A 57,671-nucleotide genomic window follows, 5' to 3' on the forward strand; every position below is an offset into this window, starting at 1 on the left:
CAGTTCGTCGATGCTCCGCGCCTCCGGGATCATGTCGCGGGCGATGTAGGCCTCGATCCCCGAGGCTAACCCGAATCGCCACTCACGACCACCTGGACCGACGCGGTCAGCCGCCGACCTTCGCGATCGCCACGATGTTCTCCGGCCGCACCCGCACGATCACCTTCCCCGGCGACGTCGCGTAAGCCATCCAGCCCTCGATCGCCTCCGGCCCCGCCTCCCCGAGGTAGCGCTCGGCGATCGACGACGAACCCGCCCGGACGCCGTCGGGATCCGAAACGATCTCCGCGACACCCTCGACACTCACGAACGAGAACGGCGGACGCGGGTCGTCGGCGACCACCGAAACGCGCGGATTCTCCTTGAGCGCCTTGCCCTTGACGGTGTCCGCGCCCAGGTTGACCAGGATGTCGTCCCCGTCGACGGCGAACCAGACCGGGACCGCGTGCGGCCTCCCGTCCGGGCGGACCGTCGCGAAGACGGCGGTGCGGGTGCCTTCGGCGAGAAACGCGCGGCGCTGCTCGTCGGTCATGTTCTCGGGCATTACTTTCCCTCCAGAGTGGCGTCCAGGCCGAAAGCCGGGAACAGGTGGCTGTCGAACGTGGTGAACTCCGCGGCCTTGCCGTCGACGACACGGAGGACGTCGAGCTTGAAGCCGCGGAAGACGGTGTCGCCCGGGCGACGGAGGTAGGACGCGAACGCGGGCATCCGGTTGGCGTCGACCGCGACGGCGCGCCATTCACCCATCTCTTCGGCGATCCTGCCGTGCCGGGCGAGGTGTTCGAGGCCGATGTAGCAGTTCGGCTCCGGCGGCATCGTGTGGCGGACGTCGTCGCGGACGAGGCTGCTCATCGTGCTGAAGTCACCGCTGTCGTGGGCCTCGATGAGCCGGCGCACCAGTGCCCGTTCCTCTTCGGACGGCGCCTCCGCGACCTGCCATTCGCCGCGCTGCTGGGGGAGGCGTTCGCGCAGGGTCGCGCGGCCGCGCTGCAGGGCACTGTTGGCGGCGGGGACCGAGAGGTCGAGCAGGGCGGCGGTTTCGGCGGCCTGCCAGCCGAGCACGTCACGCAGGATCAGCACCGCGCGCTGCTGCGGCGGCAGCATCTGCAGGACCGCGAGGAAGGCGAGTTCGACGGTCTCCCTGGCGACGGCGAGCGCGTGCGGTTCGGCTTCGGACGGCGCGATCTCGTCCAGCAGGCGGTCCGGATACGGCTGGATCCAAGGGACTTCGGCGAACGAGCGCAGCGACGGCACGCGCCGTTCGTTCTTGCGGATCGCGTCGAGGCAGGCGTTGGTGGCGATCCGGTACAGCCACGCGCGGAAGTTCCCGCCGTCGAACGTGGCGAGCCCGCGCCAGGCGTTGAGCAGCGCCTCCTGGACGACGTCTTCCGCCTCGTCGAACGAGCCCAGCATCCGGTAGCAGTGGACGTGCAGCTCCCGGCGGTGCCGTTCGGTGAGCGCGGCGAAGGCGAGCTGGTCTCCCGCCTTCGCCGCGGCGACTGTCTCGTCCGTGTCGGTCATGGCGCCTCCCATCGAGTGTTCTTACCCGATGTAACGGCGCCCTTCGGCGGAACTCATCGGTCCCGCGATGACTTTTTTCGCGGGACCGCGAAACCGCAGGTCAGGGGCGGTCCGTGAGGTAGCCGCCCATGGTGCGGAAGTACTCGGTCGCGGCGAGCTCGGTGCCGTCCTCGGTCCGGACCCGCTCGATGACGAGCCCGTGCGACCGGCCGCGGCGCGCCTCGGGGCCCGCGACGATCACGACCCCCTCGCCCTCCCTGATGAAGATCCGGCCGGGGGTGCCGCCGTAGAGACCGGTCGACACCGAGGAGCGGACCACGCGCAGCTGCTTGCCGCGGTGGTGGGTGAACGCGTTGGGGTACGGGTCGGACTGCGCGCGCACCAGCCGCTCGATCTCCTCGGCGGGCCAGGACCAGTCGATGAGACTGTCTTCGAGGGCGCGCTTGTGGAAGAAGCTCGCCTTCGACCTGTCCTGTTTGACCGGGGTGAAGTTCCCCTTCGCGATCAGCTCGATGGCCTCGGTGGTGATCGGCTCGATGAGGTCGACGGTCCGGTGGAACAGGTCGGTGGTCGTGTCCTTCGGGCCGACCGCGACCGACCGCTGCAGCACGACGTCGCCCGCGTCGAGGTCGGCGTCCATCATGTGGGCGGTGAGCCCGACTTCCTTCTCGCCGTTGATGAGCGCCCAGATCAGCGGCGAGAAGCCGGCGTAGGCGGGCAGCAGCGAGTCGTGGACGTTGAGCGTGCCGTGGCGCGGCATCTCGAAGATCTCCGGCGGCAGCCAGGTGCGCCAGTTGTTGGCGACGATCAGGTCGAGATCGGCTTCCTTCAGCTCCGCCAGCAGTTCCGCGTCGTCGGGGCGCTGGCGCAGCAGCGCGCGGATCCCGTTGGCCTCGGCGAGGTCCGCGACCGAGTCGGACCAGATCTTCTCGTACGCGTGCTCACTCTTCGGGTGGGTGACGACGAGCGCGACGTCGTGGCCCGCGTCGATCAACGCACGCAGGGTGCGGTGTCCCCAGGTCTGGTATCCGAACATGGCGACCCGCATGGGACCGGCCTCCTCCTGGTCGAGGGATGAACATCACCACTGAAAGTACTAGTTGAGCCTCACCTAACTTAGGTTAGGGTTCCCTGGTCTTTGTAACGAAGTACCGAGATGCGGCTGAGCCGCGCAAGGGGTTCAAGATGGCACGAGCAGTGGTCGGTGAACGGGTTCCGGTCTACGACGTCGTCGGGGTCGGCTTCGGGCCCTCGAACCTGGCGCTCGCCATCGCGGTCACCGAGCACAACGCCGAGCCCGGAGCCGAGACCGTCACCGCCCACTTCCTCGAGCGCCAGCCCCGGTTCGGCTGGCACCGCGGGATGCTGATCGACAACGCCACCATGCAGGTCTCCTTCCTCAAAGACCTGGCGACCATGCGGAACCCGACGAGTTCCTTCAGCTTCCTGTCCTACCTGCACAGCAAGGACCGGCTGGTCGACTTCATCAACCATAAGAACCTGTTCCCCCTGCGGATCGAGTTCCACGACTACTTCGAATGGGCGGCGGAGAAGGTCGACGACCTGGTTTCCTATGGCACCGAAGTGCTTTCGGTCACGCCGGTGTTCGACGGCGACGAGGTCGCGTTCTTCGACGTCCACGCCCGGACCGACGGCGAGCTGGTGAACCTGCGCGCCCGCAACCTGGTGATGGGCACCGGGCTGCGGCCGAACCTCCCCGAAGGAGTGACGCCGGGTACCCGGATCTGGCACAACAGCGAACTGCTGCATCGCGTCGAGGGCATGGCCGCCGAGGAGCCGCGCCGGTTCGTCGTCGTCGGCGCCGGGCAGAGCGCGGCGGAGGTCAGCGCGCTGCTGCACGACCGCTTCCCGCGCGCCGAGGTGTGCGCGGTGTTCGCGCGGTACGGCTACAGCCCGGCCGACGACAGCGCGTTCGCCAACCGGATCTTCGACCCCGAGGCGGTCGGGCGGTTCTACGAGGCGCCGGAAGAGGTCAAGGACCGCTTGATGCGCTACCACGGCGCGACCAACTACTCGGCCGTGGACATCGACCTGATCGACGAGCTGTACCGGCGCATCTACCGCGAGAAGGTGCAGGGGATCGAGCGTCTGAAGCTGATCAACGTCTCCCGCCCCACCGAGGTCACCGACACCGGATCCGAGGTCCGGGTCGTCATCGAGGCGCTGGAGACCGGGGAACGGACCACGCTCGACGCCGATTTCGTCGTCTACGCCACCGGGTACAGCCCGGCGGACCCGACGCCGCTGCTCGGCGAACTCGCCACCGCCTGCGAACGCGACGACGAGGGCAGGCTCCGCGTCGAACGCGACTACCGGATCGTCACGGAACCGCCGCTGGACGGCGGGATCTACCTGCAGGGCGGCACCGAGCACACCCACGGCATCACGTCGTCGCTGCTGTCCAACACCGCGGTCCGGGTCGGCGAGATCCTCCAGTCCATTGTGGACCGACGGGCCGCCGGCGCGTCCAGGCCCGAGTACGCGGTGAGCGGCACCGGGCCCGCCTGACCAGCAGACGACGTTTCGCGCCCTTCGGACGGTGGAGGCAACCCCGATGAACCGCGGCTTTCCCCTGACCCCGGCACAGCAGGGGATCTGGTTCGCGCAGCAGCTCGACCCGGCCGATCCGGTCTACACGATCGGCTGGGTCGCGGAGCTGCGCGGCGACATCGATGTCGCCCGGTTGGGTGACGCCGTTCGGAGGGCGGTCGCGGAGGCCGAATGCCTGCACGTCACGGTCGAGCTGGACGGTGACACGCCGGTCCAGCGTCCGGCCACCCCCGGTGAGGTCGCCGTCCTCGACTTCACCGGCGAACCGGATCCGGAGCGCGCGGCCGACGAGTGGGCGCGGGCCGAACTGGCCGTGGTGACCGACCTCGGCCGGGGTCCGCTCACCGGGCACGCCCTGCTGATCCTCGCGCAGGACCGGGTCCGCTGGTTCCAGCGCTACCACCACCTGGTGATGGACGCGCACGGGCAGGCCGTCCTGACCCGTCGTGCGGCGGCGCTGTATTCGGGCTCCGCCGAAGAGGTCGCCTGGCCGCTCTCCGGGCTGGTCGAAGCGACCGATGAGGACGAGGCCGACCGCGCCTACTGGCTCGGCGAACTCGCGGGCAGGCCGAATCCGGTGCGCCTGCTCGGCCGCGCGTCGTCCGGCCCGATCCGGCTGCGGCGGCACTCGTGGGAGCTGCCCGCCGCCAAGACCGGCCGCCTGCGGAAGTTCGCGCTCGACGCGGGGACGCGGCTGTCGCGTGTCGCGATCGCCGCCGTGGCCGCGTACGCCCACCGCGTGACCGGCGCCGAAGACCTCGTCCTCGGCCTGCCGGTCACCGCGCGCACCACCCGCGCCCTGCGCGAACAGCCGGGCATGGTCTCCAACGTCCTGCCGCTGCGGCTGACCGTGCGACCCGAGACGACGCCGGCGCAGCTCGTGGCCCAGGTCGCGGAGAAGGTCTCCGCGCTGCTGGAGCACAGCCGGTACCGCGGTGAGGACCTCGCGCGCGAACTCGGCGCGAGCGGCGGGGTGCACGAACTCGTCGGGCTGAGCGTGAACTTCATGGCCGTGGACGGCGGACTCGCGTTCGGGGACGCGAACGCCACGGTGCGCAACCTCGAACTCGGCCCGATCAGCGACGTCGCCATCGCCGTGTACGACGCCGGTGAGGGCAAGGGCCTCCGGCTCGACTTCGACGCCGACGCGGCCGTGTCCACCGACGAGGAGCTCGCCGAGCACCGCCGCCGGTTCGCCGCCGTGCTGGACGCGCTGGTGGCGGGAGCCGGGCTGCCGCTGGCCGCGATCGACCTGCTCTCGGCCGGGGAACGGTCCCGGATGCTGGAGCTCGGGACCGCGGTGGCGGATTCACCCGAGGTGTCGTGGCCCGAGGCGTTCGACCGGGTCGTGGCGCGGAAGCCGCAGGCCGAGGCCGTCGTCTGCGAGGACGTCCGGCTGACCTACGCCGAGCTCGACGCCGCCGCCAACCGTCTCGCGCGCCTGCTGCGGCGGCGCGGTGTCGGCGACGAGGACGTCGTCGCCGTGGCGATGCCGCGCTCGGCCGATCTCGTCGTCGCGCTTCTCGGCGTCATGAAGGCCGGGGCCGCGTACCTCCCGCTCGACCTCGACCACCCCGAGGATCGCCTCGCGTACATGCTGTCCCACGCGGGAGCCGGCGTCGTGGTGTCCACAAAGGATGAAGCCGCGCAACTGCCGTCCGGGGTGGACGCCGAATGGGTCCTCCTCGACGATCCGGCCGTGGTCGCCGAGCTGGCGGGTCTCGACGCGTCCACTGTGGACGTCAGCGGGATCGCGCTGAACCAGGCCGCGTACGTCATCTACACGTCGGGCTCCACGGGCAGGCCAAAGGGTGTCGTCCTGTCCCACGACGGGATCGGCAGCCTGATCAGCACGGCGACCGAGCGGATCGGCATCCGCGAAGGCAGCCGGGTGGTGCAGTTCGCCTCGACCGGGTTCGACGTGACGGTCTGGGACCTGGTCATGTCCCTGTGCGTCGGCGGGACGCTGATCGTGGTGCCGTCGCACCGCCGCGTCGCGGGTGTCGAACTGACCGGTTATATCGCCGCCAACGCGGCGACGCACATGATCCTGCCGCCGTCGCTGGTCGCGGCGCTGCCGCCGGACTGCGAACTGCCGAAGGGCGCGGTGCTGATCGTCGGGACCGAGACCGTCCCGCCGGAACTGATCGCGCGCTGGGCCGAAGACCTGAGGGTCGTCGCCGCGTACGGGCTCACGGAAGCGACGGTGAACTCGACGCTGTGGGCGGCCGAGCCCGGCTGGACCGGGCCGATCCCGATCGGCAGGCCGGATCCGAACACCCGCTGCCATGTCCTCGACACCGCGCTGCGGCCGGTCCCGGCCGGCGTCGAGGGGGAGTTGTACGTCGGCGGCCGCGGTCTCGCGCGGGGCTACGCCGGACGCCCTGGGCTGACGGCGGAACGGTTCGTCGCCGACCCGTTCGCGGGCGGTGGTGCGCGGATGTACCGCACCGGCGACCGGGTCCGCTGGCGCGCGGACGGGAACCTCGACTTCCTCGGCCGCACCGATCACCAGGTCAAGATCCGCGGGTTCCGGATCGAACCGGGGGAGATCGAGTCCGCGCTCGCCGCGTACCCGGGCGTCGAGCGGATCGCCGTCGTGCCGCGCGAGGTCAAGCCGGGGGACCGGCGACTCGTGGCGTACGTCGTCCCGGAGTCCGGCGGGTCGCCGTCGCTGCCGAAGGACCTGCGCGCCCACGCGGAATCGGCGCTGCCACACTACATGGTGCCGTCGGCGTTCGTGGCGCTCGACCGGCTGCCGATCATGCCGAACGGCAAGCTGGACCGCACCGCGTTGCCCCTGCCCGATTTCGGCGCCGCCGCCACCGGCCGCGAGCCGCGCACCGAGCGGGAACGGATCCTGTGCGACGTCGTCGCGCGGGTGCTGGGGCTGGCCTCGGCCGGTGCCGACGACGACTTCTTCGGTCTCGGCGGCGACAGCATCCTGTCCATCCGGCTGGTGCTCGGCGCCGCGAAGCGCGGTCTCGCCATCACGCCCCGGCAGGTGTTCCAGCACCGGACTCCCGAGGCTCTCGCCGCCTGTGCGGGGACCATCGCGGCCGAGTCCACTGTGTCCGCCGTGTCCACTGTGGACGAGCGGCCGCTGCTGGAGCTGACCGACACCGAACGCGCGTCGTTCGCCGAGTACGCCGACGTCCTGCCGGTGACCCCGCTGCAGGAAGGCTTCTTTTTCCACGCGGAGTTCGAAGGCGGCGCGGCCGCCGACATCTACACGGTGCAGGAGGTGCTGGACCTCGAAGGCGACGTCGACGCCGACGCGCTGCGCCGGTCCGCGCAGGCCCTGCTGGACCGGTACTCGTCGCTGCGGTCCGGTTTCCGGCAGCTCGACGGCGGCCAGGTCGTCCAGACGGTGAGCCGGCACGCCGGACTGCCGTGGCGTGAAGTGACCGCCGAGGACGCCGCGGAAGCCTTCGAGGCCGATCGCGCGCGCCGGTTCGACTTCGCGCGGCCGCCCTTGCTGCGTGCGACCTTCGTCCGGACCGGCGAAGACAGCGCCAAGCTGGCCCTCACGTTCCACCACATCGTCGCCGACGGCTGGTCGGTCGTGGTGCTCCTGCGCGAACTGCTGGCGGGATACGCGGGAACGGACGCTCCGCGCCCGGAGCCGGACACCCGCGCGGACCACCTGCGGCGGCTCGCGGCGCGCGATCACGAGGTTTCCCGGGAAGCGTGGCGGACCGCGCTGTCCGGGGTGGACGAACCCACCCGGCTGATCGACGGACAGGGCACGGCCGCGAGACGGCCGTCGCGAGTCCACCTCGATCTCGGTGAGCGGGCCACGGCGGGGCTCGCCGCCATGGCGCGCGCGCACGGCCTCACCCTCGGCACCGTCCTGCACGGCGCTTGGGGACTTCTCCTCGGCGGGCTCACCGGCCGGGACGACGTCCTGTTCGGCAGTACGGTCTCGGGCCGCGACACCGGAGCCGACGGCCTCGAAACGGCGGTCGGCCTGTACATCAACACCGTGCCGGTGCGGCTGCGCTGGTCCCCGGCCGAGACCGTCGCCGCCGTGCTGCGGCGGTTGCAGGACGAGCAGGCGGCCTTGCTGGACCACCAGCACCTCGGTCTCGGTGAGCTCCAGCGCGTCGCCGGCGTCGGGCAGGACGACCTGTTCGACACCCTCGTGGTCGTCGAGAACTTCCCGCGTGACGACGAGCGCGCGTCCGAGACCCTCCGCCTCACCGGCGTCGAGGTCACCGACGCGGTGCACTTCCCGGTCGCGCTGATCGCGACCCCGGGCGACGATCTGGCGTTCAGCCTCAAATTCGACGCCGCCCGGATCGACGCGGTCGTGGCCGGGCAGCTCGCGGAACGGTTCGCGCGGCTGCTGGAGACGCTCACCGCGAACCCCCGCCTGCCTGTCGCCGCCGTCGATCTGCTCTCGCCCGCCGAACGCGGCCGCCTCGCCGACCTCAACGCGACCTCGCATCCGGTGCCCGAGCGGACGCTGGCCGGGGCTTTCGCCCAGCAGGTCGCCAGGACGCCGTCCGCGACCGCGGTGGTGTTCGAGGACACGGAACTGTCCTATGCGGACCTCGACGCTCGCGCGGAGCTGCTGGCCCGCGAGCTGCGTTCGCTGGGTGCGGGTCCCGACGAGATCGTGGCCGTCGCCGTGCCGAGGTCGGCCGAGCTGATGGTCGCGCTCCTGGCCGTTCTCAAGTCCGGGGCCGCCTACCTGCCGATCGACCTCGACTACCCGGCCGACCGGCTCGAATTCATGCTCACCGATTCCGGTGCCCGGCTCGTGATCTCCGAACCCGGGACGGCCTCGCGGATTCCCTCCGTCGCCGGGCTGGCACAGGTCTCCGTGCTCGGCGACCACGCCGTCGAGGACGTCCAGGGCGTGGCGGCCGGGCCGGACGACGCGGCCTACCTGATCTACACCTCCGGCTCGACCGGGCGGCCGAAGGGCGTGGCCGTCACGCATCGCGCGATCGTCAACCGGCTCGCGTGGATGCAGCACGAGTACCGGCTCACGGCCTCGGATCGCGTGCTGCAGAAGACGCCGTCGAGTTTCGACGTGTCCGTCTGGGAGTTCTTCTGGGCGCTGTGCGAAGGCGCGACGGTGGTGCTGGCCGAACCGGACGGCCACCGCGATCCCGCGTACCTCGCGCGGCTGATCCGGGAGCGGGGGATCACCACCCTGCACTTCGTCCCGTCGATGCTCGCCGCGTTCCTCGGCAGCGAGCCCGCCCCCGGCGATCTCGGGTCGCTGCGCCGGGTGTTCTCCAGCGGTGAGGCGCTGACCGGCGAGACCGTCGCGCGCTGGCGGTCACTCACCGGTGTCCCGCTGCACAACCTCTACGGCCCCACCGAGGCCGCCGTGGACGTGACCTTCTTCGACACTGACAGCGCCGACGGCGCGGGTGTCCCCATCGGACGCCCGGTGTGGAACACGCGGACACACGTCCTCGACGGCTGCCTCCGCCCGGTGCCCGACGGCGTGGCGGGCGAGCTGTACCTCGCCGGTGTCCAGCTGGCCCGCGGGTACCACGGACGGCCCGGCCTGACCGCCGAACGCTTCGTCGCCGACCCGTTCGGCGAACCCGGACAGCGGCTGTACCGCACCGGTGACCTCGTCCGGCGCCGCGCGGACGGCGAGATCGAGTATCTCGGGCGCACCGACCGCCAGGTGAAGATCCGCGGCAACCGGATCGAACTCGGCGAGATCGAAGCCGTCCTCGCCACGCAACCGGGCGTCACGGCCGCCGCGGTCGTGGCGAAGGACGGCGCGTTGGTCGGCTACGTGGCCGGTGGCGCGGATCCGGAGCGGCTGCGAGCCGCGGTGAGCGAGGCACTGCCCGCGCCGATGGTCCCGTCCTCGTTCGTGGTCCTCGACGAGTTCCCGCTGACGCCCAGCGGAAAGCTCGACGTCCGGGCCTTGCCCGCGCCGGTGATCGGCGAGACCGCCGCCGCGCCGGAGAACGAGCGGGAACGTGCCCTCGCGCGGATCTTCGCGGACGTCCTCGGCCTCGACGCCGTCGGTGCCCACGGCGACTTCTTCCTGCTGGGCGGCGACAGCATCTCGTCGATCGCCGTGTCGAGCCGCGCCCGGCGAGCCGGGTTCGAGCTGAGCCCCAAGGACGTCTTCGAACTCCGGACCCCGGCCGCGCTCGCCGCCACCGTCACGCCGGCCGAGCCGGTGCCCGACGCCGATGGCATCGGCGCGCTCCCGCTCCTGCCCGAAATGCTCCGTCTCCGGGAACTGGGCGACGCCGTCCAGCCGGAGTCCGTGCTGCTGACCCTGCCGTCCGGAGCCGACGTCGAGACGCTCGCCGCCGCGGTGCAACTCGTGCTCGACCATCACGACGGCCTGCGGCTCGCGCTCTCGCGGATCGCGTCGGTGCTGTGGTCGCTCGAAATTCGTCCACAAGGGACGGTTCAGGCCGCTGACCTGCTTCGTCACGCGACCGGGTCCGTCGAGGACGAACACAGGTCCGCCGTGGAGAGGCTGACGGACAACCTGCTGCAAGCCGTCTGGTTCGACGAACCGGGCAGGCTGCTCCTGGTCGCGCATCCGGTCCTGCTGGACGCCCGGAGCCTGACGATCCTGTCCGCCGACCTCGCGATCGCCTGGGAAGCCGTGATCGGAGGCCACCCGCCGGTGTTCACGCCGGTACGAACCTCGCTGCGGACCATCGCGCGCCGCATCACCGAAGCGGCGCAGGATCCCGCCCTGCTCGGCGAAATCGAGCACTGGGCCGGGACGTTGGCGCCCGGCGCCGCCGAGCTCCCCGCCGGCGGCGAAGTCACCGAACGCCGGATCACCCTGTCCGCCGAAGAGACGCGGACGCTCGTCGGACCCCTGCCGTCCGCCGTGAACGGTGACGTGACCGACGTGCTCCTGACGGCACTGAAAGCCGCCGTAGACGGCGACCTCCTCGTCGATCTCCATGGCCCGGTGGACACCTCGGACACCGTCGGCGCGCTGACATCCGTCCGCCCCGTGCGGATCACCGCGACCGGCGAGCCGCTCGCGATGCTCAAGGCGGTCAAGGAGACCGTCCGGAAGACGCCCGGGGGCTACGGCACGCTCCGCTATCTCGATGTCCAGACCGGTCCGCTGCTCGCCGGGCTCGCGAAGCCTCGGATCGCGCTGCGCTACGACGGCCGGATCCCGGCCGGACCGGGCGACTGGCAGGTCGTCGGCTACCCGGCGGCGCCCCCGGCGGGCGACCACGTCCTGCGGATCGGCGTCGCCTGCGAGGACACCGAAGACGGGCCGAGGCTGACGGCGACGTTCGCCGGACCGGCCGGAGAACTCGCCGACCGCTGGGTCGCCGCGGTGCGCGACCTGGCGGCGGCGGATCTCGGGAAGCCGGTGGGGCTCACGCCGTCCGACCTCGAACTGGTGTCGCTGACCCAGGAGGAGATCGCCCGCGTCGAGCGGTCCAGCCCGGTGCCGGTCGCCGACGTCTGGCCGCTGTCACCGCTGCAGGAAGGCCTGTTCTTCCACTCCAGCTACAACTCCGACCGGGTCGACATCTACACCATCCAGGAGGTGATCGACTTCGATCACCGCCTGGACGCCGGGCGCCTCCGCGAAGCGGTGTCCGCGCTGCTCCGCCGGATCCCCAGCCTCGGCGCCGGGTTCACCAGCGAGGGACTGCGCGGACCGGTCCAGTTCGTCGCTGCCGAGATCGAACCACCACTGTCCGAAGTGGACCTATCGGACCTGCCCGAAGTCGAACGGCAGGCCAAGCTCGACGAACTGATGGCCGAGGACCGCGCGACGCGGTTCGACCTCGGTGCCCCGCCGCTGTTCCGGCTGAAACTGGTCCGGCTGGCGGACGGGCGCGACCGCGTGGTGCTGAACCGGCACCTGCTGCTCTGGGACGGCTGGTCCGCCTGGCTGTTCATCGAGCAGCTGTTCGCGCTGTACGACCTCGGCGGGGACGACCGGGCACTGCCCGCGGCCGGGTCCTATGTGGAGTTCCTCCGCTGGCTGGACCGGCAGGACATCGAGGCCGCCACGGAAGCGTGGCGCGAGGCGCTGTCCGGCCTCGCCGAACCGACCGTCATCGGGCCGGAAGGCCGCGATCTGGTCCCGGCCACCCCGGTCAACCTGGACACCGTCCTTCCCGGCGACCTCAGCCGAGGGCTGCGTGAGCAGGCCCGTCGCCACGGCCTGACCGTCAACTCCGTGCTCAACGCAGCCTGGGGCCTGGTCCTGTCGACCATGACCGGACGGCACGACGTCGTGTTCGGCGCGGCGGTCGCGGGCAGGCCCGCCGCCGTGCCCGACATCGAAAACACCATCGGCCTGTTCCTCAACACCGTGCCCACCCGGGTGCGGCTCGACGCGGCCGAATCCGTTCTGGACCTGGTGCGGCGCCTGCAGTCCGAGCGGATGGACCTGACCCCGTACGAGTTCATGAGCCTCGGCGTCCTGCAACGCGAAGCCGGGCATCGGGTCCTGTTCGACACGCTCTTCGTGCTGCGCAACGCGGACGGCGACGAACGGCGTGACGGTCTCCGCCACCGGCACGGCATCACCGATCTCCTCAACATCGACGCGACGCACTACCCGTTGACGCTGGTGGTGACGCCGGGCGAGGAAATCCGGATCACGCTGTCCTACCGGGACGACGTGATCGACGCCGCTGAGGCCGCGTCCGTGCTGGGCCGGTTCACCTCGCTGGTCACGCAGATCGTCGAGGACCCGGCGAAACCGGTCGCCGCGCTCGCGACGGTGTCCGAGGAGGACCGCGCCGCCCTGGAGGCGGGCTGGGCGGAGGCCGAGCACCCGGTCATCGAGGACACGATCGCGGACCTGCTGGCCGCCCAGGCCGAGCGAACGCCTGACGCGACGGCCGTGGTGTTCGGCGACGAACAGCTGACCTACGCCGGACTCGACGCGCGGATCAACCGGATGGCCCGGCTGCTGCTGGCGAAGGGCGCCGCGCCGGAGCAGGTGATCGCGCTCGGCCTGCCGCGGTCGATCGACATGGTCGTCGCGCTGTTCGCCGTGCTGCGGACCGGCGCCGCGTATCTGCCGCTGGAACTCGACTACCCGGCCGACCGGCTCGCGGTGATGCTGGAAGACGCCGCGCCGCTCTGCCTGGTGTCCACAAAGGACGTATCGGCGACGCTGTCCGACGCCACGCCTCGCGTCCTCGTCGACGACCACGAAGACAGGGCGTTCGGCGACGGCCCGATCTCCGACGCAGAACGCCCGTTGTTCGCGCGAGGCCGCGCGGGCCGCCTGGAACACCCGGCCTACGTCATCTACACGTCGGGCTCCACGGGCAAACCCAAGGGCGTCGTCACGCCGTACCGCGGCCTGACGAACATGCAGCTCAACCACCAAGGCGCCATCTTCGCGCCGGCCATCGCGGCCGCGGGCGGACGGCGGCTGCGGATCGCGCACACCGTGTCGTTCGCCTTCGACATGTCCTGGGAAGAGCTGCTCTGGCTCGTCGAGGGACACGAGGTCCACGTCTGCGACGAGGAACTGCGGCGCGACGCGCGGGCGCTGGTGGCGTACTGCGACGAGCACGAGGTCGACGTCGTCAACGTGACGCCGACGTACGCCCACCTGCTGATCGAGGAAGGCCTTCTGGAGGGACACCGGCCCGCGCTCGTCCTGCTCGGCGGCGAGGCCGTGTCGGAATCGGTGTGGAACCGGCTGCGGGACACCGAGGGCACCTACGGCTACAACCTGTACGGCCCCACCGAGTACACGATCAACACCCTCGGCGGCGGTACGACCGACAGCGGCACCCCGACCGTCGGCAAGCCGATCTGGAACACCCGCGCCTACATCGTCGACGCCTGGCTCCGTCCGGTCCGTGACGGCGTCGCGGGCGAGCTCTACATCGCGGGCGAGGGGCTGGCCCGCGGCTACCTCGGCCGTCCCGGCCTGACCGCGGAACGGTTCGTCGCCGACCCGTTCGTCCCCGGGGGCGGGCGGATGTACCGCACCGGCGACCTGGTGCGCCGTCGCGAAGACGGGAACCTCGACTTCCTCGGCCGCACCGACGACCAGGTCAAGATCCGCGGCTACCGCGTCGAACTCGGGGAGATCGAGACCGCGCTCAGCCGGTACCCGGAGGTCGCGCAGGCCGCCGTCATCGCGCGCCCGGACCCGTCGGCGCCCGGGCTGCTGCGGCTCATCGGCTACGTCGTCCCGGCCGAACTGAGCGGGGACGCGCGGGCCGAGGCGGAGGCCGACCAGGTCGGCGAGTGGCAGCAGATCTACTCCGACGAGTACACCGAGATCCCGACCGCGCTGTTCACCGAGGACTTCGCGGGCTGGGACTCCAGTTACGACGGCGACCCGATCCCGCTGGAGCACATGCGGGAATGGCGGCAGGCGACCGTCGACCGGATCGCCGAGCTGAAGCCGGGACGGGTGCTGGAGATCGGCGTCGGCACCGGTCTGCTGATGGGGCAGATCGCGCCACTCGCCCGGGAGTACTGGGGCACCGACCTCGCCGCGCCGGTGATCGCGAAGCTGAACCGCGAGCTGGACCAGGACCCGGAGCTGGCGGCCAAGGTGACCCTGCGCGCCCAGCCGGCGCACGTGTTCGACGGCCTGCCCGCCGGACGGTTCGACACGATCGTGATCAACTCCGTCATCCAGTACTTCCCGAGCGTCGACTACCTGACCGACGTCGTCACGAAGGCGGTCGGGCTGCTCGCGCCCGGCGGCGCGCTGTTCGTGGGCGACGTCCGGAACCTGCGGCTCGCCCGCGCCTTCCACACCGCGATCCAGCTGACCCGCGCCGACGCGACCTCCGACGTCGCCCAGGTGCGGCGCGCGATCGAACGCGGGGCCGCGCTGGAGAAGGAACTCCTGATCGACCCGGACTACTTCACCGCGCTCGCGCGGCGGCTGCCGGAGGTCGCCGCGCAGGTCCGGATCAAACGGGCCCGGCTGCACAACGAACTGAGCCGGTACCGCTACGACGCGGTCCTGGTCAAGGAACCGGCCGAAACGTTGTCCGTCGCGCAGGCGCCGCGCCTGTCGTGGGACGAGGTCGGCTCCCTAGCCGTGTTGGGGGAGCGGCTCACCGGTGCGGAAACGCTGCGCGTGAGCCGGATCCCGGACGCCCGGCAGGCTCCCGAGGTCGAGGCGACCCGGGCGCTGGACGCCGGGGCGCCGCTCATCGACGTCCTGGACCTGTTCCGCGCCCCCGCCGGGATCGAGCCCGACGACGTGCACGAGCTCGGGGACCGGCTCGGCTTCCGGGTGCACTGCACCTGGTCGGCCGACGGCGCGTTCGAGGCCGTGTTCGTCCACAACGGACAGCCGGAGGCGCTGGTCACGGGTGTGCACCAGCCGGTTTCGGTCGGTGCCAACCTGGCCAAATACGCCACGAGCCCGACAGCCGCGCGAGGCGGCGGTGAACTGGTGCAACGCCTGCGGGACAGGCTCAAGACGGAACTGCCGGACTACATGGTTCCGGCGGCCTTCGTCACGCTGGGCGCCCTGCCGCTGACCGACAACGGCAAGCTCAACACGCGGGCGCTGCCGGAAGCCGATCAGGCGGTGCGGCTCGCCGAAAGCCGTCCGGCCGAGACCGCCGCGGAGGAGACGCTGTGCGCGCTCTTCGCCGAGGTCCTCGGGCTGGACGGGGTCGGCGTCGAGGACAACTTCTTCGACCTCGGCGGCCATTCGCTGCTCGCCACCCGGCTCATCAGCCGCGCGCGGACCGAACTCGGCGCCGAACTGGCCATCCGTGACCTGTTCGAGGCGCCCACGGTCGCCGAGCTGGCCGCTCGCGCGGGCGGCGGCGAACCGGCTCGGCCGCCGGTGGTCCGCGTCGCACGTCCGGAACGGATCCCGCTTTCGGCGGCTCAGCGTAGCCTGTGGCTCGTCGACCGGATGGAAGCGAACGCGGTCGCCTACAACTTCCCGCTGACCTTCCGGTTGCGGGGCGGCCTTGATCTCGGCTCCCTCCGGCTGGCGCTGGGCGACGTCCTCGACAGGCACGAGGTGCTGCGGACCGTCTTCGACGAGCACGATGGTGAGCCCTGCCAGCGTGTTCTCGGCACGCCGGAGATCCCGTTCGCCGTCGAGGAGTGCGACGAGGCGGGCCTGGACGCCCGGATCGCCTCGCTTTCGAGAGCGCCGTTCGACCTCGCCCGGGAGATCCCGGTCCGGCTGCGGGTGCTGCGGCTCGGCGACGGCGACCAGGTGATCTCGCTGGTCCTGCACCACAGCGCGACCGACGAATGGTCCGACCGTCCGTTACTGGGCGATCTGACCTCCGCGTATCAGGCCCGGATCGCCGGTGAGAGTCCTGTGTGGACGGACCTTCCGGTGCAGTACGCCGACTTCGCTCTGTGGCAGAAGGACTTCCTCGACCAGCGCGGCGCCGATCAGGTCGCGTTCTGGGCCGGCGCCTTGCGCGGAGCGCCCGACGAGCTGACGTTGCTGCTGGATCGCCCGCGGCCGCTCCACCCGACCGGCAAGGGCGCAAAGGTGCGATCCCCGCTCTCCGGGGAGCTGGCGTCCGCCGTGCGCGAGCTGGCGGCGAAAGCGGGAGCGAGCCCGTTCATGGTGCTTCAGGCGGCGGTGGCCGCGTTGCTGCACCGGACCGGCGCCGGGGACGACATCCCGCTGGGCGCCCCGATCGCGGGACGCACCGACGCGGCGCTCGACGATCTCGTCGGATTCTTCGTCAACACGCTCGTGCTGCGGACCGATCTCTCCGGCGAGCCGACGTTCGCCGCGCTGCTGGACAGGGTGCGCGAGGCCGATCTCGCCGCGTTCTCGCAGGGCGACCTGCCGTTCGAGCGTGTCGTCGAGGAGCTGAACCCGCCCCGCGTGCCGGGGCGCAACCCGCTGTTCCAGGTGATGGTGGGCTATCACCGGCAGGCCGGCGCCCACGACGTGCTCGGCCTGCCCGCCGAGTGGTTCGAGATGGACACCGGCATGGCGAAGTTCGACCTGCACTTCACGATGGTCGACGACGGGACCGCCGCCACGCTGATGCTGGAGTACGCCGAGGACCTCGCCGACGAGACGACCGCCGTGCGCCTGCTGGCCCGGCTCACGTCCCTGCTGGAACAGGCCACGGCCCGGCCGGACCGGCCGCTCGCGGTGCTCGACGTCCTCGTCGGCGACGAACTCGCGCGGGTGACCGAGTGGAACCGCACCGCTCGCGACGTCCCGGCCGCGACGGTGCCGGAGTTGTTCGAGGCGCAGGTGGCGCGGACTCCGGACGCTCCCGCTGTGGTGTTCGAAGGCGAGGAGCTGTCGTATGCCGAGTTCGACGCGCGGGCGAATCGGCTGGCGCGGTGGCTGGTCGAGCGGGGTGTGGGTGCGGAGTCCGTGGTCGCGGTGTCGCTGCCGCGATCTCTTGATCTGGTCGTCGCGCTGTACGCCGTGCACAAGGCCGGCGGGGCTTACCTGCCGATCGACCGTGACTATCCGGCGGATCGCGTCGCGTTCATGCTCGAAGACGCCGCTCCCGCGGTGGTACTCGACGAGTTACCTGACCTCGACGGCTACTCGGGCGAGAACCTGGGCAGGGTTGTAGATCCAGCATCGCCCGCCTACGTGATCTATACGTCGGGTTCGACTGGGCGCCCGAAGGGTGTCGTGGTGCCGCATTCGGGGATCGTGAACCGGTTGTCGTGGATGCAGGACGAGTACGGTCTGACGTGCGAAGATCGTGTGTTGCAGAAGACGCCGTCGAGTTTCGACGTGTCGGTGTGGGAGTTCTTCTGGCCATTGATCACCGGCGCGACACTCGTGGTCGCGAAACCCGAGGGCCACAAGGACCCGGCGTACCTCGCTGAACTGATCCGCACCGCCGGGATCACCACCGTCCACTTCGTCCCGTCGATGCTCGCCCTGTTTCTGGAGACGGCGGACTGCACGGGATTGCGCCGGGTGATCTGCAGCGGCGAGGCACTGCCGTCGGAACTGGCCGCTCGCGTCGACGTCCCGCTGCACAACCTCTACGGCCCGACCGAAGCGTCGGTCGACGTGACGGCGTGGCGGGCCGGTGCCGAGATCACGCCGTCCGTCCCGATCGGGCGTCCGGTGTGGAACACACGGACCTACGTGCTGGACGCCCGGCTCGCCCCGGTCCCGCCGGGTGTCCCGGGTGAGCTCTACCTCGCGGGCGTCCAGCTGGCGCGCGGGTACCTCGCCCGGCCGGGGCTGACCGCCGAGCGGTTCGTCGCCGATCCGTTCGGCGGTCCGGGGGAGCGGATGTACCGCACCGGGGACGTCGCGCGCTGGTCGGACGACGGCGTCCTGGAGTTCCTGGGCCGCGTCGACGACCAGGTGAAGATCCGCGGCTTCCGGGTCGAACTCGGCGAGGTCGAGGCCGCGTTGACGGCGTCGGGGTCCGTCACGCGTGCCGTGGTCGTCGCTCGCGAAGAGCGGCTGATCGCCTACATCGTCGGGTCCGACGACGGACTGCGGGACGCGGTCGCGGCGAAGCTCCCCGAGCACATGGTGCCGTCGGCGTTCGTCGTGCTCGACGAGATCCCGCTGACCCCGAACGGCAAACTCGACCGCAAGGCCTTGCCCGCGCCCGAGTTCGCGACCACCGAAGGCCGCGAGCCCCGGAACGCGCGGGAAGAAGCCCTGTGCGCGCTGTTCGCCGACGTGCTCGGCGTCGAGCGGGTCGGGATCGACGACGGGTTCTTCACCCTCGGCGGGCATTCACTGCTGGTGATGCGCCTGGTCAGCCGGATCTCGGCGACCCTGGACGCCACGGTGTCGGTCCGCGACGTCTTCGACGCCCCGACCGTCGCGGGGCTGGCCGAGCGGCTCGCGGAACCGGCGGCCCGGCCGGTTCTCGGCGCGGGGACCCGGCCGGACGTGCTGCCGCTTTCGCCCGCGCAGCAACGCTTGTGGTTCCTGTATCGGCTCGAAGGCGTCACGCCCACCTACAACATCCCGCTCGCCTGGCGTCTGCACGGCGAACTGGACGCGGGAGCTCTGCGTGCGGCGCTCGGAGACATCGTCGAGCGGCACGAAACACTCCGGACCGTGTTCGTCGAGGAAGGCGACGTCGTCGCGCAGCGGATCCTCACCGACGCGCGCCCGGACGTCGTGTTCGCCGAGGCCGACGATCTGCCGGCGCAGCTGTCCGCCGAGGCCGGGCGCGGGTTCGCCCTCGACGAGGAACTCCCGATCCGGGCCACGGTCTTCGCCTTGTCGCCGCGGGAGCACGTCCTCCTGCTGGTGCTGCACCACGTGGCGACGGACGAAGGCTCGCAAGAACCGCTGATGGCCGACCTGGCCACGGCGTACGAGGCGCGCCTGGCGGGTGTTGCTCCACAGTGGACAGACTTGGCGGTCCAGTACGCGGACTACGCCTTGTGGCAACGGGAACTGCTCGGGTCGGCGGCTTCCGGGCACCTCGAGTTCTGGCGGGAAGCCCTGGCGGGCCTGCCGGACGAGCTGGCGCTCCCTTCGGACCGGCCGCGCCCGGCCGAGACGAGCCACCGCGGCGGTCTCGTCACGTTCCCGATCGACGCCGTGCTGACCGAGCGCCTGCGCGAGGTGGCGCGACGGCACGACGTCAGCATGTTCATGCTGGCGCAGGCCGCGGTCGCGGTGCTGCTGCACCGGCTCGGGGCCGGGGACGACATCCCGCTCGGCTCGCCGAGCTCCGGCCGCACCGACGAACGGCTGGAGCCGCTGGTCGGGTTCTTCGTGAACTCGCTCGTGCTGCGCACCGACCTGTCCGGTGACCCGGCGTTCGCCGAGCTGCTGTCGCGGGTGCGGGCGACGGATCTCGCCGCCTTCGAGCACCAGGACCTGCCCTTCGAGCGACTGGTCGACGCGGTCAATCCGGAGCGCTCGCTGGCCAGGCATCCGTTGTTCCAGGTGATGGTGGTCTACCTGCCCGAAGCCGGCGGCGGGCCCGCGTTGCCCGGCCTGAGTGCGGAGCAGGAGCCCTTCGCCCAAGGCGTCGCCAAGTTCGACCTCGAATTCGGGTTCCTGGAGAACGCGGACGGGATCTCGGGCGCGATCGAGTACAGCGCGGATCTGTTCGACCACGCCACGGCCGAAGGGTTCGCACGGCGCCTGGTCGCCGTGCTGGAGCAGGTGGCCGCCTATCCTGCGGTCCAGGTCGGGGCGTTCGACATCCTCGACGACGACGAACGCGCGCTGCTCTCGCGCTGGAACGACACGGCGCACGACTTCCCGGCGACGACTTTGCCGGAGTTGTTCGAGGCGCAGGTGGCGCGGACTCCGAATGCTCCCGCTGTGGTGTTCGAGGGTTCTGAGCTGTCATATGCCGAGTTCACTGCGCGGGCGAATCGCTTGGCGCGGTGGCTGGTCGAGCGGGGTGTGGGTGCGGAGTCCGTGGTCGCGGTGTCGCTGCCGCGGTCGCTCGATCTGGTCGTCGCGCTGTACGCCGTGCACAAGGCGGGCGCGGCGTATCTGCCGCTCGACACGGACTATCCGGCCGACCGGCTCGCGTTCATGCTCGAAGACGCCGCTCCCGTGGTGGTGCTCGACGAGTTACCTGAACTGGACGGCTACTCGGGCGAGAACCTGGGCAGGGTTGTAGATCCAGCATCGCCCGCCTACGTGATCTATACGTCCGGTTCGACTGGGCGCCCGAAGGGTGTCGTGGTGCCGCATTCGGGGATCGTGAACCGGTTGTCGTGGATGCAGGACGAGTACGGTCTGACGTGCGAAGATCGTGTGTTGCAGAAGACGCCGTCGAGTTTCGACGTGTCGGTGTGGGAGTTCTTCTGGCCGCTGATCACCGGCGCGACGCTCGTGGTCGCCAAACCGGACGGTCACCGCGATCCGCGGTACCTGGCGGAGCTGATCCGCGACCAGCGGATCACGACCCTGCACTTCGTCCCGTCGATGCTGGAAGCGTTCCTCGCCGAGGAACCCGGCTGGCACGACGTCCGCCGGGTCCTGTGCAGCGGCGAGGCGCTGCCGCCGGAACTGGCGGCGCGCGTCGACGTCCCGCTGCACAACCTCTACGGGCCGACCGAGGCCTCGGTCGACGTGACCTCGTGGGAAGTCGTCGACGACACCGTCCCCATCGGACGGCCGGTGTGGAACACCCAGGTCCACGTGCTGGACGCCCGTCTGCGCCCGGTTCCGCCGGGCGTGACCGGCGAGCTGTACCTGGCGGGCGCGCAACTCGCGCGCGGCTACCTCGGCCGAGCCGGGCTGACCGCCGAACGGTTCGTGGCCGACCCGTTCGCGGCGGGGGAGCGGATGTACCGCACGGGCGACCTCGCGCGGTGGCGTGCCGACGGCGCGCTCGACTACCTCGGCCGGGCCGACGACCAGGTCAAGCTGCGCGGGTTCCGGATCGAGCTCGGCGAGATCGAGTCCGTGCTCTCCGCGCGTGTGGTCTTGAGGGAAGGCAGGCTCGTCGCTTATCTGGCGGGAGAGGCCGACGTCGAGGAAGCCCGGCGGCTGGCCGAGGCGGCCCTGCCGGAGTACATGGTGCCGTCGGCGTTCGTCGTGCTGGACGCGTTCCCGTTGACTCCCAACGGGAAACTCGACCGCAAGGCGCTGCCGGCCCCGCAGTTCGCGGTCTCCGGCGACGCACCGCGGACTCCGCGCGAAGAGCTGCTCGCGTCGCTCGTCGCCGGCGTCCTCGGGCTGGAGAAGGTCGGCGTCCACGACGACTTCTTCCGCCTCGGCGGGGACAGCATCGTCGCGATGCAGCTGGTCGGCCGGGTGCGGAGCGCCGGGCTGCTGCTCAGCCCGCGTGACGTCTTCCGGCACCGGACCGTCGCGGCACTCGCCGAGGTCAGCTCGGTGCGGCTCGACGCGCCCGCGTCGCCGAGCGGGAAGCCGTTGGTGGAGCTCGACGCGGGCGAACGCGCGGAGATCCTCGACGTCGCGCCGGACACGGCCGAGGTGTGGCCGCTGACGCCGTTGCAGGCCGGGCTGCTCTTCCACGCGACGATGGACGGCGACGGGCCCGACGTCTACACCGTCCAGGTGTCCTTCGACCTCGATGGACCGCTCGACCCGGGCCGGTTGCGCGACGCCGCCCAGGCACTCGTCGATCGGCACGCCGTCCTGCGCACGGGCTACCGCTACCTCGCGTCCGGCCGTCCGGTCGCGCTGGTGGCGCGTTCGATCACGGCGCCCTGGCGGTTCGCGGAGCCGGCGGACGCCATCGAGGCGGAGATGACCCACGACCGGCGCCGGTTCGACCCGGCGTCCGCGCCGGTGCTGCGGTTCCTGCTGCTGGCCCTGCCGGACGGACGGCACCGGCTGGTGTTCACCCACCAGCACGTCCTGCTCGACGGCTGGTCGGTGCCGCAGTTGTTCGCGGAACTGTCCCAGCTGTACGCCAGCACCGAACTGGCACCGGCCCGTCAGTACCGCGACCACCTCGGCTGGCTCCGGGAGCAGGATCGGGCGGCGGCGGAAACCGCTTGGCGGCACGCGCTCGCCGGGCTGGCCGAGCCGACGCATCTCGTCCCGCACGACCCGCAGCGGATCCCGGCGCTCCCGGAACGCCTGTCCCTGGAGCTGCCGGAGCAGGCCACCGGCGCGCTGGCCGACCTCGCGCGCTCACGCGGGCTGACGCTGAACACCCTCGTCCAGACCGCGTGGAGCATCGTGCTCGGCAGGCTGACCGGGCGGTCGGACGTCGTGTTCGGCGCGACGGTCGCCGGGCGTCCACCCGAGCTGGCCGGGGTTGAGCGGATGATCGGCCTGTTCATCAACACGATCCCGGTGCGGATCGCGGTCGACCCCGCCGAGAAGCTGGGCGCGCTGCTCGACCGGGTCCAGGACCAGCAGTCCGGCCTGCTGGCACACCAGCACTTGGGGCTCGCCGACATCCAGCGTGGCGCCGGGCTGGGGGAGCTGTTCGACACCCTCATGGTGTTCGAGAGCTACCCGGGCGCGGAGGAGGACGAGACCGGCGCAGGGTTGCGCGGGGAGATCGTCCGGCACGAGGACTCCACGCACTACCCGCTCACGTGGGCGGTGGAACCCGGCGTGCGGCTGAAACTCACCGCCGAGTACCGCTCCGACCTGTTCGACGCGGGTCTGCCGGAGCGGCTTCTGCCCGCGATGGAACAGGTGCTCACGGCGATGGTGTCCGATGTGGACGCTCCGGTCGGCAGGGTCGGCATCCTGTCCGAGGCGGACCTCGGCCTGATCGTGCGGGAGTGGAACGATACGGCGCTCGACGTCGCACCGGCCACCGTGGCCGGTCTGTTCGAGGATCAGGTGCGGCGTTCGCCCGGTGCGACGGCGGTGGTGTCCGGCGAGGTGGCCTGGTCGTTCACCGAGCTGAACGAACGCGCCAACCGGCTCGCGAGGGCGCTGGTCGCCCACGGGATCGGCCCGGAGGACTTCGTCGCCTTGGCGCTGCCGCGTTCGGCGGACGTCCTGCTGGCGATCCTCGCGGTGCACAAGGCGGGCGCGGCGTACCTGCCGCTCGACCCGGACCACCCGGCGGACCGGCTGGCCGCGATGCTCGCCGACGCGCGGCCCAAGGCGATCCTGACCGAGCCCGAGTTGCTGGAGTCGTTGCCCCGCAACGAGATCGAGACGCTGGTGTTGTGCGCGCTCGTCACCGAGGACCGGCCGGCGCACGACCTCGCCGACCGGGATCGCGTCCGCCCGCTCGGCTCGGAACATCCCGCTTACGTGATCTACACGTCGGGTTCGACCGGGACGCCGAAGGGGGTCGTCGTCCCACATCGCGGGGTGGTGAACCTGTTCCACAGTCATCGCGCCACGCTGCACCGGCCCGCGGCCGAAGCGACCGGCAAGCCGCATCTGCGGGTGGGGCACGCCTGGTCGTTCTCCTTCGACGCCTCCTGGCAGCCGCAGCTGTGGCTGCTCGACGGGCACGCCGTGCACGTCGTGGACGAGGAGACCCGGCGCGACCCGGAACTGCTGGCCGCGATGATCGAACGGGACGGCTTCGACTTCATCGAGGTCACGCCGTCGTTCTTCGCGCAGATGGCGGAAGCCGGTCTGCTCGACGGCGACCGGTGCCCGCTGGCCGTGATCGGTGTCGGCGGCGAAGCGGTGCCCGAGAGTCTCTGGCGTCGCCTGGCGACCTTGGACGGGACCGAGGCCTTCAACCTGTACGGACCGACAGAGTCCACAGTGGACGCTTTGGTCGCGCGGATCGGTGACAGTGAGCAGCCGCTGGTCGGCAGGCCGGTCGCGAACACCCGCGCCTACGTGCTGGACGCGGCGCTGCGGCCGGTGCCGCCCGGGGTCACCGGCGAGCTGTACCTCGCCGGTTCCGGTCTCGCCCGCGGCTATCTCGGGCGGGCGGCACTGACGTCGGAGCGGTTCGTGGCGGATCCGTTCGGTCCGGCCGGTGCCCGGATGTACCGCACCGGCGACCTCGCCCGCTGGACCGCGGACGGGCGCCTGGACTTCGGCGGGCGTGCCGACGACCAGGCGAAGATCCGCGGTTTCCGGGTCGAACCGGGCGAGATCGAAGCCGTGCTCGAACGGCACGACGACGTCGCGCAGGCCGTCGTCCTCGTGCGTGAGGACCGCCCGCGGGTCAAGCAGCTGGTGGCCTACGTGGTGTCCACTGTGGACCGCGCGGAGCTGCGGCGGTTCGCTGCCGGGACGCTGCCGGAGTACATGGTCCCGGCGGCGTTCGTCACGCTCGACGCGCTTCCCAAGCTGTCCAACGGGAAGCTGGACCGCAAGGCGCTGCCCGCGCCGGACTACGCCGAGCTGGCCGGTGGACGGGCGCCCGAGACCGCGTCCGAGAAGGCGTTGTGCGCGCTCTTCGCGGAGGTGCTCGACGTGCCGGAACTCGGCGCCGACGACGACTTCTTCGCCCTCGGCGGGGACAGCATCGTCGCGATGCGGCTGGTCGGCCGGGCCCGCGCGGCCGGGCTGAAGATCACGCCGCACGAGGTGTTCGCGCGCCGGACGGTCGCGGCGCTGGCCGAGGTCGCCGAGAGCCTGGAAGACGACGGCGCCATCGCGCTCACGCCGATCATGCACGCCCTCCGTGAACTCGGCGGGCCGATCGCGGGTTATCACCAGGCGGCGCTGCTCCAGACGCCGTCCGGGATGACCGGCGAGCAGCTGAAGACCGTGCTCGGCGCCGTGGTCGACCGGCACGACATGCTGCGTGCGCGGCTCGACCGGTCGGTGGACGGCTGGGCGTTGCGGGTGCCAGAGTCCGTCGACGTCCACATCGAACGCGTCGAAGCCGGCGGCGAGTGGTCCGCGCTGATCCAGCAGCACGCGGAGCCGACGCGGTCCCGTCTGGACCCGGACGCCGGCGTGATGCTGAGCGCCACCTGGTTCGACGCGGGCTCGGCCGGGCCCGGGCGGTTGCTGCTGATGATCCATCACCTGGCCGTCGACGGCGTCTCGTGGCGGATCCTGTTGCCGGACCTCGCGTCCGCGTGGGAGTCGGTCGCTCGCGGCGAGGTGCCGGAGCTGCCCGCGGTGGACACGTCGTTCCGGCGGTGGTCGCGAGCGCTGTCCACTCAAGACCGCGGCGGCGAGCTGGATCGGTGGAAGTCGGTGCTGGGCGGTGCGGATCCGCTCGTGCTGGACCGGGCACTCGACCCGGCTCGGGACGTCCTGGGAACGGTGCGGAAGCTGTCGCTGACACTGCCCGCCGAGCGGACGGCGCCCCTGCTGTCGCGGGTGCCGTCGGCGTTCGGGGCGACGATCAACGACGTCCTGCTCACCGGGCTCGCGCTCGCCGTCGCCCGGTGGCGCCGCGACGAGGGACGGGCGGTCTTGGTCGACGTCGAAGGGCACGGCCGCGAAGAGGAACTGGCCGGGGGCGCGGACCTTTCGCGGACGGTCGGCTGGTTCACCAGTGTCGTCCCGGTGTGCCTGGACCTGGGCGACCTCGATCTGGACGACGCGTTCGCCGGCGGGGCCGCCGCCGGTGTCGCGCTCGAACGGGTCAAGGCGCATCTCGGCGGGCTGCCGGACGGCGGGATCGGGCACGGTCTGCTCCGGTACCTCGACCCGCGGAGCGGGCCTGAACTCGCGAAGTTCGCGAAGCCGCAGATCGAGTTCAACTATCTCGGCCGGATCGGTGTCCCCGAAGCGACCGACTGGTCGTACGCGGCGGAAGCGGAAGCGGCCGAAATCGGTGCGGACGAACGTATGCCGGTCTCGCACGTGCTGACGATCAACGCCCTGACGGAGGACCGCCCCGGCGGCCCCGAACTGGGCGCGCAGTGGTCCTGGCCGGAAGCCGTGCTGACCGAAGAGTCGGTACGGGATTTGGCGGAGGACTGGTTCACCGCGCTGGACGCGCTCGCCCGCCGAGCTGATTCATCGGATACACCAAAGGAGAACAAGGCATGACGAATCCGTTCGAGAACCCCGACGGCACGTATCTGGTGCTGGTCAACGACGAGGGGCAGCACAGCCTGTGGCCCGAGTTCGTGGAGGTCCCGGCGGGCTGGACCACGAAGTTCGGCCCGGCCTCGCGTCCCGAGTGCCTGGACTACGTCGAGACCCACTGGACGGACCTGCGGCCGGTGTCGCTCGTCAAGGCGATGGAGTCCTGACCGGCTCGCTCGTCAAGTCCGTGAAGGCCTCCTTGAGGGACCCAGAGTCCCTCAAGGAGGCCTTCACGGACTTGCGTTGTTCAGCTTCGCGACCGGAGTCGGTCATGGAACGTGAGTACGGTTCGCGTTATGGATCGAAGAGCTTTCATGGTGACCGCCGGAGGCGCGGCGGCAGGGGCGGCGATGCTGCCGGGTCAGGCGGAGGCGCAGCCCCAGGCGCAGGCGAAGTGGGGTCCACAGTGGCCGGTCGTCCGGTTCAACATCCTCAGTGACATCCAGGGCGATCTCACCGACTTCGGCACCGCGCTCGACGATCTGCACGCGATCAACCCGGGCAGCGCGGGACTCGGCATCGCGGGTGACCTCACCCCGCGCGGCTACGACTTCGAGTACGCCCAGCTTCGCGAGACCTTCGACAAGCACGCGCATCCGCGTCAGGTCGCCTGCGCCATCGGCAACCACGAGTTCTACGTCCCGAAATGGCGCGACCCCGACACGCTCGCGCAGGAGACCTGGCCGAACGGGACCACCGAGGACTCGCTGTTCCGCAGTTTCTACCGGTTCGCGGGTCGCAACACCGTCTACAACGAGACGTCGTTCGGCGGGGTTCCGGTGCTCTGCCTCGGAACCGAGCGCTACGCCAAGTACCACGACCCCAAGCTGTGGGACGAGGTCTGGATGAGCGACCGGCAGTTCACCTGGCTCGAACAGCGTCTCCGGTACTGGTCGATCCGGCGCAGCCCGGTCATGGTGCTGACCCATCATCCCTTGCCCAACACCGTTTCCGGCACGCACAACAAGCTTTACCGGTCGGACTACCTCCAGCCGGACAGGCTGCTCTCGATCCTCGGCCGGTACAAGGACGTGTTCCTGTTCTCCGGGCACACGCACTGGGACCTGAACCTGTCGGACTGGGTCGTCCGCCGGGTGGTGCCGGGTACCGGAAACCTGGAAGGCTTCACCGTGGTCAACACCGCCGCGGTCCAGACCGGCTGGACCGACGACGGCAAGGGCGGGGAAGTGTCGCTCGGCGGCGCTTTCAACCAGGGGCTGCAGGTCGAGGTCTCGCCCGGCTCGGTGGTCATCAAGGCCCGCGACTTCACCACGAAGACCTGGCTGAAGCAGATCACCGTTCCCCTGCAGGACTCCTGGGGATTCCCGCACTGACAGGGAGGGGGCCGGTGGCGCGTCGGTACAGCGGGTCGTGAGTGGCAAGTGTCGTTCTAACCCTCATCGCCACTCACGACCACCTGTACCGACTCGGTACTTTCGCGTGATCAGACGGACGGCACACGTGACCAGACGGACGACACTCGGCCCGGCCGAGTCTCGCCGCGTGTCGTCCAGCCGGTCACACGTGTCGTCCGTCCAGTCACGCGAAACCGTCCGACCGTAGGCACCTAAGACACTCTTGGCCCTAACCGGAATCGCTACTCACGACCACCCCGACCGAACGGCCACCGCCACTTCTGTCGCTTCATGTACCTGGGCGGAACACGGACGCGGCGCTCCTGCGGTACGTCCCGAAAGTGGCTTTCGCGACGTACCGGCCGGAGTCGCGCTGACCCGAAACGAAACGGGGCCGCGAGCGAAAAGCCCGCGACCCCGTTCCTTTCCCGAAACGGCTCAGTTGGCCGGTTTGACCTCGGTCTTCGGGTCGCCGTCGACCGCCGCGGTGAGCTGCGGGACGATCCGATCGAGCACGTAAGGCAGGCTCAGCACGGTCACGAAGGAGACCGCGCTGCCGTAGGTGCCGTCGTTCTCGATGAAGACCTCGCGCTTCTCCTTCGCCACCTTCAGGCCGGTGTAGAGCGCGTCCTTGCCGAGGATCTCCTGCGCCTTGGCCGGGGTGTCGATGAGCCACACGAGCGCGTCGCGGTCGAGCAGGTCGGTCCGCTCGGCGCTGAGGCTCTTGCCGAACTTGTCGCCGATGGCGGCGTCCAGGTCGGCGGGCAGCTTGAAGCCGAGCGATTCGAGGATGTGCGAGCGCCCGTCCTGGCTGCCGTAGACGAAGTAGCCCTCGTAGGTCGAGGCCATCAGCGCCGTCTTGCCCGCGAACTCCTGGTGGTCCTTGCGGGCCTGCGCGAACTTGTCCTCGACGCCCTTGACCAGTTCGTTCGCCTTGGTGGAGCGTCCGACGGCCTGGCCGACCTTCTTGGTCGCCTCGTTCCAGGGGATGCCGTAGTCGTTGTACTCCTTGGGCTGCGCGACGACCGGCACGCCGATCTGGCTCAGCTTGTCGTACTGCTCCTTGGTGAGCCCCGAGTACAGCGCGATGATCAGATCCGGCTTCAGCGCGGCGATCTTCTCGTACTGCGGCCCGTCGACGTCCTTGAGGACCTCGGGCAGCGCGGCGCCGCCGAGCTTGTCGGTCGCCCACGGGGCGATGGTGCCGGGGAACTTGCCGAGCCATTCGGTCACGCCGACCGGGACCACGCCGAGGGCGAGCAGCGCGTCCTGCTCGGTCAGGCCGACCGTGACGACCCGCTTGGGCTCCTGGGTGATGGTCGTGCTGCCGTACTTGTGCTCGATCGTCGTCGGGAACGCGTTCGCGTCGACCGCCGAGCCGGCGGAGTTCTGCGCGGCCGGGGTGGCCGACTCGCCGCCTCCTCCTCCGCACGCGGTGAGCGAGGCGGCCAGCACCAGAGTGGACGCCAGCACGCCGGCGGTCTTCAGGCGCCCGCGCACGGCGGAGAGGGTGGGGATTCGGGCCATCGTCCGTCCTTCTTGATCGGCGATCCGGCGAAATGCCGGATTCATCGAGATTCAGGTTTGCCTAACCTAAGACGCCGAACGGTCGATTGCAACCGGCGACGCTGCGTCCCGGATCACGTCCGTGAACGGTTGTCCGACCAGGCCGCCCAAAGCGTCGCGTACCGACCGCCGGAGGCCACGAGTTCGTCGTGCGTCCCGCTCTCGACGACCACACCCGCGTCGAGCACGACGACGCGGTCCGAGGCCGCCGCCTGCGTCAGGCGGTGCGCGACGACCAGACCGGTCCGGCCTTCGAGCGCGGCGGCCGCGGCGGCTTCGAGGGTCTTGGCGCCCGCGCTCCCGGCTTCGGCGGTGGCCTCGTCGAGGATCGCGATCGGCGGATCCGCGAGAACCAGCCTGGCCAGCGCCAGCTGCTGGGACTGGGTGACGGTCAGCTGATGACCGCCCTCGCCGACCACGGTCGCGAGGCCTTCGGTCAGCGCCTCCGCCCAGCCGCGCGCGCCGACCTTTTCCAGCGCCGCCAGCAGTTCCGGGTCGGACGCGCCGGGCCGGGCGAGCCGCAGGTCGTCCGCCAGCGAACCGGCGAAGACGTGCACCTCCTGGCTGATCAGCGCGACCGCCTGCCGGGTGGCGGACGGCCCGAGCTCGCCGAGCGGCACACCGCCGACGGAGATCGTGCCGGAGCCGGGGGTGTGGATCCCGGCGATGAGCTTGGCGAGCGTCGTCTTCCCGGCGCCGCTCGCGCCGACCAGCGCGACCCGCTCGCCGGGGGAGAGGCTCAGGTCGACGTCGCGCAGGACCGGGTGTCCGTCCACATAGGAATGGGAGATCCCGGCAGCCTTCACCGAGGCGTCGACGGGTTTCGCGGGCAGCTCGGGTTCGCGCGGCGCGGGCAGGTCGGCGACGCCGATCAGCCGGGCGAGGCTCGCGGCGGCCGCCTGCGCGTCGTCCACCAGCGCCAGCGCGGTGTTGATCGGGCCGAACAGGCTGTGGAAGTACAACGCGGCCGCCGTCGCCGCGCCGACGGTCACCGCGTCGGCGCCCACCAGCAGGAAACCGGCCGCGAGCACGGCCGAGAGGCCGACGAACTCGGCGAGGTTGAGCCGGGCGAAGAACGTCGTCATCAGCCGGACCCCGCGCAGCATGAGGTCCATCGCGCCCTCGGACCGCTGCCGGACGCGCTCCACGTGGGCGTCGGCGAGCCGGAACGCGCGGACGGTCTTCGCGCCGCCGATCGTGTCGAGCAGTTGCTGCTGCTGCGATCCCGTCGCGATCCGCTGCTTCGCGTACAGCGGGACGGCGTTGCGGACGTACCAGCGCACGGTGTGCAGCTGGATCGGGGTCGCCAGCAGCGCGGCCAGGAGGAACCGCCAGTCGAGGACGGCGAGGGCGCCGAGCGTCAGCACGATGGTGAGCACCGAGCGGCCCAGTTCGGGCAACGCCTCGCGGACCGCCCGCGCGACCACCGTGACGTCGTTGGTGACCCGGGCGGTCAGGTCGCCGGAGCCCGCGCGTTCGAGCTGGTCCAGCGGGAGGCTCAGCGCCCGGTCGACGAATCGTTCGCGCAGTTCCGCGAGCAGCGTCTCACCGAGCTTCGCGGTCAGCGAGACACCGAGCGCCGTCGCGATCGCCTGCGCGACGGCGACCAGGACCAGCGCCACCACCGGGGTGACCAGCTCGGTCGCCTGCCGTTTCTCGATGACGAGATCGACGATGTGGCCGAGCAGCCGGGCGGTCAGCAGCCCGATCGCGGTCGCGCCGACGAGCATCAGGAGCGCGCCCGCGGCACGGGCCTTCGCCGTGCGGAGCAGTTCGCCGAGGACGGCGCGGATCCGCTTGCCGTCGGCGGTGGGGAGGAGTTCGCGGGTCATGACAGCACCGCCGCGCGGTAGTCGGCGCGATCACGGGCGAGTTCGGCGTGGCCGCCCTCGCCGGTGACCCGTCCGCCGTCGAGGACGACGACGCGATCGGTCACGGCGAGCAGGGCGGGACTGGTGGTCACCAGGATCGTGGTCCGTCCTTGTCGTAGCCGGGCGAGCCCGGTGGCGATCTTCGCCTCGGTCACCGTGTCCACCGCCGTCGTCGGGTCGTGGACGACGAGCACCGGTGCGTCCGAGGCGAGCGCGCGGGCGAGGGCGACGCGTTGCCGCTGGCCACCGGAGAGCGAGCGCCCGCGTTCGGTGACCGCGGTCGCGGTGCCGTCCGGAAGCGCCGCCGCGACCTCGTCCGCCGCCGACGCGGCGAGCGCCTCGTCCGGGTCGGTCCCCACGTTCTCCGCCAGTGTCCCTTCGAACAGATCCGCGTCGTGCGCGGCGACCAGCACTACTTCCCGCACCCGTTCCGGGTCCACAGTGGACAGATCGACGCCGTCGACGTGGACCCGGCCCCCGGCCGGATCGCCCGCGCGGCCGAGGCAGTCGAGCAGGTCGGTCGCGGCGGCGGGATCGGCGGCGACGACGCCGATCAGCTGCCCGGCGGGGATGTCGAGGTCGACACCGCGAAGGCTGCCGTACGAGACCTCGGTGAGCCGGACGTTCCCGAGGCTGGGGGACGGGAGTTCCCCGGCGCCCGTTGCGACCGCCACCGGCGTGGTCAGCAGATCGGCGACCCGGGACGCCGACGCGCGGCCCTGGGCCAGCTGGCCGTTGACCCACGCGAAGATCAGGAACGGGGTGAGCAGGAACTGCGCGAGCCCCACGGCCGCGACGAGGTCGCCGACGCTGATTGTCCCGGACGACGCGAGGTTCCCGCCGACGAGGGCGACGATCGCGATGAAGATCCCGGTCAGCGCCAGCACCGCGCCGTCGTGCCAGGCCTTGGCCCGCGCGGCGCGCAAGGTCGCCTTGAGCGAGTTCTGGCTCGTGTCGCGATAGCGCGCGACGGCGGCCGGTTCGGCGCCGATGCCCTTGAGCACCCGAAGGCCGGAGACCAGATCCGTGGCGACGCCCGACGCGTGCGCGGAACGCTCCTGTTCCGCCTCGCTGCGGCGTTCCAGCGGCTTGCCGATGAGGTGCGCCAGGTACAGCAACGGCGGCGTGCCCAGGAGGACGAGGAGTCCCAGCGGCAGCGAGATGCGCAGCAGGGCGACGGCGCTGACCAGGACGCCGGCGAGGGCGGCGATCCCGAACGGCATGGCCGCGTTCACGGCCCCGACCCGTTGCGCGTCGCTGGTCCCGATGTTGACCAGCTCGCCCGCCAGCTTGCCGTTCTCGGCGCCGCCGCCGGGATGCAGGACGCGCCTGCTGATCGCGACGCGCAGGTCGTGCGCGGCCCGGAGCGAGGCGCCTTCGGCCGCGCGGGCGGCGAACCGGTAGCTGTAGGACAGTCCCGCGAAGACCACGGCGAGCACGGCGAGCCAGAAGACGAGCGTGCCCGCCGAACCGCCGTCGACGGCCTGGTCGATGACCACGCCGATGATCACCGGGACGAGCGCTTCACCGCCCTGGTGCCCGGCGGCGAGCACGGACGCGAGCGTGACTCGGCGTCGTTGTCCGGAGATCGCCTGGCGCAGGACGCTCCGGCTGGTGGTGGCCGTTGCGGGCACCGGCGCCTCCGTTCGTCGGGGTAGGTAAGGCTAGTCTAAGTTGATAGCTCGTTGAGGTGAACTCCGGCGCCTCAGTGACAAGGAGGGTCCCGTGGTCGTCACCGAACGCCCGCCCGCCGCGACGTCCCCGCCGAGCACTGCGGCAAGGACGTTCCGCGCGGGCGGTCTGGTGCTCGGGCTCGCCCTGCTGGCGCTCGTGTTCCTGCTCAGCATCTGGGTGGGGTCGAAGAGCATCCCGTTCACGTCGACCTGGTCGGTGCTGTGGCACAACGACGGCTCGACCGACGCGGTGATCATCCACGACCTCCGCATCCCGCGGACCCTGCTGGGTCTCGTCGTCGGCGCCGCGCTGGGCCTCGCGGGCGCGGTGATGCAGGCGCTCACCCGGAACCCGCTCGCCGACCCCGGCCTGCTCGGGGTCAACACCGGCGCGGCGGCCGCGGTCGTCTCGGGCATCGCGTTCGCCGGTGTCACGAGCGTGCTCGGCTACATCTGGTTCGCCTTCGCCGGAGCGGCGATCGCCTCGGTCGTGGTGTACGTCCTCGGCTCGGCGGGCCGCAGCGCCACGCCGGACCGGCTCGTGCTCGCGGGTTCGGCCGTCATGGCGGTCCTCCAGGCGTACATCGTCGGCGTGCTGCTGCTGATGCCGGAGACGTTCAACCAGTTCCGGTTCTGGAACGTCGGCTCGCTCAGCGGCCGGAAGTGGGACGTGTTCCTGCAGATCTCGCCGTTCGTCGTGGTCGGCGTGATCCTCGCGCTGCTGCTCGCCCGGCCGCTCAACGTCCTCGCGCTCGGCGACCAGACCGGCAAGGCGCTCGGCGCCCACGTCGGCCGCACCCGCGTGCTGGGCGCGATCGTGGTGATGCTGCTCTGCGGCGCGGGGACCGCGGCGATCGGGCCGGTCCTGTTCCTCGGGCTCGCCGTGCCGCACGCCGCGCGGATGCTGGTCGGCCCGGATCAGCGCTGGGTCCTGCCGTACTCGATGCTGCTCGCGCCGATCGCGCTGATCGGCGCCGACATCGTCGGCCGCGTGCTGAACCCGCCGGAGGAACTGCAGGCGGGCATCGTCGTCGCGTTCCTCGGGGCGCCGGTGTTCATCGCGCTGTGCCGCCGCAGGAAGCTGGCCCGGCTGTGACCACGACGAAGGAGCGGACCACGACGAAGGAGCGCCCGCCGATGACCACCCGCGTCCTGCGCACCCCGGGCGGGGGATTGTCCCTGCGCGTCACCCCGCGGGCGGCGATCGTCGTCGTGCTGCTGGCCGTCGCGGTGTTCTTCGTCGGGGCGGTCAGCATGACCACCGGCGACTACCCGTTGAGCGTCGGCGAGGTCATCCAGACGTTGTTCGGCTTCGGCGACCGGGCCACCGAGTTCATCGTGACCACGCTGCGGCTGCCGAGGCTGCTGACCGCGCTGCTGGTCGGCGGCGCGCTCGCGGTCAGTGGCGCGATCCTGCAGAGCCTGTCCGGGAATCCGCTGGGCAGCCCCGACTTCATCGGCTTCACCGAAGGCGCGGCCGCCGGCGCGCTGCTGACGATCATCGTGGTGCACGGCGGGATGCTCCAGGTCTCGTTCGGCGCGCTCGTCGGCGGCGTCGTGACCGCGGCGCTCATCGCGCTGCTCGCGTTCAAGGGCGGCGTGCACACCTTCCGGCTGATCCTCGTCGGGATCGGGGTGAACGCGATGCTCATCGCGTTCAACTCGTACCTGATCACCCGGGCCGCCCAGCAGGACGGGCTGGCGGCGCAGGCGTGGCTGGTCGGCGGCCTCAACGGACGTGGCTGGGAGCACGTCGTCCCGGTCGCGATCGCCATCGCCGTCCTGGTCCCGCCCGGTTTCGTCTACGGCAGAAGGCTTTCCCTGCTGGAGATGGGCGACGATTCGGCCATGGGGCTCGGCGTGCCGGTGCAGCGGAGCCGCGTCGTGCTCCTCGGCGTCAGCGTCGGACTGTGTTCGATCGCGACGGCGGCCGCCGGTCCGATCGCGTTCCTCGCGCTCGCCGCGCCTCAGCTGGCGAAACGGCTCACGCGCTCTTCGGGACCCGGGCTCGCCGCGGCCGCGCTGATGGGCATGCTCCTGCTGGTGACGAGCGATCTGGTCACCCAGCGGTTCCTGGCCGGGCTGCCGGTCGGTCTCGTGACCGGGGCCATCGGCGGGCTGTACCTGGCCTGGCTGCTGGTGTCCCGGCGCGGGGTCAGCCGGGCTGCGCGCTGACCGGCTCGATCGGCGCGGGCTCACCGAAGCGGGCCAGCGCCAGCGCCGCCGAGACCGCGAGCAGGAAGCCGACCGCCGCCACCGCCGCGAACCCGGGCCGGGTGGTGTCGCCCAGCACGAGAACCCCGATCAGGGAAGGGAAGACGGTCTCGCCGATCACCATCATCGCGGTCGAGGTGGTGACACTGCCGCGTTGCAGCGCGGTGGCGTAGAACAGCATCGCCAGCGCGCCCGCCACGCCGAGGGTGTACGTGGCCGGGTCGGTCAGCAGGTCCAGCGGGGCGAGGCTGGTGAGCACGCGGCCGGAAAGGGCGACCACGCCGAAACACAGCCCGGCGATCAGGCCCAGCGCCGGCGTGCGGAGCCGCCGCGAGGCGCGGCCTGCGACCATCCCGGCGACGCCGAGGACGACCACCGCGCCGACCAGCACGAGCCGGAATCCCAGCCCGGTCGGATCCGAGCCCTCGCTCTCGGCCGACATCCCGAGCAGCGCGAGCCCCGCGCAGACGACCGCGACCGCCGTCCACTCGCGACGTCCCAGCCGGACTCCGAGCGCCCGCGCCGCGACCGCGGTCACGGCGAGGCTTCCCGCCAGCGCCGCCTGGACCACGAACAGCGGCAGCACCCGCAGGGCGGCGACCTGGGCGACGAACCCGACGACGTCCAGCGCGAGGCCCGCGACGAACTTCCACTGCCGCAGCACCCGCACGAGAAGCCGGGGATCGACACGGTCTTCCGTGCCTGAAGTCGCCTTCGCCGCGATCGCCTGCATCACCGAAGCGACGCCGTACGCACAGGCCGCGAAGAGCGCGCAAATCAGTCCCCACCACATGAAGCGTCAGCCTAGCCCTGCCCGATGTGTAGGGTGGCGGAATGTCGAACACGGGTTCGAGTGCCGCCGAGCCGGTCGATCGGGCATGGCCGGACGGGATCGCCGAGGACGAAGCCGGGATCCAGTGGGACTTCCTGCGCTTCCTCCGCGCCACCGCGGTGAACAAGGTCGCCGGGCTGACCAGGGAACAGGCCGCCGCGACCCCGCTGCCGTCGTCCCCGCGGACGAGCGCGCTGGGGCTGCTCAAGCATCTGACCGCGGTCGAACGCTGGTGGCTTTCGATCGAAGCGGGCGGCGCGGATCTGCCTTCGCTGTGGGAAGGCTCACCGGATCCGAGCTGGGAGCTGACCGAGGACGACGACCCGCGTTCGGTCGTGGCGGCGTATCGCGCGGAGTGGGCGCTGTCGGAGGCGTCGCTGGCCGGGATCACGCCGGACGATCGGGCGCGCCGGTCGGGGAAGTTCACCGTCCGCTGGGTGTTCGCGCACGTGCTCCAGGAGACCGCGCGGCACACCGGGCACCTCGACATCCTGCGGGAGATGGCCGACGGCACCACGGGCGAATAGGGCCGTAAGGTGTCCGCATGGCTGACAGGCTGTACTTCCGGCAGTTGCTCGCGGGCCGTGACTTCGCGGTGGGGGATCCGGTCGCGACGCAGATGGTCAACTTCGCCTATCTGATCGGCGACAGGGAGACGAACGAGGCGGTCATCGTCGATCCGGCGTACGCCGTCGGCGATCTGCTCGATCTGCTGGAAGCCGACGGCATGCGGCTGACCGGCGTCCTCGCCACGCACCACCATCCGGACCACGTCGGCGGCGAGATGATGGGCTTCTCGCTGCCGGGGATCGCGCAGCTCCTGGAGCGCGAGCAGGTGCCGATCCACGTCAACGGCGCCGAAGCCGAATGGGTCCGCCGTATCACCGGTGTGTCCGGGACCGACTTGCGCTCGCACGAGCACGACGACGTCGTCGAGGTCGGCGCGGTGCCGATCCGCCTGCTGCACACGCCGGGGCACACCCCGGGCAGCCAGTGCTTCCTGGTCGACGGAAAGCTCGTCTCGGGCGACACGCTGTTCCTCGAAGGCTGTGGCCGGACCGATTTCCCCGGCGGTGACGGGGAAGCGATCTACCGGAGCCTGCAGTGGCTGGCCGGTCTGGACGGGGATCCCGTCGTCTACCCGGGGCACCAGTACTCGGCCGAGCCGTCGGCGAACCTTTCGCGCGTGAAGGACACGAACTTCGTGTTCCGGCCGAAGTCACTGGACGAATGGCGGCTGATGTTCGGCGGCTGACCCGCAGGTGTCCAGATCGCGGGAAGCGAAGCCCGCCGATTGACCCGGCCCGCCCGTGAAGCCGAAGCTCGGAACCGTGACGCTCAAGCTGCATTGGTTCCTGCCCACCACCGGCGACGGCCGCACGATCGTGGAACACTTCCACGCCAGTCGCGCCGCCGGGGCGTCGGCCGCGCGCGAGCCGAGCCTCGACTACCTCGCGCAGGTCGCCCGCGCCGCCGAGGCCAACGGTTTCGAAGGCGTCCTGACGCCGACCGGGACCTGGTGCGAGGACGCCTGGCTGACGACGGCGGCGCTGATCCGGGAGACGAGAAGCCTCAAGTTCCTGGTCGCCTTCCGGCCCGGGACGGTCTCGCCGACACTGGCCGCGCAGATGGCCGGAACGTTCCAGCGCATCTCACAGGGACGCGTCCTGCTCAACGTCGTCACCGGCGGCGACGCTGTCGAACAGCGCCGCTTCGGCGACTGGCACGACCACGACCAGCGCTACGCCCGCACCGGAGAGTTCCTCGAAATCGTGCGCGGGGTGTGGAGCGGCAAGCCGTTCGACTACGCGGGCGAACATCTGAAGGTCGAGGGCGCGACCACGCGCGCGGCGCCCGACCCGGTGCCGCCGATCTACTTCGGCGGCTCGTCCCCGGCGGCGCTCCCGATCGCGGCGAAGCACGCTGACGTCTACCTGACCTGGGGTGAGCCGCCCGCGCAGGTCGCCGAAAAGATCGCCAAGGTCCGTGAACTCGCCGAGGAACAGGGGCGGAAGGTCCGCTTCGGCATCCGGTTGCACACCCTGTCCCGTGACACGGCGGCCGAAGCCTGGGCGGAGGCGGGGAAACTGCTGGAGGCGATCGATCCCGAGCGGATCGCCCACACCCAGAAACAGTTGTCCGCCAGCGAATCCGTCGGCCAGCGACGGATGGCGGCGCTGCACGGCGGGAAGACCGACGGGGGCGTCCGTGGTCTGGAGATCCACCCGAACCTGTGGGCGGGCATCGGGCTGGTGCGCGGCGGCGCGGGCACCGCCCTGGTCGGCAGCCACCAGGAGGTCGCCGATCTCATCGAGGAGTACCACGCGCACGGCATCGAGGAGTTCGTCCTCTCCGGATACCCGCATCTGGAAGAGGCGTTCTGGTTCGGCGAAGGTGTCCGGCCGGAACTGATCCGCCGCGGACTGCACGCCTAAGCGGTGTCCTGGCCGATGTGCGCCAGCCGCCGGACGACGTCGACCTGCGCGGGGTTGTAGAGGTCGTTGAGCGCGGCCGCGATCGTGTGCGTGGCGAAGCGTTCCCCTTCCGCCGTGGCCGCCTTCAGATCGCCGACCCCCGGATTCGCTTCCCGTACTTCGCGGACATGGGGAGTCAAGCGCCGGGCCAGGTCCTCGCACGTGGCCTCGTCGGCGTCCGCGGGGAGGTCGTCGAACTCGGCTAGGGCCGGGTCCGGCAGGTGATTCTCCAGGACCTCCTTGTACGCCTGGAGGCCCTTGGGGCTCAGCACCCGGCTCATGACCAGGATGAACGTGCGGTCGGCGTCGGTGAGGTTCGCGTCGGCGGCCGCTTCGGCCAGTTCGGGCGGCAGCTCGGTCGGCGCGGACCTCCGCAGGATCAGCCCGAGTTCGACGCGCACCCGCTGGAGCCGGTCGATGGTCGCGGCCATCTCGGCGTCCAGGCGCCGCAGCGCCTCCTCGGGATGCTCGTCGGTGTCGCCCATTTCCGCGACCTGGGCGAGCGAGAAGCCGAGTTCGGTCAGCCGCTTGATCTTCAGCAGCCGCACCAGATGCGGGACGCCGTACTGCTTGTAGCCGTTGGCCCGGCGCTCGGGTTCGGCCAGCAGACCGACTTCGTGATAGTGCCGTACCGTCCGCAGGCTCGTGCCCGCGAGGTCGGCGAGCTGACGGGTGCTCCAGGCCACGGCTGACCCCCTCCTCGGTCTCTTGGTCCTGTTCAGGACAAACCATGCCGTAGCGGCACGGTCAAATGCTGTGGCGCCGGTCACCCCGCTTGAGTGTGCCGTAACGGCCGAGTGTCCGCTGGTCCCACACCGACGACAGAGGGGATGACATGGCCTTGCCCGACAGCATGACCGTGGAAGAGTTCTTCGCGCCGGCGCGGCGGAACCGCGCGACCATCTCACCGGACGGGACCAGGATCGCCTACCTCGCGCCCTGGAAGGACCGGATGAACATCTGGGTCCGCGGCGTCGGCGAGGACGACGCGCGCTGCGTCACCGCCGATGACCGCCGCGGCGTCTCCGATTACGAGTGGACCGCGGACGGCCGATGGCTGCTCTACCCGCAGGATTCCGACGGCGACGAGAACTGGCACCTGTTCCGCGTCGACCTCGAGGACGCGGACGCCCCGGCGGTCGACCTGACGCCGTTCCCCGGCGCGAGGATGATGCATTTCGAACTCCCGCCCGGCCGTCCCGACAAGGTGCTCCTCCAGCTCAACAACCGGAAGATCGAGGAGTTCGACCTGCTCGAACTCGATCTCGCCACCGGCGCGCTCACGGTGCTGGCGGAGAATCCGGGCCACGTCGCCGGCTGGCTGCCCGGCCGTGGCGGCGACCTGTTCGCCCAGACCATCACCGCCGACGGCGGCTGGGAGCTGTCCCGGTGGGACGGTCGCACGCTGCGCCCGATCGCCACGTTCGAAGGCGACGACCACCCGCTGGGCACCTACCCCGTCCAGCTCACCCCGGACGGCACGGGGATCTGGATGGGGTCCTGCCGCGGGACCGACCGGACCCGGCTCGTGCGGGTGGACCTGGAAACCGGCGAAGAGTCCGAAGTGGACAGCCATCCGGAGTTCGACATCGACATCCGCAGCCAGGTGTTCACCACGCTGCCCTCCCCGCTGATCCGCGACCGCCGGACCGGCGCCCTGCTCGGGGTGCGCTACCTCGGCGAACGCCAGGTGATCCAGGCGGTCGACCCGGGTTTCGCCGGAGTGCTGAAGAAGCTGTCGGCGCTGTCCGACGGGGACGTGGCGGCGTTGTCCAGCGACGACTCCGGGCAGCGGTGGGTCGTGTCCTTCACCCACGACCGCGACCCCGGCGTGACCTGGTTCTACGACCACGCCACCGGTGAGAGCACGCTGCTGTTCCGGCCGTATCCGCATCTCGACCCGGAGTCACTGGCCCCCATGACCCCGGTGACGATCCCCGCGCGCGACGGGCTCATGCTCCCGTCGTATCTGACGCTGCCCGTCGGGATCGAGCCCGCCGGCCTGCCGATGGTGCTGATGGTCCACGGAGGACCGTGGACCCGGGACGCGTGGGGGTTCGACCCGGGGGCGCAGCTGCTGGCGAACCGCGGCTACGCGGTGCTGCAGGTCAACTTCCGCGGGTCGACCGGGTTCGGCAAGGCGTTCACCCAGGCCGCGATCGGGGAGTTCGCGGGCAAGATGCACGACGACCTCGTCGACGCCGTCGACTGGGCGGTCGGACAGGGCTACGCGGACCGGGACCGGGTCGCCATCTTCGGCGGTTCCTACGGCGGCTACGCGACGCTGGTCGGCGTCACGTTCACGCCGGACGTCTTCGCCGCGGCGGTGGACTACGTCGGCATCTCGAACCTCGCGAACTTCATGCGGACGCTGCCGCCCTTCGCCAAACCCACGCTGACCGGCAACTGGTACCGCTACGTGGGCGATCCCGACGACCCTCGGCAGGAGGCCGACATGCTCGCCCGCTCGCCGATCAGCCGCGCGGACCGGATCCGTACCCCGTTGCTGGTGCTCCAGGGCGCCAACGACGTCCGGGTGGTGCAGGCCGAGTCCGACAACCTGGTCGACGCGCTCCGGCAGCGCGGGGCCGAGGTCGAGTACATCGTTTTCGACGACGAAGGGCACATGTTCGCCAACCCGGAGAACCTGATCACCATGTTCCGTGCCGCCGACGTGTTCCTCGCGCGGCACCTGGCCGAGGGGAGCGCGGCATGAGCGGGGAACGGAAGCCGACGGTGCTGGACCAGCTGGGCGGGCCGGTCGGCCTGGCCTACACCGGTGTGCCGATCGTGGTCTTCGCCGTGGTGAACGCCGCCTTCGGGCTCGCGGCGGGGATCTGGAGCGCGATCGGGGTGGCCGTGGCGATCAGCGTGCTGCGGCTGGTGCGCAAGGAACCGGTCATGCCGGCCGTGTCCGGGCTGTTCGGGGTCGCGGTCGCCGCGTTCATCGCCTACCGCACCGGCTCCGCCAAGGGCTTCTTCCTGATCGGGATCTGGTCGAGCCTGCTGATCGGCGGTGTGCTGCTGCTGTCGGTCCTGGTCCGGTGGCCACTGGTCGGGGTCGTGGTGAACCTGGTGAGCGGCAAGGGGACCGCCTGGCACGGCGACCGGAAGTCGGTGTACGCCTACGACATCGCCACCCTCACCCTGGTGGCCGTCTTCGCCGCCCGGTTCGTCGTGCAGCGCTGGCTCTACGACGAGGACAACACGGGCTGGCTCGCCTTCGCGAAGCTGGCGATGGGGTATCCGCTGCTCGCGCTGGCGCTTCTGGTGGTCCTCTGGGCGGTCCGCCGGTCGACGAAGAGGCTCAAGGCCCTCGCCTAGTCCCAGCGTTGTGAGGCGTACACGACGACGTTGTCCCGATAGGACCGTTTCGCGGCGTCGAAGCTTCCTCCGCAGGTGATCAACCTGAGCGCGCTTCCCGGCGCGGGCCCGTAGACGGCCTGTGTCGGGAACTCGTTCTTCGGGTAACGCCGGACCGAGTCGACGCGGAACACGACGTCGGCGCCGTCGGACCGGGCGATCCGGACCTCGTCGCCGGATCGCAGGTCGCGCAGGCGGTGGAACGGCGCGGGTCCCGAACGCGAGTCGACGTGCGCGGCGAGGACGGCGGGACCGGGGTCGCCCGGAACCGGTCCGTCCTCGTACCAGCCGACGTCGGAGAACCGCTCGGGTGCCTGGAGCCGGCCCGCCGCGCCGAGCGCGAGCGGAACCAGTCCCGGCTGGTCGAGACCGATCGCCGGGATGGTCAGCCGGACCGGCGACACCTTCGTCCTGGCGGGAAGTGGAGGTGGGCTTGCCACGGTCGGCGCCACCGCTCCAGCCAGGACAGGGGGAGCGGGGGCGGGCGCACAGGCGGCGAGCGCCAGAAGTCCTAAAAGGACGAAAGTGGCGCGGTCAGCGGTCATGTGCCGGACGCCGCCTGCTCACCAGGACCGCGAGCAGTGCCAGTACGGGCAAGGCGGCGAAAGGCCACCATGGCAAGGATTTCGGGGCGGTGCCGCCTCCACCGGTCTCGACGCCGAGTTTCGGTGGATTCGGCAGGGCGGCGCCGTCGGCGATCGCTTCGGTCCGCAACCCGGTGCCGTTCTCGGTCACCAGCAGGCTGGTGGTCGATCCGGCTTTGACGTCCACTGTGGACTCCGACGTCGTGTCGCCGGAGGTCAGCTTCAGCGACCAGCGCCCTTCGCGGAGTTCGGTGTACGGCGTCGTCGCGCCGTACACCGCGCCGCTCACCACGGATTTCCCGTCCTGTCCGGTGACGCTCACCGGGGTCAGGGCGGCCGAACCCTGGACCAAGCGCACCCGTCCGTTTCCGGCCGCGGGGGCGGTGAGGTCGTCCTGGACCAGATCGCCCCGCAAGGTTCCGCCGGGCCCGTTCGCGAACACCAGCAGGGAGTGCGCCCTCTCCTCCTTGATCTCGATCGTCGCGCTCAGCGCGGGCGGTGAGGACGCGGCGGCATCGGCCGGGCGCATCGAAACCGTGTACGCGCCGGGAGCCACCGAGGAGTACGGGGTCACCGCGCCGTAGCCCGCCTTGCGGATGACGACCTTCTCGGGCTCGCCGAAAGCGGCGAAGTAGATGTCGACCGGCGGGGCCTTGGGGGAGAGGTGCCCGACGCGGATCCAGCCGACGCCGGGGCCGGGGGCCGCGTGCGCGGCGAGTGATGAACCGCCGAGCAGCACCAAGGCGGCGGCGAGCACGCCGGCGGGTCTCAGCAGGGCCGTGAGCAGACGCATGGCGGGGACCTTCCTTGCCGGGGATCAACGTGACGAGAACGGCGCGAGCAGCCCGGACGGCGGGAACATCGGGTACGTCACGAGCACTCCGCCTCGCGACCGGGTGACGGAAGCGGGTTGGAACGTGGCGCGCTGACCGGTGAAGAAGTCGGCGATGGCGGCTTCGTCGTTACCGGAGACCACCAGTCGGCGCAATGGCTGATCGGCGGCGGCTTCGCTTGGCACGGAAGGAAAATCGATCAGCCGGACCGGATGGAGGGCGGCGAGCGCGGCGACGGTGGCGATGAGCCGGGGATCGACCCGGCCCGCGGTCAGGTCGTCGCGGGTGCGTCCTTCGCACCGGATCCGTTCCGACGCGGCCAAGGCCGCACCGGCGCGGGAACGCGCTCCGGATTCCTCGGCCTCGCCGGGCGGATCCGGGGGTTCGCCGATGCGGGAGACGGTGACGGAACCGAAGACGGCGACCTTGGTGGCCCTGGCGAGAACCGCTGTGGCGGCGGGGAAACGGGACCCGTCGCGTTGTCCGGGAGCGGTCAGGACGGACCAGTCCGGAACGGCGCACGACACCGCGCACGAGCCGATCGGGATCAGGGAACCGGTCGGCCAGCCGTCGGCGGCGAGTTCGGTCCAGCTCGCGTCGTCGACCAGGACGACGGAGCCGGAGGCGTTGTCCTGCACCCACTTCCGTGCCTGGGTGAGGGCGGGTTCGGCGGGGGATCCCGGCGCCAGCCTGCCGAATCCGTGCGCCCAGCCCGCCACGGAGACCAGGGCCAGCACCGTCGCCAGCACGATGGCCGGCACGGGACGGCGCGTCGGGATCAGGCGATGTCCGGCGGCCGGTCCACCCGCGGCGATCGTGGCCGCGACTTCGGCGACGAGCAGCGGCGTCAGCGGGATCAGCAGCGCGAGCGGGAGTTCGACGGGGATCGCGGGGAAAGCGAGGACCGCGGCGATCAGCAGCGCCGACACGGCGAGCGGCCGCGTCCGGGGCAGGACCATCCCGGCGACGATCGCGACCATCGAGAGCACCACGAAGACGGGATCCAGCGTGACCCAGGCGGCGATGCCCGGCTGCCCCGGCTCGGGCAGCTCCGGGCGCAGCAGCGGACCGGCCGGGCCGAAGGCGATGCCGAGACCGAGCGTGAACACCACGGCGGTGAACGCGACGTGGGACGCCTCCCGCCGCCGGGTGAGCAGCCAGCCCGCCGCCGGAAGTGCCAGCAAGGCCAGTGGCGAGGTGAGGACGGCGGCGAGAAGGCACAGCGCGGCGAGGAAGTCGTGCCGCGGCCGGGCCCGCTCGCGAGGTGTCGTGATCAAGACGAGCGCGGCGAGGATCCAGGTGATCGCGAGATGCTCGACGAGCGCCACCCGCTGCATCCCGATCGCGAGTGGTGACATCGCCATCAGCACGACGGCCATGGTCGCCGCCCAGAACGGCAGGCCCAGCCGTCGTGCGAGAAGCCACAGCAGCGCCGCGCACAGCACGGCCGCGATCACCGCCGTCTCGCGGACGGCCGTGACCGGGACGATGGTGCGGTCGAACGCCCGCGAGAGCAGCGTGTACCAGGTGAGCTGCGCCCAGCCGAGCGGTGACGTCCCGGTGACGCCGGTGTCGGTGAAGGAAGTGAGATGGCTCAAGGCGAAGACGTGCGCGACCGTCGCCGGCTCGGTGGCGGGAGACGGCGTCGGCGAGGCCAGGCCGAGCACGCGCGCGCCGCCCGTGATCACGAGGAGGGTGAGGACGACGTCGATCGACAGCAGACGGATGGCGGCCGTCCCGACCAGACGACGGCCGTTGACATCGACGGGGACCACCGACGAAGCGTAGCTCCGTAAATGCGCGGTGGGAAACGGCCGAAATGACGACAATGTTCGAGTTTTCCGCAACCGCGCGTTTTCGATCGCGTGACCAATCGGCGGAGATTTTTTTACAAAGTACGGGACAACGCCAATGCGGCTGTCCGCACCGCGGGCGCGACCCGGTTGGTGTGCATGCGATTCGCCCAGCCGGAGATCGACAAAGCCGCCACGGCGACACCTCGCGAGTCGAGCAGAGGACTCGCGGCACAGACCACGCCGACCCCGGATTCTTCCCGTTCCAAAGCGATTCCGTCTTCGCGGACCTTGGCGAGCTGACGGCGCAACAAGCCCGCGGCGGTGATTGTCCGGACGCTGACCCTGGGCAATCCCGCGTCGATCACCTGCGTCACCACGGATTCCGGGGAAAACGCGAGAATGGCCTTTCCGACGCCGGTGGCGTGCGCGGGAAAACGACCGCCGATCCGGGACGGAAGCGACGGCGCGTCGGGCCCCCGAAGAATGTCGAGATAGACGACCTCGGTGCCTTCCAGGACCGCGAGATGCACCGTGTTCCGGGTCGCTTCGCGGAGATCGGCGAGATACGGGCGCGCGGCCTCGACCAGTCCGCGGCGCCGTACCGCCAGCTGGCCGATCTCGAACAGTTTCAGCCCGAGCCGCAGCGCGACGCCTTCGCGTTCGAGCAGTCCGGTCGCGACCAGGTGCCCGGTGAGCCGGTGGACGGTCGACTTCGCCAGCCCGGTCCGCCGCGCGAGCTCGGAAACGCCGAGCGCGTCGTCGCCGGGACGGAAGGCGGAGAGCAGCGCGGAGACGCGGGCGGCCACGAGGCCGTCCGCTCCGGTTCGTTCCGGGTCGTCGTTCCGCCCAGCGGCACGCATGAGTTGAGTGTGCCCTATCCGCTCGGGGAGCGTCACCTGACATGGCGCAACGGAAAGCGGTGGCCGCGATCGTCGGTCCCGGGAACATCGGCACCGACCTGCTCGCGAAGCTGAGGCGCAGCGACCACGTCGAGGTGCGGTACATGGTCGGCGTGGACCCGGAGTCGGACGGGCTGGCGAAGGCCGCCGAGCTGGGACTGGAGACCTCCGCCGGCGGAGTCGACTGGCTGCTGTCCCGCGACGAACTGCCGGACCTGGTCTTCGAAGCGACCTCGGCGAAGGCGCATCTGGCGAACGCGCCGCGCTACGCCGCGGCGGGGATCCGCGCGATCGACCTGACCCCGGCCGCGGTCGGCCCGTTCACCTGCCCGGCGGTCGGCCTGCCCGAACGGCTGGACGTGCCGAACGTCAACCTGATCACCTGCGGCGGCCAGGCCACTATCCCGATCGTGCACGCGGTGTCCCGGGTGACGCCGGTGCCCTACGCCGAGATCGTCGCGTCCGTCTCCTCGCGTTCGGCCGGGCCGGGCACGCGGGCGAACATCGACGAGTTCACCGCGACGACGGCGCGCGGGATCGAACTCGTCGGGGGAGCGAGCCGCGGCAAGGCGATCATCATCATCAACCCGGTCGAACCGCCGATGATCATGCGCGACACGGTGTTCTGCGCGGTCGACCCGGACGCGGACTTCGACGCGGTGACCGAATCCATCCACCGGATGGTCGAGACCGTCCAGGGCTATGTGCCGGGCTACACGCTCAAAGCGGATCCGCAATACGACCCGCCCCGGCCGGGCTGGAGCGGGCAGGCGCGGGTCGCGGTGTTCCTGGAGGTCGCCGGGAACGGGGACTTCCTGCCGAAGTACGCCGGGAACCTCGACATCATGACGGCCGCGGCCGCCCGCGTCGGCGAGCTGCTGGCGACCCAGGAGGTGGCGGCATGACTTGGGACGACGTGAACCGCGAGGTCCGGCTGGTCGACACCAGCCTGCGCGACGGCAGCCACGCGATGGCGCACCAGTTCACCGAGAAGAACGTGCGCGACACCGTCCGGGCGCTGGACGACGGCGGGGTCTCGCTGATCGAGGTCAGCCACGGTGACGGGCTCGGCGGCTCGACGTTCAACTACGGGTTCTCCCTGGTCGACGAGCGGAAGCTGATCGCCGCGGCGGTCGACGAGGCGAGCCGCGCGAAGATCGCGGTGCTGCTCCTGCCCGGTCTCGGCACGGTCGGCGACCTGAAGGTGGCGGCCGATCTCGGCGCGGGCGCGGTCCGGATCGCGACCCACTGCACCGAGGCCGACGTGTCGGTCCAGCACTTCGGCGCGGCACGCGATCTCGGGCTGGAGACGGTCGGTTTCCTGATGCTGTCCCACATGTCGACGCCGGAGGCGTTGGCGAAGCAGGGCCGGATCATGGTCGACGCCGGCTGCCAGTGCGTGTACGTCGTCGACTCGGCCGGGGCGCTGATCCTGGAGGACGCGGGTGAACGCGTCGCCGCGCTCGTGGCGGAATTCGGTGACGAGGCGCAGGTCGGCTACCACGGGCACCAGAACCTGAGCTTCGGCGTCGCCAACTCGGTGGTCGCCTACCGGGCCGGTGCCCGGCAGATCGACGGTTCGCTCGTGGCGCTCGGCGCCGGCGCGGGCAACTCGCCGACCGAGGTCCTCGCGGCGACGTTCGAACGGCTCGGGATCCGCACCGGCGTCGACAAGGACGTGCTGATGGACGCGGCCGAGAACGTCGTGAAGCCCTACATCACGCGGCTGCCGGTGATGGACCGGTCGTCGATCGTGCAGGGATTCGCGGGCGTGTACTCGAGTTTCCTGCTGCACGCGGAGCGCGCCGCCGAGCGCTACGACGTCCCGGCGCACGAAATCCTCTACCGCGTCGGCGCCGCGAAATACGTGGGCGGGCAGGAGGACATGATCATCGACATCGCCCTGCAACTGGTCGCCGAACGCGATCAGGATTGACGGTCGGCTCCGAGCACGAGGCGGACGCAATGGTCGATCAGGCGGTCGCGGCTCACCTTGAGCGAGCCGTCGAGGTAGGCGATGAACACGTTGCTCAGCGCGCCGACCAGCCCGATCGACGTCATCTGCCGTTCCGCCGCGTCGCCGTGGGACAGCTGCCCGCTGACCAGTTCGGCGAAGGAGGGGAGGAGGGCGATCCCGCGGGTGGTCAGCGCGGGATCGGTGATCGGCGCGAGCAGGAGGACGCGGCCCTTGCGCGGGTCGTCGAGCATCAGTTCGACGAAGGCACGGACGGCGGCCTTCGCCCGTTCGGCGGGTTCGGCCGTGTCGCTGACCGCGTCGACCAGAGCCTGCCGGGCCTGCTCGCCGATGTGCTCGTAAACCGCGACGACCAGTTCCTCGCGGTCGGTGAAGCTCTCGTAGAAGTACCGCTCGGTCAGCTTGGCGTGGCGGCAGACCGCGCGGACGCTCACTCCCGCGCTGCCCTGGGTGCCCAGCAGGTCGAGTCCCGCCTCGACGAGCTGTTCCCGTCGCGCGGCCTTGCGGTCGTCCAGGGTCGTGCCTGCCCAGCTGCGGCCGGCCATGATCGGCTCCTCTTGTTGACTACGGCTGTTGTCAACTTTAACCTGACAACAGTTGTGGTCAATTTAACCAGCTCAGTGAGGAGACCGGGGATGACACAGCCGCGGCCGCTGGGACCGGATTCGCTGACCTGGAAGTACTTCGGCGATTGGCGAGGGCTGCTCATCGCCCTCTGGGCCGGATCCATGCAGAACATGCACCCCGAGCTGGGCGCGGGCGTCGAGGAGCACTCGCGGTTCTTCGAGGAGCGCTGGCAGCGGCTGTTCCGCTCGCTGTACCCGATCGGGGGAGTCATCTACGACGGCCCGCGCGCCCGGCGGACGGCGTTGGAAGTGCGCGGTTACCACGATCGGATCAAGGGCGTCGACAAACACGGGCGGCGCTATCACGCGCTCAACCCGGACACCTTCTACTGGGCGCACTCGACGTTCTTCATGAGCGCCATCCTCATCGCCGACAACTTCGTCGGCGGTATCGGCGAGGCCGAGAAACGGAAGCTGTTCGACGAGCACGTGCAGTGGTACGAGATGTACGGCATGAGCATGCGCCCGGTGCCGGAGTCGTGGGAGGACTTCCAGCTGTACTGGAAGCGCATGTGCGAGGACGTCCTGGAGGACAACAAGGCGACGCGCGACGTGCTGGAGATCAAGGACCTCGCGAAACCGCATTTCCTGCCGTGGCTGCCGGATTTCGCGTGGAACCTCGTGCGCGGGCAGGTGGCGCGGAACTTCGTCTGGCTGACCGTCGGGTTGTACGACCCGCCGATCCGCGAGCGGCTCGGCTACACCTGGACCGAACGCGACGAGCGACGGCACCGGCGGGTCGGGAAACTGATCAACGCGGCGTTCAAGCTGGTCCCGCGGGACCGTCGCTACCACCCCCGCGCCAGGGCGGGCTGGCGTCGCGAGCGTGGCGAACTGGCCCCGGACGCGCCGTTGGTCGAGACTCCGGCGAGGAACCTTCCGCCGCTTTCGGAGCGGGGCAAACCGGAGCACTACTCACCGAACGTCTGATTGGGAGTGTCGATGAAGCTTGGTTACCACCTCGGTTACTGGTCCTCCGCCCCGCCCGAGGGCGCGCTGGACGCGGTGTCGCGTGCCGAAGAACTCGGCTTCGACTCCGTGTGGACCGCCGAGGGCTACGGCTCGGACGCGTTCACCCCGCTCGCTTGGTGGGGCGCGTCGACGAGCCGGATCAAGCTCGGCACCAACATCGTCCAGATGTCGGCGCGCACCCCGACCGCGACGGCCATGCACGCGCTGACCCTGGACCATCTGTCCGGCGGCCGGTTCGTGCTCGGGCTCGGCGCGTCCGGGCCGCAGGTGGTCGAGGGCTGGTACGGGCAGCCGTATCCGAAGCCCCTAGCGCGCACCCGGGAGTACGTCGACATCGTGCGGAAGGTCGTCGCGCGCGAGGCGCCGGTGACCCATGACGGGCAGCATTTCCAGCTGCCGCTGCAAGGCGGGACGGGGCTGGGCAAGGCGCTGAAGTCCACAGTGCACCCGTTCCGCGAGGAGATCCCGATCTTCCTCGCCGCCGAGGGACCGAAGAACGTGGCGCTGTCGGCGGAGATCTGCGACGGCTGGCTCCCGCTGTTCTTCTCGCCCAAGAGCGACGCGTTCTACCGGACGGCGTTGCGGGAGGGCTTCTCGCGGCCCGGTGCCCGCCGCGGCTTCGGCGACTTCGAGGTCGCCGCGTCCGTCCCGGTGCTCGTCCACGACGACGTCGAGGAGGCCGCGAGCTGGATCAAACCGTCGCTGGCGCTCTACATCGGCGGCATGGGTGCGAAATCGGTCAACTTCCACCACGACGTCTTCGCCCGGATGGGGTACGAGGACGTCGCGGACAAGGTCCAGGAGCTGTACCTGGCCGGCCGCAAGGACGAGGCGACCGCCGCGATCCCGACGTCGCTGGTCGAGGACACCTCGCTGATCGGGCCGGCGGAGAAGATCCGAGACGAGCTGGCCAAGTGGGAGGAGACCGTGGTGACGACGCTGCTTCTGCGGGGCGATGCCGCGACGCTCACGAAGGTCGCCGAAACCCTGTCCTAGGAGGGCGCTTTCTCTGCGGTGAATGCGTAAGGCCGGTTTGTCGCGGTGTCCCGAGCGCCACGCCTGGGACGCTCATCGTCTCGAACGTGGCGCTCGGGGCGTATCGCAGTGGTGCTCGGTGCGGCGCGGATGAGGTAGGCGGTGGTCCACCTTTGCCTTCGGCTCGATAATCCGAATCGCCACTCGCGATCAACCCGGCCGAACCGGTACGGCCTTGACGCTCACGGGCTGGGTGGATGGCGCTGGGCATGTCCTGAAAGCCACCTTCGAGACGCTCAACGTCCTGAAGGGGCCCTTTGGGACAAAGTCCGCTGGGTGAGACGCGGGGAAAGTCCCCTTCAGCTCCGCGCCGTTCGTGGGTTGCGGCAGTGAGGCCCATCACGTAGCGTCCCGGCCACGAACATGAAGTCGGTTCATGTTCGTGGCCGGGAGGTGCGACCAATGACGGTGAGCCGGAGGCTGGTTCTCGCGGGTGCGGCGGCGTTGCCCGTCGCGGCGGGTGTGCTCGGCGCCCAGCAGGCGCAAGCGGCGCCGGCCAAGGGTTTCCGCGTCGGCGCCGGCATCTCCGACGTCACCGGCCCGGCCGCCGAGAACGGCATGATGGGCTACTCGATGCCGCAGCAGCAGACCGCCGGCATCCACCTCCGCACCCGGGCGCGCGCCTTCGTGGTCGACGACGGCACCAAGCGGATCGCGTTCGTCACCGCCGACCTCGGCGCGCTGTTCCAGTCGGTCCACCAGGGCGTCCTGCGCAAGCTCCGCGCCGCGTACGGCGATCTCTACACCGAGCAGAACGTTCTCCTCAACGCCACGCACACCCACTCCGCGTGCGGCGGCGATTCCCATTACGCCGCCTACGATCTGGCGATCCTCGGGTTCCAGCAGGAGGTCTACGACGCCGTCGTCGACGGGATCGTCGAGGCCATCGGCCGGGCGCACGCGAACCTCGCGCCCGGCTCGATCCGGCTCGGCCGCGCGGAACTGACCAAGGCGAGCGTCAACCGCTCCCGCAAGGCCTTCGACCTGAACCCGCAGGCCGACAAGGACCACTTCCCGCAGGCGATCGACCCGGCCGTCACGGTGCTGCGGTTCAGCCAGAACGGCGTCGACGTCGGCGCGATCAGCTGGTTCGCCACACACGGTACGTCGATGAGCAACGGCAACCACCTGATCAGCGGCGACAACAAGGGGTACGCCGCCTACGAGTGGGAGCACGACCACGCCGGCGTGCGCTACCTCGACGGGAACCCGCGGTTCGTCGCCGCGTTCCCGCAGACCAACACCGGCGACATGAGCCCGAACCTGAACCTCTCGCCGGGGACACCCGAAACCGAGTTCGAGAACACCCGCACCATCGGCGATCTCCAGTTCCGTGCGGCGAAGAGTGCCTTCGACGCGGCGGCCGAGGCCGTGACCGGCGGCGTCGACCACCGGATGTGTTACGTGGACATGTCCGACGTGGCCGTCGACGCGAAGTACACCCCGAACGGACGGCCGCAGCGCACCTGCACCGCCGCGATCGGGGTGTCGATGCTCGCGGGCAGCCGCGAGGACGGCCCGGGCTTGCCGCTGCCGGAAGGCGTGAAGAACCCGTTCATCGACTGGCTCGGCGGCATCGACGCGCCGATCCCGCAGGCACTCGCCGACGCGCACGCGCCGAAGGTGATCGCGGTGCCGTTCGGCGCGATGAAGCCGTATCCGTGGACGCCGGAGGTCCTGCCGCTGCAGATCGTCCGGATCGGACAGCTGCACCTCGTGGCCGTGCCCGCCGAACTGACCATCGTGTCCGGGCTCCGCCTGCGCCGCACCGTCGCCGGGGAACTCGGCGTCCCGCTGGAGAACGTGCTCGTCCAGGGTTACTCCAACGCCTACAGCCAGTACGTCACCACGCCCGAGGAGTACGACTCGCAGCAGTACGAAGGCGCGTCGACGCTGTACGGCCGCTACACGCTTCCGGCGTATCAGCAGGAATTCGCCAAGCTCGCCGCCGCGATGAAGGCGGGCAAGACCGTCCCGCACGGGCCGACGCCACGGGATCTGCGCGGCAAGCTCATCAACTTCCAGCCCGGGGTCGTGTTCGACAGCGCGCCCGCGTTCAAGAAATTCGGCGACGTCACGGTCGACGCGAAGAGCACCTACGCGCGCGGCGAGCAGGTCGCGGTCGAGTTCGTCACCGGGCATCCGAAGAACGACCTCCGGCGCGGTGGCACGTTCCTGGAGATCCAGCGGCTGGTCGACGGCAAGTGGGTCCGGCACGCCGACGACGGCGACTGGGACACGAAGTACCACTGGGCACGGACCTTCGTCGCCGAATCGAAAGCCGTCGTCCACTGGAAGATCCCCGCGAACGCCCCGATCGGCAAGTATCGCGTGGTCCACTTCGGCAACTGGAAGAACGGCTGGAACGGAGCGATCTCCGCGTTCAGCGGAACCTCACGGACGTTCGTCGTCTCCTGACACCGGAAGGGTCTTTCGTGCGGAAGCTCGCCGTACTCGCCATCGCCGCCGCCTTGTTCGCCGGAACCGCCGTCCCCGCCCAGGCTGCGGTCTCGGTGAAGGTCATGGCGTTCAACATCTGGCAGCTGCCCTGGATCGCCAACCCGGACACCTCGGACAAGGAGGCCAGGGCCCGCGCCGCCGAGAACGTCATCCGCGCGAACGACGCCGACGTCGTCGTCCTGGACGAGGCGTTCAGCGCCCAGGCGGAGGAGATGCGGAACCGGCTCAAGGACGTCTGGCCGTACCAGACGCCGCTCGTCGGCCAGTACTGCAAGACGTCGCCGGGGTGGACCACGGTGAACGGGAACTGCTCGAATTCGCCCGTCGTGGTCAACGGTGGCGTCACCGTGCTGAGCAAGGCGCCGGTGACCGAACAGCACCAGCTGGTCTTCCGCAATTCCTACTCGGGCACCGCGGACTACCTGTCCAACAAAGGCGCCGCGCTCGCCCGGCTGGTCGTGAACGGGAAGCCGCTCTGGATCGCGGGCACGCACATGCAGGCCGACGAGGGGCCCGAGACGCTGCCGAAGGCGCACGACGTCCGGATGGCGCAGCTCGGCGAGATCCGGGACCTGGTCACGAAATACGCGCCCGCGGCCGAGCCGGTCGTCGTCGCCGGCGACCTGAACATCGAGTACTGGGCGGGGCAGGGGCGCAAGGACTCCCTCGGCCGCACTCAGGTTCAGCAGGGCGAAGCCTTCCTCGGCGGCATCCTCCGTACGACCGGCGAAGGCGCGTACACCTTCGACGCGGCGACGAACCCGAACGCCGCGAAGTCCGTTCCGGCGACCTACCGCGACTCGCTGGACTACGTCGGCGCCGTGCGCGCGGGCGGGCGTCCACTCGCCGCTGTCGGCCCGGTACAGCTCGTGCATTACGACGGTGGCACGATTCCCTCCGACCACTACCCGGTGGTGGCCAAGATCCAATACTGAGGCCTTCATCGGGAGAATCGCCTCGAGGAGGATCATGGCAGCCCTGCCAGCACGGACGAGGTACCGCTACTCGCTCGGCTCGTTCGTCACCGGCCCCTTCGGCACGGTTCCCGGCCTGCTCCTCCTGAAGTACCTCACCGACACGATGGGCGTCGCGGCGGGCGTGGCCGGGGTGATCGTCTTCGTTCCCAAGGCCTGGGACGTGCTGTTCAACCCGATCGCGGGCAGGCTGTCGGACGCGGACATGGTCCGCACCGGCAGCCGCCGCCGGTTCCTGCTGTTCGGCGGTATCGGCGTCTCGATCCTCTTCGCGGCACTGTTCGCGCACCCGGGCTTCGGCGGCCCGGTACCCGACGCGATCTACGTCGTCGTCGTGTTCCTGTTGTGCGCCACCGCGTACGCGTTCTTCCAGGTGCCTTTCAACGCGCTGCCCGCCGAACTGACCGACTCGGCCGACGAACGCACCAAACTGACCAGCATCCGGATCGGCTTCCTCGCGGTCGCCATCCTGATCTGCGGTGGCGGCGCGCCCGCGATCACCGAGGCCGTCGGCGGCATCGCGGGCTACCGCGTCATGGGCGTGTTCATCGCCGTGATCATCCTGCTGGCGACGCTCGGCGTGTACTTCGGGCTGAAAGACGCCCCGGTCGGCGCGCTGCGGCCGAACACGGTGAGCCCGCGCGAACTGCTCCGCACACTCGCCCAGTGGCGGCCGTTCCGCTGGCTGCTCGGGGTCTACTTCGTCCAGGCGCTCGGCATCGGCACGGTGCTGGCCGCGATCCCGTACTTCGCCGAGCGGATCCTCGGCAGCTCCGGCTACTCGACGCTGCTGTTCGTCGGCTTCGTCGGCCCGGCGCTGCTGACCATGCCGCTGTGGCCGAAACTCGGCGCGAGCGTGGGGAAGCTGGTCGGGTTCCGGCTCGCCACCGCCGCGTTCGGCATCGGCCTGCTCGGGCTGCTGGGCGCGAAGCTGTTCCCGCTTCCCGTCATCATGGTTTTCGTCGCCTTCTGCGGTGTCGGCTACGCGGGCATCTCGGTGTTCCCGCTGGCGATCCTGCCGGACCTGATCAGCGACGAGGAAGAGCGGACCGGGGAGACCAGGGCGGGCGTCGCGGCCGGGGTCTGGACGGCCTCGGAGACACTGGGGCTCGCGCTCGGCCCGGGTATCTGGGGCCTGGTCCTGCAGTTCGGCGGCTACCAGGCCAGCCTCGCCCCGGGCGCCGCGCAGCCGGACAGCGCACTCACGGCGATCCTGCTCGGCGCGTCGATCCTGCCGGCCGTGCTGATCCTGTTCGGCATCCCGCTGCTGCGGAAATCGGTGCTGGAGCGCCGGCCGTGACCGCCGAGGACGTCCTGGCGGAGCTGCGGGAACTGCGCGCGGGCGACCTCCCGACACACGGGGGCCGGACGCTCGCCTACGTCTACGACAGCGGTCTGTCCGAAGTGGACGAACTCGGGGCGGCGGCGCACGCGCTGGCTTCATCGGCCAACGGCCTCGACCCGACGGCGTTCCCCAGTCTGCTGCGGATGGAGAACGACCTCGTCGGGACCGCGGCGCGCCTGCTGGGCGGGACGGCGGAGACGGTCGGCTCGGTGACGTCGGGGGGCACGGAGTCGTGCATGCTCGCCGTCCTGGCCGCCCGCGACGCGCGTCCGGAAGTGGCTTCGCCGAACATCGTGCTGCCCACGACGGCGCACGCCGCGTTCCACAAGGCGGCGCATTTCTTCGGTGTCCGCGCGGTTTCGGTGCCGGTCGATCCGGTGACCTTCCGCGCCGTGCCGGAGGCGATGGCGGCCGCGGTCGACGAGAACACGGTGCTCGTCGTGGCGAGCGCGCCGTCGTACGCCCACGGCGTCCTCGACCCGATCGCGGAGATCGCGGCGCGCCTCGACGGCGTCCGGCTCCACGTCGACGCGTGCATCGGCGGCTGGGTGCTGCCGTACCTGGACCCCGGCCCGTTCGGCTTCGACGTCCCCGGGGTCACCAGCGTCTCGGTGGACCTGCACAAGTACGCGTACTGCCCGAAAGGTGTGTCGGTTCTCCTGCACGCCGACGCCGCGCTGCGCCGGCCGCAGTATTTCGCCAGCGCGGACTGGCCCGGCTACACGATGCTGAACACCACCCTCCAGAGCACGCGCTCCGGCGGTCCGCTCGCCGCGGCGTGGGCGGTCGTTCGTCACGTCGGCGACGAGGGTTACGCGAAACTGGCTTCGGCCGCGCGCGAGGCGGCGGTGGAGATCCGCGCCGGGATCGAAGCCCTCGAAGGGGTGCGCGTCCTGGGAGATCCGGTGTCGACCCTGCTCGCGTTCACCGTGGACGCCGACGCCGGATTCGACCTGTTCACCGTGGCGGACGAGATGCGCGAGCGCGGCTGGTACGTCCAGCCGCAGTTCGCCCACCAGGCGTCGCCCGCGAATCTCCACCTGACCGTGACGGCGGCGAACCGGGGGAGCGAGCGGGAGTTCCTCGCCGATCTGGCCGCTTCGGTCGAGTCCGCGCGGGAATCCGGACCTGTCGTCGTCGATCCGCGGGTGGCGGAGTTCGTCGCCGCACTCGACCCCGCGACCCTGACGCCGGAGCAGTTCGCCGGACTGCTGGCGGCCGCGGGTCTCGGCGGCGACACGGGCCTGCCCACCCGGATGGCGGAGATCAACGCCCTGCTCGCCACGGCACCCGGTCCGCTGCGGGAGCGGCTGTTGCTGGAGTTCCTCGGCGCCCTGTACACCGCTTCCTGAAACCAGCCTTGACGCAATCGGTCGGTTGCTATACAAAGTTATAGCAACCGACTGATTGCTACTTGAGGAGAGTGTCATGGGATTCCCCGACCGCATCGAACGCACCGTCGAGATCGCCCATCCGCCCGCGAAGGTGTGGGCCGCGCTGACCACGGCCGAGGGCCTGGGCACCTGGTTCGGGAACCAGGCGAGCATCGACCTGCGGCCCGGTGGCGACGCCGAGATGAAATGGGACGAGGGGCACAAGGCGAACATGCGCGTCGAGCGCGTCGAAGAGCCGGCCATCTTCGGCTTCACCTGGAACATCTACGGTCTGCCCGACGAAGACCCTCGCCGCACCTACGTCGAGTTCACCCTCGAACCGGCAGGCGCGGGCACGCGGCTCACCGTCGTCGAAACCGGGTTCTCCCAGCTTCCGGACGAACTCCACAGCGTCGCGTTCGAGGGAAACACGAAGGGGTGGGCGGCCGAACTGGGCGAACTGATCGAATACCTCGATGCCGCCTGACATCGAAGCGATCGCCGAACAGGTCTTCGTCGCACTGGCCGACCCGAGCAGGCGGAGCATCCTCGCCACTCTCGCCTCGGGCGGCCCGGCCACGGCGACCGATCTGGCCGACCGGCTGCCCATCACGCGGCAGGCCATCGCCAAGCATCTCGCGCTGCTCGGCGACGCCGGACTGGTGACCTCGGAACAGGGGGAGCGGCGCCGCGTCCGCTACCGGCTGCGCTCGGCCCCGATGCAGGTCGCCCAGCAGTTCCTCGCCGCGCTCGCCCGTGATTGGGACGGGCCGCTCGCGGCCCTGAAAGACCATCTGGAGGGATGATGAACGTCGACACGGTCTCCCCGGCCGAATGGGAAGAAGCCCGGCTTCGCCTGCTGGTCAAGGAGAAAGAGCTGACCCGTGCCCGGGACGCGCTCGCGGCCGAACGGCGGCGGATGCCGTGGGTCGCGGTCGAAAAGCCGTACGAGTTCGAAGGCCCCTTCGGCTCGGTGAACCTGCTCGACCTGTTCGAGGGACGTCGTCAGCTGATCGTCTACCGGGCCTTCTTCGACGCGGACGTCGAAGGTTTTCC

General features: G+C 70.6%; 34 protein-coding genes and 1 pseudogene (1 of these 35 running past the window's edge). 22 read left to right on the top strand and 13 right to left on the bottom strand.

The genetic code is table 11. From position 1 onward, the window contains the following. Positions 1-106 precede the first annotated feature (106 nt). From AB0N89_RS16105 to AB0N89_RS16115, 3 genes are all read right to left on the bottom strand, one after another. Complete coding sequence (locus tag AB0N89_RS16105; protein ID WP_364205012.1) at positions 107-544, bottom strand: PPOX class F420-dependent oxidoreductase; 438 nt, start codon at positions 542-544, stop codon at positions 107-109. Continuing rightward, a complete protein-coding gene (locus AB0N89_RS16110; protein WP_364205014.1) occupies positions 544-1,521 on the bottom strand; it encodes an RNA polymerase subunit sigma-70 in 978 nt (325 codons plus the stop codon). The genes AB0N89_RS16105 and AB0N89_RS16110 overlap by 1 nt, the downstream gene beginning before the upstream one ends. A gap of 100 nt (positions 1,522-1,621) precedes the next feature. Then, positions 1,622-2,569, bottom strand: coding sequence for a methionyl-tRNA formyltransferase (locus tag AB0N89_RS16115; RefSeq protein ID WP_364205015.1), 948 nt, complete (start codon positions 2,567-2,569; stop codon positions 1,622-1,624). Positions 2,570-2,706: 137 nt separating this feature from the next. On the opposite strand from AB0N89_RS16115, the gene AB0N89_RS16120 reads away from it, so the two are divergent. The 4 genes from AB0N89_RS16120 to AB0N89_RS16135 all read left to right on the top strand — a co-directional run bounded on the left by AB0N89_RS16120 (position 2,707) and on the right by AB0N89_RS16135 (position 27,729). Continuing rightward, the gene (locus tag AB0N89_RS16120; protein WP_364205016.1) at positions 2,707-4,050 is read left to right on the top strand and encodes a SidA/IucD/PvdA family monooxygenase; all 1,344 of its coding nucleotides are present in this window, start codon (positions 2,707-2,709) and stop codon (positions 4,048-4,050) included. Positions 4,051-4,081: 31 nt separating this feature from the next. Next, on the top strand, positions 4,082-26,356 hold the full coding sequence (locus tag AB0N89_RS16125) for a non-ribosomal peptide synthase/polyketide synthase (protein WP_364205018.1): 22,275 nt from the start codon (positions 4,082-4,084) through the stop codon (positions 26,354-26,356). Beyond that, the gene (locus AB0N89_RS16130) at positions 26,353-26,562 is read left to right on the top strand and encodes an MbtH family protein (RefSeq protein ID WP_364205020.1); all 210 of its coding nucleotides are present in this window, start codon (positions 26,353-26,355) and stop codon (positions 26,560-26,562) included. The genes AB0N89_RS16125 and AB0N89_RS16130 overlap by 4 nt, the downstream gene beginning before the upstream one ends. Before the next feature lie 129 nt (positions 26,563-26,691). Continuing rightward, entirely contained in the window at positions 26,692-27,729 is a 1,038-nt protein-coding gene (locus AB0N89_RS16135) for a DUF4073 domain-containing protein (RefSeq protein WP_364205022.1), read from the top strand. A 459-nt stretch (positions 27,730-28,188) separates the two neighbouring features. On the opposite strand, the gene AB0N89_RS16140 is transcribed toward AB0N89_RS16135, so the two are convergent. The 3 genes from AB0N89_RS16140 to AB0N89_RS16150 all read right to left on the bottom strand — a co-directional run bounded on the left by AB0N89_RS16140 (position 28,189) and on the right by AB0N89_RS16150 (position 32,821). Beyond that, the gene (locus AB0N89_RS16140; protein ID WP_364205024.1) at positions 28,189-29,277 is read right to left on the bottom strand and encodes an iron-siderophore ABC transporter substrate-binding protein; all 1,089 of its coding nucleotides are present in this window, start codon (positions 29,275-29,277) and stop codon (positions 28,189-28,191) included. Between the two features lie 113 nt (positions 29,278-29,390). Continuing rightward, entirely contained in the window at positions 29,391-31,148 is a 1,758-nt protein-coding gene (locus AB0N89_RS16145; protein ID WP_364205026.1) for an ABC transporter ATP-binding protein, read from the bottom strand. Further along, the gene (locus AB0N89_RS16150; RefSeq protein WP_364205028.1) at positions 31,145-32,821 is read right to left on the bottom strand and encodes an ABC transporter ATP-binding protein; all 1,677 of its coding nucleotides are present in this window, start codon (positions 32,819-32,821) and stop codon (positions 31,145-31,147) included. Before AB0N89_RS16150 ends, AB0N89_RS16145 begins: the two co-directional genes overlap by 4 nt. A 91-nt stretch (positions 32,822-32,912) precedes the next feature. Here AB0N89_RS16150 and AB0N89_RS16155 point away from each other — a divergent pair, with 91 nt between their 5' ends. Next, entirely contained in the window at positions 32,913-33,956 is a 1,044-nt protein-coding gene (locus AB0N89_RS16155; protein WP_364205030.1) for an iron chelate uptake ABC transporter family permease subunit, read from the top strand. 41 nt (positions 33,957-33,997) lie between these two features. Further along, positions 33,998-35,035 (top strand): iron chelate uptake ABC transporter family permease subunit, encoded by a 1,038-nt coding sequence (locus AB0N89_RS16160; RefSeq protein WP_364205193.1) that lies wholly within the window; start codon positions 33,998-34,000, stop codon positions 35,033-35,035. On the opposite strand, the gene AB0N89_RS16165 is transcribed toward AB0N89_RS16160, so the two are convergent. After that, positions 35,016-35,867 (bottom strand): DMT family transporter, encoded by an 852-nt coding sequence (locus AB0N89_RS16165; RefSeq protein ID WP_364205032.1) that lies wholly within the window; start codon positions 35,865-35,867, stop codon positions 35,016-35,018. The genes AB0N89_RS16160 and AB0N89_RS16165 overlap by 20 nt on opposite strands. A 41-nt stretch (positions 35,868-35,908) precedes the next feature. Between AB0N89_RS16165 and AB0N89_RS16170 the strand changes: the two genes are divergently transcribed. The 3 genes from AB0N89_RS16170 (at position 35,909) to AB0N89_RS16180 (ending at position 38,341) form a co-directional block, all read left to right on the top strand. Further along, positions 35,909-36,433: a DinB family protein gene (locus AB0N89_RS16170; protein ID WP_364205034.1), complete on the top strand. Its 525-nt coding sequence runs from the start codon at positions 35,909-35,911 to the stop codon at positions 36,431-36,433. Positions 36,434-36,450: 17 nt separating this feature from the next. Next, on the top strand, positions 36,451-37,161 hold the full coding sequence (locus AB0N89_RS16175; protein WP_364205035.1) for an MBL fold metallo-hydrolase: 711 nt from the start codon (positions 36,451-36,453) through the stop codon (positions 37,159-37,161). A 76-nt stretch (positions 37,162-37,237) separates the two neighbouring features. After that, positions 37,238-38,341 (top strand): LLM class flavin-dependent oxidoreductase, encoded by a 1,104-nt coding sequence (locus tag AB0N89_RS16180; protein WP_364205037.1) that lies wholly within the window; start codon positions 37,238-37,240, stop codon positions 38,339-38,341. On the opposite strand, the gene AB0N89_RS16185 is transcribed toward AB0N89_RS16180, so the two are convergent. Beyond that, positions 38,338-39,066: a MerR family transcriptional regulator gene (locus tag AB0N89_RS16185; protein WP_364205039.1), complete on the bottom strand. Its 729-nt coding sequence runs from the start codon at positions 39,064-39,066 to the stop codon at positions 38,338-38,340. The two genes, AB0N89_RS16180 and AB0N89_RS16185, sit on opposite strands and share 4 nt — an antisense overlap. Before the next feature lie 149 nt (positions 39,067-39,215). On the opposite strand from AB0N89_RS16185, the gene AB0N89_RS16190 reads away from it, so the two are divergent. Then, the gene (locus AB0N89_RS16190) at positions 39,216-41,096 is read left to right on the top strand and encodes a S9 family peptidase (protein WP_364205041.1); all 1,881 of its coding nucleotides are present in this window, start codon (positions 39,216-39,218) and stop codon (positions 41,094-41,096) included. After that, positions 41,093-41,701: pseudogene (locus AB0N89_RS16195) on the top strand (DUF3159 domain-containing protein); the annotation flags it as partial. The gene AB0N89_RS16190 and the pseudogene AB0N89_RS16195, both read left to right, overlap by 4 nt. Here AB0N89_RS16195 and AB0N89_RS16200 read toward each other — a convergent pair. The 4 genes from AB0N89_RS16200 to AB0N89_RS16215 form a co-directional block, all read right to left on the bottom strand. Further along, positions 41,701-42,288: a class F sortase gene (locus AB0N89_RS16200; protein ID WP_364205043.1), complete on the bottom strand. Its 588-nt coding sequence runs from the start codon at positions 42,286-42,288 to the stop codon at positions 41,701-41,703. The pseudogene AB0N89_RS16195 and the gene AB0N89_RS16200 sit on opposite strands and share 1 nt — an antisense overlap. Further along, positions 42,278-43,120 carry a DUF4397 domain-containing protein gene (locus tag AB0N89_RS16205; RefSeq protein ID WP_364205044.1) on the bottom strand — a complete coding sequence of 281 codons (843 nt, stop codon included), beginning with the start codon at positions 43,118-43,120 and terminating at the stop codon, positions 42,278-42,280. Before AB0N89_RS16205 ends, AB0N89_RS16200 begins: the two co-directional genes overlap by 11 nt. Positions 43,121-43,144: 24 nt before the next feature. Beyond that, the gene (locus tag AB0N89_RS16210; protein WP_364205046.1) at positions 43,145-44,935 is read right to left on the bottom strand and encodes a glycosyl transferase; all 1,791 of its coding nucleotides are present in this window, start codon (positions 44,933-44,935) and stop codon (positions 43,145-43,147) included. 113 nt (positions 44,936-45,048) lie between these two features. Then, positions 45,049-45,816, bottom strand: a complete 768-nt coding sequence (locus AB0N89_RS16215; RefSeq protein ID WP_364205048.1) for an IclR family transcriptional regulator — start codon at positions 45,814-45,816, stop codon at positions 45,049-45,051. A 41-nt stretch (positions 45,817-45,857) separates the two neighbouring features. Between AB0N89_RS16215 and AB0N89_RS16220 the strand changes: the two genes are divergently transcribed. Both AB0N89_RS16220 and dmpG read left to right on the top strand, forming a co-directional pair. After that, complete coding sequence (locus AB0N89_RS16220; RefSeq protein ID WP_364205050.1) at positions 45,858-46,760, top strand: acetaldehyde dehydrogenase (acetylating); 903 nt, start codon at positions 45,858-45,860, stop codon at positions 46,758-46,760. Further along, entirely contained in the window at positions 46,757-47,791 is a 1,035-nt protein-coding gene (dmpG, locus tag AB0N89_RS16225; protein WP_364205052.1) for a 4-hydroxy-2-oxovalerate aldolase, read from the top strand. Before AB0N89_RS16220 ends, dmpG begins: the two co-directional genes overlap by 4 nt. Here the strand turns inward: dmpG and AB0N89_RS16230 are convergent. Further along, on the bottom strand, positions 47,782-48,375 hold the full coding sequence (locus AB0N89_RS16230; RefSeq protein WP_364205054.1) for a TetR family transcriptional regulator: 594 nt from the start codon (positions 48,373-48,375) through the stop codon (positions 47,782-47,784). The two genes, dmpG and AB0N89_RS16230, sit on opposite strands and share 10 nt — an antisense overlap. Before the next feature lie 90 nt (positions 48,376-48,465). Here AB0N89_RS16230 and AB0N89_RS16235 point away from each other — a divergent pair, with 90 nt between their 5' ends. From AB0N89_RS16235 to AB0N89_RS16275, 9 genes are all read left to right on the top strand, one after another. After that, a complete protein-coding gene (locus AB0N89_RS16235) occupies positions 48,466-49,386 on the top strand; it encodes an oxygenase MpaB family protein (protein ID WP_364205056.1) in 921 nt (306 codons plus the stop codon). Between the two features lie 12 nt (positions 49,387-49,398). Next, positions 49,399-50,424, top strand: coding sequence for an LLM class F420-dependent oxidoreductase (locus AB0N89_RS16240; RefSeq protein ID WP_364205061.1), 1,026 nt, complete (start codon positions 49,399-49,401; stop codon positions 50,422-50,424). 441 nt (positions 50,425-50,865) lie between these two features. Further along, a complete protein-coding gene (locus AB0N89_RS16245) occupies positions 50,866-52,881 on the top strand; it encodes a neutral/alkaline ceramidase (RefSeq protein ID WP_364205063.1) in 2,016 nt (671 codons plus the stop codon). A 17-nt stretch (positions 52,882-52,898) separates the two neighbouring features. After that, positions 52,899-53,858 (top strand): sphingomyelin phosphodiesterase, encoded by a 960-nt coding sequence (locus tag AB0N89_RS16250; protein ID WP_364205065.1) that lies wholly within the window; start codon positions 52,899-52,901, stop codon positions 53,856-53,858. A gap of 34 nt (positions 53,859-53,892) precedes the next feature. After that, positions 53,893-55,197: an MFS transporter gene (locus tag AB0N89_RS16255; protein ID WP_364205067.1), complete on the top strand. Its 1,305-nt coding sequence runs from the start codon at positions 53,893-53,895 to the stop codon at positions 55,195-55,197. After that, positions 55,194-56,594 (top strand): aminotransferase class V-fold PLP-dependent enzyme, encoded by a 1,401-nt coding sequence (locus tag AB0N89_RS16260; protein WP_364205069.1) that lies wholly within the window; start codon positions 55,194-55,196, stop codon positions 56,592-56,594. Before AB0N89_RS16255 ends, AB0N89_RS16260 begins: the two co-directional genes overlap by 4 nt. A gap of 76 nt (positions 56,595-56,670) precedes the next feature. Further along, entirely contained in the window at positions 56,671-57,102 is a 432-nt protein-coding gene (locus AB0N89_RS16265; protein ID WP_364205071.1) for an SRPBCC domain-containing protein, read from the top strand. Next, positions 57,092-57,421, top strand: a complete 330-nt coding sequence (locus AB0N89_RS16270; protein ID WP_364205073.1) for a metalloregulator ArsR/SmtB family transcription factor — start codon at positions 57,092-57,094, stop codon at positions 57,419-57,421. The genes AB0N89_RS16265 and AB0N89_RS16270 overlap by 11 nt, the downstream gene beginning before the upstream one ends. After that, a protein-coding gene (locus tag AB0N89_RS16275; protein ID WP_364205074.1) for a DUF899 domain-containing protein crosses the window boundary here: on the top strand, positions 57,418-57,671 show its 5' end (the start). The gene runs 448 nt beyond the window's last position; the window shows 254 of its 702 coding nt (coding positions 1-254); its start codon is at positions 57,418-57,420; the stop codon falls past the right edge of the window. The genes AB0N89_RS16270 and AB0N89_RS16275 overlap by 4 nt, the downstream gene beginning before the upstream one ends.

Source organism: Amycolatopsis sp. NPDC089917 (genome assembly GCF_040684635.1).
Taxonomy (GTDB): Bacteria; Actinomycetota; Actinomycetes; order Mycobacteriales; family Pseudonocardiaceae; genus Amycolatopsis.

Excerpts from the sequence above, each read along its gene's own strand:
- AB0N89_RS16230 (WP_364205054.1), bottom strand. The coding sequence starts at position 48,375 with ATGGCCGGCCGCAGCTGGGCAGGCACGACCCTGGACGACCGCAAGGCC.
- AB0N89_RS16245 (WP_364205063.1), top strand. The coding sequence starts at position 50,866 with ATGACGGTGAGCCGGAGGCTGGTTCTCGCGGGTGCGGCGGCGTTGCCC.
- AB0N89_RS16115 (WP_364205015.1), bottom strand. The coding sequence starts at position 2,569 with ATGCGGGTCGCCATGTTCGGATACCAGACCTGGGGACACCGCACCCTG.
- AB0N89_RS16160 (WP_364205193.1), top strand. The coding sequence starts at position 33,998 with ATGACCACCCGCGTCCTGCGCACCCCGGGCGGGGGATTGTCCCTGCGC.
- AB0N89_RS16190 (WP_364205041.1), top strand. The coding sequence starts at position 39,216 with ATGGCCTTGCCCGACAGCATGACCGTGGAAGAGTTCTTCGCGCCGGCG.
- AB0N89_RS16240 (WP_364205061.1), top strand. The coding sequence starts at position 49,399 with ATGAAGCTTGGTTACCACCTCGGTTACTGGTCCTCCGCCCCGCCCGAG.
- AB0N89_RS16235 (WP_364205056.1), top strand. The coding sequence starts at position 48,466 with ATGACACAGCCGCGGCCGCTGGGACCGGATTCGCTGACCTGGAAGTAC.
- AB0N89_RS16220 (WP_364205050.1), top strand. The coding sequence starts at position 45,858 with ATGGCGCAACGGAAAGCGGTGGCCGCGATCGTCGGTCCCGGGAACATC.
- AB0N89_RS16205 (WP_364205044.1), bottom strand. The coding sequence starts at position 43,120 with ATGCGTCTGCTCACGGCCCTGCTGAGACCCGCCGGCGTGCTCGCCGCC.
- AB0N89_RS16130 (WP_364205020.1), top strand. The coding sequence starts at position 26,353 with ATGACGAATCCGTTCGAGAACCCCGACGGCACGTATCTGGTGCTGGTC.
- AB0N89_RS16215 (WP_364205048.1), bottom strand. The coding sequence starts at position 45,816 with ATGCGTGCCGCTGGGCGGAACGACGACCCGGAACGAACCGGAGCGGAC.
- AB0N89_RS16255 (WP_364205067.1), top strand. The coding sequence starts at position 53,893 with ATGGCAGCCCTGCCAGCACGGACGAGGTACCGCTACTCGCTCGGCTCG.
- AB0N89_RS16145 (WP_364205026.1), bottom strand. The coding sequence starts at position 31,148 with ATGACCCGCGAACTCCTCCCCACCGCCGACGGCAAGCGGATCCGCGCC.
- AB0N89_RS16200 (WP_364205043.1), bottom strand. The coding sequence starts at position 42,288 with ATGACCGCTGACCGCGCCACTTTCGTCCTTTTAGGACTTCTGGCGCTC.
- AB0N89_RS16165 (WP_364205032.1), bottom strand. The coding sequence starts at position 35,867 with ATGTGGTGGGGACTGATTTGCGCGCTCTTCGCGGCCTGTGCGTACGGC.
- AB0N89_RS16135 (WP_364205022.1), top strand. The coding sequence starts at position 26,692 with ATGGATCGAAGAGCTTTCATGGTGACCGCCGGAGGCGCGGCGGCAGGG.
- AB0N89_RS16175 (WP_364205035.1), top strand. The coding sequence starts at position 36,451 with ATGGCTGACAGGCTGTACTTCCGGCAGTTGCTCGCGGGCCGTGACTTC.
- AB0N89_RS16105 (WP_364205012.1), bottom strand. The coding sequence starts at position 544 with ATGCCCGAGAACATGACCGACGAGCAGCGCCGCGCGTTTCTCGCCGAA.
- AB0N89_RS16170 (WP_364205034.1), top strand. The coding sequence starts at position 35,909 with ATGTCGAACACGGGTTCGAGTGCCGCCGAGCCGGTCGATCGGGCATGG.
- AB0N89_RS16265 (WP_364205071.1), top strand. The coding sequence starts at position 56,671 with ATGGGATTCCCCGACCGCATCGAACGCACCGTCGAGATCGCCCATCCG.
- dmpG (WP_364205052.1), top strand. The coding sequence starts at position 46,757 with ATGACTTGGGACGACGTGAACCGCGAGGTCCGGCTGGTCGACACCAGC.
- AB0N89_RS16110 (WP_364205014.1), bottom strand. The coding sequence starts at position 1,521 with ATGACCGACACGGACGAGACAGTCGCCGCGGCGAAGGCGGGAGACCAG.
- AB0N89_RS16120 (WP_364205016.1), top strand. The coding sequence starts at position 2,707 with ATGGCACGAGCAGTGGTCGGTGAACGGGTTCCGGTCTACGACGTCGTC.
- AB0N89_RS16270 (WP_364205073.1), top strand. The coding sequence starts at position 57,092 with ATGCCGCCTGACATCGAAGCGATCGCCGAACAGGTCTTCGTCGCACTG.
- AB0N89_RS16140 (WP_364205024.1), bottom strand. The coding sequence starts at position 29,277 with ATGGCCCGAATCCCCACCCTCTCCGCCGTGCGCGGGCGCCTGAAGACC.